The organism is Novosphingobium sp. PY1, assembly GCF_017312445.1.
In the GTDB taxonomy this organism is placed as follows: domain Bacteria; phylum Pseudomonadota; class Alphaproteobacteria; order Sphingomonadales; family Sphingomonadaceae; genus Novosphingobium.
On the sequence record NZ_BLTI01000003.1, the window covers coordinates 56,496 to 114,166 of the forward strand.

General features: G+C 65.2%; 46 protein-coding genes (2 of these 46 cut by a window edge). 27 read left to right on the forward strand and 19 right to left on the reverse strand.

Annotated features, from left to right (window positions below):
* Both rpoN and lptB read right to left on the reverse strand, forming a co-directional pair.
* Nucleotides 1–132 carry the 5' end (the start) of an RNA polymerase factor sigma-54 gene (rpoN, locus tag J3474_RS03265; RefSeq protein WP_207093079.1) on the reverse strand. The gene continues 1,395 nt to the left of window position 1, outside the view, so only the first 132 of its 1,527 coding nucleotides appear in the window; it begins with the start codon at nt 130–132; its stop codon lies beyond the left edge, outside the window.
* Between the two features lie 26 nt (nt 133–158).
* The gene (gene lptB, locus J3474_RS03270; RefSeq protein WP_013834348.1) at nt 159–953 is read right to left on the reverse strand and encodes an LPS export ABC transporter ATP-binding protein; all 795 of its coding nucleotides are present in this window, start codon (nt 951–953) and stop codon (nt 159–161) included.
* Nucleotides 954–1,183: 230 nt separating this feature from the next.
* On the opposite strand from lptB, the gene J3474_RS03275 reads away from it, so the two are divergent.
* Together J3474_RS03275 and J3474_RS03280 are read left to right on the forward strand one after the other, a co-directional pair.
* Complete coding sequence (locus tag J3474_RS03275) at nt 1,184–1,564, forward strand: hypothetical protein (protein WP_232512542.1); 381 nt, start codon at nt 1,184–1,186, stop codon at nt 1,562–1,564.
* 139 nt (nt 1,565–1,703) lie between these two features.
* A complete protein-coding gene (locus tag J3474_RS03280; RefSeq protein ID WP_207093080.1) occupies nt 1,704–3,050 on the forward strand; it encodes a TldD/PmbA family protein in 1,347 nt (448 codons plus the stop codon).
* Nucleotides 3,051–3,107: 57 nt separating this feature from the next.
* Here the strand turns inward: J3474_RS03280 and J3474_RS03285 are convergent, their stop codons facing one another.
* Genes J3474_RS03285 through J3474_RS03295 form a run of 3 tightly spaced genes read right to left on the reverse strand, consistent with a single transcriptional unit; the run spans nt 3,108 to nt 8,403 of the window.
* Complete coding sequence (locus J3474_RS03285; RefSeq protein WP_013834351.1) at nt 3,108–4,898, reverse strand: acyl-CoA dehydrogenase C-terminal domain-containing protein; 1,791 nt, start codon at nt 4,896–4,898, stop codon at nt 3,108–3,110.
* 47 nt (nt 4,899–4,945) lie between these two features.
* Nucleotides 4,946–7,270 carry a 3-hydroxyacyl-CoA dehydrogenase/enoyl-CoA hydratase family protein gene (locus J3474_RS03290; protein WP_207093081.1) on the reverse strand — a complete coding sequence of 775 codons (2,325 nt, stop codon included), beginning with the start codon at nt 7,268–7,270 and terminating at the stop codon, nt 4,946–4,948.
* Complete coding sequence (locus tag J3474_RS03295) at nt 7,267–8,403, reverse strand: thiolase family protein (RefSeq protein ID WP_207093082.1); 1,137 nt, start codon at nt 8,401–8,403, stop codon at nt 7,267–7,269. The genes J3474_RS03290 and J3474_RS03295 overlap by 4 nt, the downstream gene beginning before the upstream one ends.
* A 191-nt stretch (nt 8,404–8,594) precedes the next feature.
* Here J3474_RS03295 and J3474_RS03300 point away from each other — a divergent pair, with 191 nt between their 5' ends.
* The 6 genes from J3474_RS03300 to J3474_RS03325 are packed head-to-tail and all read left to right on the forward strand — an operon-like array spanning nt 8,595 to nt 14,410.
* Nucleotides 8,595–9,032 carry a DUF2147 domain-containing protein gene (locus J3474_RS03300; protein ID WP_013834354.1) on the forward strand — a complete coding sequence of 146 codons (438 nt, stop codon included), beginning with the start codon at nt 8,595–8,597 and terminating at the stop codon, nt 9,030–9,032.
* A gap of 53 nt (nt 9,033–9,085) precedes the next feature.
* Nucleotides 9,086–10,384: an OmpP1/FadL family transporter gene (locus J3474_RS03305; RefSeq protein WP_207093083.1), complete on the forward strand. Its 1,299-nt coding sequence runs from the start codon at nt 9,086–9,088 to the stop codon at nt 10,382–10,384.
* Nucleotides 10,384–12,090 carry a long-chain fatty acid--CoA ligase gene (locus J3474_RS03310; RefSeq protein WP_207093084.1) on the forward strand — a complete coding sequence of 569 codons (1,707 nt, stop codon included), beginning with the start codon at nt 10,384–10,386 and terminating at the stop codon, nt 12,088–12,090. Before J3474_RS03305 ends, J3474_RS03310 begins: the two co-directional genes overlap by 1 nt.
* Complete coding sequence (locus J3474_RS03315) at nt 12,087–12,539, forward strand: MerR family DNA-binding transcriptional regulator (protein ID WP_242528174.1); 453 nt, start codon at nt 12,087–12,089, stop codon at nt 12,537–12,539. The genes J3474_RS03310 and J3474_RS03315 overlap by 4 nt, the downstream gene beginning before the upstream one ends.
* Nucleotides 12,532–13,410, forward strand: coding sequence for an acyl-CoA thioesterase II (locus J3474_RS03320; protein ID WP_207093085.1), 879 nt, complete (start codon nt 12,532–12,534; stop codon nt 13,408–13,410). The genes J3474_RS03315 and J3474_RS03320 overlap by 8 nt, the downstream gene beginning before the upstream one ends.
* A 31-nt stretch (nt 13,411–13,441) precedes the next feature.
* Nucleotides 13,442–14,410 carry a formylglycine-generating enzyme family protein gene (locus tag J3474_RS03325; protein WP_376706510.1) on the forward strand — a complete coding sequence of 323 codons (969 nt, stop codon included), beginning with the start codon at nt 13,442–13,444 and terminating at the stop codon, nt 14,408–14,410.
* A 4-nt stretch (nt 14,411–14,414) separates the two neighbouring features.
* On the opposite strand, the gene J3474_RS03330 is transcribed toward J3474_RS03325, so the two are convergent.
* From J3474_RS03330 to J3474_RS03345, 4 genes are all read right to left on the reverse strand, one after another.
* On the reverse strand, nt 14,415–15,815 hold the full coding sequence (locus J3474_RS03330) for a PepSY domain-containing protein (protein ID WP_207093086.1): 1,401 nt from the start codon (nt 15,813–15,815) through the stop codon (nt 14,415–14,417).
* The gene (locus J3474_RS03335; RefSeq protein ID WP_242528175.1) at nt 15,812–18,109 is read right to left on the reverse strand and encodes a TonB-dependent receptor; all 2,298 of its coding nucleotides are present in this window, start codon (nt 18,107–18,109) and stop codon (nt 15,812–15,814) included. Before J3474_RS03335 ends, J3474_RS03330 begins: the two co-directional genes overlap by 4 nt.
* Nucleotides 18,110–18,223: 114 nt before the next feature.
* Entirely contained in the window at nt 18,224–18,625 is a 402-nt protein-coding gene (locus tag J3474_RS03340) for a hypothetical protein (protein ID WP_207093087.1), read from the reverse strand.
* Nucleotides 18,626–18,684: 59 nt separating this feature from the next.
* Nucleotides 18,685–19,137 (reverse strand): MerC domain-containing protein, encoded by a 453-nt coding sequence (locus J3474_RS03345; protein WP_207093088.1) that lies wholly within the window; start codon nt 19,135–19,137, stop codon nt 18,685–18,687.
* A gap of 82 nt (nt 19,138–19,219) precedes the next feature.
* Between J3474_RS03345 and J3474_RS03350 the strand changes: the two genes are divergently transcribed.
* Nucleotides 19,220–21,253, forward strand: coding sequence for a TonB-dependent receptor domain-containing protein (locus J3474_RS03350; RefSeq protein WP_242528176.1), 2,034 nt, complete (start codon nt 19,220–19,222; stop codon nt 21,251–21,253).
* Nucleotides 21,254–21,724: 471 nt separating this feature from the next.
* The gene (locus J3474_RS03355; protein WP_207093089.1) at nt 21,725–21,949 is read left to right on the forward strand and encodes a DUF4102 domain-containing protein; all 225 of its coding nucleotides are present in this window, start codon (nt 21,725–21,727) and stop codon (nt 21,947–21,949) included.
* Here the strand turns inward: J3474_RS03355 and J3474_RS03360 are convergent.
* Entirely contained in the window at nt 21,922–22,149 is a 228-nt protein-coding gene (locus J3474_RS03360; protein ID WP_207093090.1) for a hypothetical protein, read from the reverse strand. The genes J3474_RS03355 and J3474_RS03360 overlap by 28 nt on opposite strands.
* Nucleotides 22,150–22,165: 16 nt before the next feature.
* Between J3474_RS03360 and J3474_RS03365 the strand changes: the two genes are divergently transcribed.
* Nucleotides 22,166–22,357, forward strand: coding sequence for a hypothetical protein (locus J3474_RS03365; RefSeq protein WP_207093091.1), 192 nt, complete (start codon nt 22,166–22,168; stop codon nt 22,355–22,357).
* A 139-nt stretch (nt 22,358–22,496) separates the two neighbouring features.
* Here J3474_RS03365 and guaA read toward each other — a convergent pair whose 3' ends face one another.
* Nucleotides 22,497–24,056, reverse strand: coding sequence for a glutamine-hydrolyzing GMP synthase (gene guaA / locus J3474_RS03370; RefSeq protein WP_013834364.1), 1,560 nt, complete (start codon nt 24,054–24,056; stop codon nt 22,497–22,499).
* A gap of 651 nt (nt 24,057–24,707) precedes the next feature.
* On the opposite strand from guaA, the gene gyrB reads away from it, so the two are divergent.
* The 3 genes from gyrB (at nt 24,708) to J3474_RS03385 (ending at nt 29,703) form a co-directional block, all read left to right on the forward strand.
* Nucleotides 24,708–27,215: a DNA topoisomerase (ATP-hydrolyzing) subunit B gene (gyrB, locus tag J3474_RS03375; RefSeq protein WP_207093092.1), complete on the forward strand. Its 2,508-nt coding sequence runs from the start codon at nt 24,708–24,710 to the stop codon at nt 27,213–27,215.
* A 124-nt stretch (nt 27,216–27,339) separates the two neighbouring features.
* Nucleotides 27,340–29,223: a M1 family metallopeptidase gene (locus J3474_RS03380; RefSeq protein WP_207093093.1), complete on the forward strand. Its 1,884-nt coding sequence runs from the start codon at nt 27,340–27,342 to the stop codon at nt 29,221–29,223.
* A gap of 78 nt (nt 29,224–29,301) precedes the next feature.
* On the forward strand, nt 29,302–29,703 hold the full coding sequence (locus tag J3474_RS03385; RefSeq protein ID WP_007012934.1) for a metallopeptidase family protein: 402 nt from the start codon (nt 29,302–29,304) through the stop codon (nt 29,701–29,703).
* Between the two features lie 31 nt (nt 29,704–29,734).
* Here the strand turns inward: J3474_RS03385 and J3474_RS03390 are convergent, their stop codons facing one another.
* On the reverse strand, nt 29,735–32,491 hold the full coding sequence (locus tag J3474_RS03390) for a [protein-PII] uridylyltransferase (protein WP_207093094.1): 2,757 nt from the start codon (nt 32,489–32,491) through the stop codon (nt 29,735–29,737).
* 197 nt (nt 32,492–32,688) lie between these two features.
* On the opposite strand from J3474_RS03390, the gene lgt reads away from it, so the two are divergent.
* Nucleotides 32,689–33,588: a prolipoprotein diacylglyceryl transferase gene (gene lgt, locus J3474_RS03395; protein WP_207093095.1), complete on the forward strand. Its 900-nt coding sequence runs from the start codon at nt 32,689–32,691 to the stop codon at nt 33,586–33,588.
* Nucleotides 33,588–34,652: a class I SAM-dependent methyltransferase gene (locus J3474_RS03400; RefSeq protein WP_207093096.1), complete on the forward strand. Its 1,065-nt coding sequence runs from the start codon at nt 33,588–33,590 to the stop codon at nt 34,650–34,652. Before lgt ends, J3474_RS03400 begins: the two co-directional genes overlap by 1 nt.
* Before the next feature lie 21 nt (nt 34,653–34,673).
* On the opposite strand, the gene J3474_RS03405 is transcribed toward J3474_RS03400, so the two are convergent.
* Nucleotides 34,674–36,410 carry a bifunctional UDP-sugar hydrolase/5'-nucleotidase gene (locus tag J3474_RS03405; RefSeq protein ID WP_207093097.1) on the reverse strand — a complete coding sequence of 579 codons (1,737 nt, stop codon included), beginning with the start codon at nt 36,408–36,410 and terminating at the stop codon, nt 34,674–34,676.
* A gap of 161 nt (nt 36,411–36,571) precedes the next feature.
* Here J3474_RS03405 and J3474_RS03410 point away from each other — a divergent pair, with 161 nt between their 5' ends.
* Nucleotides 36,572–37,702 carry a patatin-like phospholipase family protein gene (locus J3474_RS03410; protein WP_207093098.1) on the forward strand — a complete coding sequence of 377 codons (1,131 nt, stop codon included), beginning with the start codon at nt 36,572–36,574 and terminating at the stop codon, nt 37,700–37,702.
* Between the two features lie 28 nt (nt 37,703–37,730).
* A complete protein-coding gene (locus J3474_RS03415; RefSeq protein WP_207093099.1) occupies nt 37,731–38,513 on the forward strand; it encodes a 3-hydroxybutyrate dehydrogenase in 783 nt (260 codons plus the stop codon).
* A 45-nt stretch (nt 38,514–38,558) separates the two neighbouring features.
* Here the strand turns inward: J3474_RS03415 and gltX are convergent, their stop codons facing one another.
* The 4 genes from gltX to J3474_RS03435 form a co-directional block, all read right to left on the reverse strand.
* Nucleotides 38,559–39,899, reverse strand: coding sequence for a glutamate--tRNA ligase (gltX, locus tag J3474_RS03420; RefSeq protein ID WP_207093100.1), 1,341 nt, complete (start codon nt 39,897–39,899; stop codon nt 38,559–38,561).
* 62 nt (nt 39,900–39,961) lie between these two features.
* Nucleotides 39,962–40,960 (reverse strand): zinc-dependent alcohol dehydrogenase family protein, encoded by a 999-nt coding sequence (locus J3474_RS03425; RefSeq protein ID WP_207093101.1) that lies wholly within the window; start codon nt 40,958–40,960, stop codon nt 39,962–39,964.
* Nucleotides 40,961–41,044: 84 nt separating this feature from the next.
* Nucleotides 41,045–42,748 (reverse strand): NAD+ synthase, encoded by a 1,704-nt coding sequence (locus J3474_RS03430; RefSeq protein WP_207093102.1) that lies wholly within the window; start codon nt 42,746–42,748, stop codon nt 41,045–41,047.
* A 179-nt stretch (nt 42,749–42,927) separates the two neighbouring features.
* Nucleotides 42,928–43,101: a hypothetical protein gene (locus J3474_RS03435; protein WP_007012924.1), complete on the reverse strand. Its 174-nt coding sequence runs from the start codon at nt 43,099–43,101 to the stop codon at nt 42,928–42,930.
* 168 nt (nt 43,102–43,269) lie between these two features.
* Between J3474_RS03435 and J3474_RS03440 the strand changes: the two genes are divergently transcribed.
* The 5 genes from J3474_RS03440 to metH are packed head-to-tail and all read left to right on the forward strand — an operon-like array spanning nt 43,270 to nt 49,407.
* Nucleotides 43,270–44,271 (forward strand): metalloregulator ArsR/SmtB family transcription factor, encoded by a 1,002-nt coding sequence (locus J3474_RS03440; RefSeq protein ID WP_207093103.1) that lies wholly within the window; start codon nt 43,270–43,272, stop codon nt 44,269–44,271.
* Nucleotides 44,268–45,170 (forward strand): methylenetetrahydrofolate reductase [NAD(P)H], encoded by a 903-nt coding sequence (gene metF / locus J3474_RS03445; RefSeq protein ID WP_207093104.1) that lies wholly within the window; start codon nt 44,268–44,270, stop codon nt 45,168–45,170. Before J3474_RS03440 ends, metF begins: the two co-directional genes overlap by 4 nt.
* Entirely contained in the window at nt 45,170–46,231 is a 1,062-nt protein-coding gene (locus tag J3474_RS03450; RefSeq protein WP_207093105.1) for a homocysteine S-methyltransferase family protein, read from the forward strand. The genes metF and J3474_RS03450 overlap by 1 nt, the downstream gene beginning before the upstream one ends.
* 19 nt (nt 46,232–46,250) lie before the next feature.
* Entirely contained in the window at nt 46,251–46,787 is a 537-nt protein-coding gene (locus tag J3474_RS03455) for a GNAT family N-acetyltransferase (protein WP_013834379.1), read from the forward strand.
* Between the two features lie 16 nt (nt 46,788–46,803).
* Complete coding sequence (metH, locus tag J3474_RS03460; RefSeq protein WP_207093106.1) at nt 46,804–49,407, forward strand: methionine synthase; 2,604 nt, start codon at nt 46,804–46,806, stop codon at nt 49,405–49,407.
* A 92-nt stretch (nt 49,408–49,499) separates the two neighbouring features.
* On the opposite strand, the gene J3474_RS03465 is transcribed toward metH, so the two are convergent.
* Nucleotides 49,500–49,679: a hypothetical protein gene (locus tag J3474_RS03465; protein WP_041559133.1), complete on the reverse strand. Its 180-nt coding sequence runs from the start codon at nt 49,677–49,679 to the stop codon at nt 49,500–49,502.
* Between the two features lie 247 nt (nt 49,680–49,926).
* Between J3474_RS03465 and recQ the strand changes: the two genes are divergently transcribed.
* Complete coding sequence (gene recQ / locus J3474_RS03470; RefSeq protein WP_207093107.1) at nt 49,927–51,717, forward strand: DNA helicase RecQ; 1,791 nt, start codon at nt 49,927–49,929, stop codon at nt 51,715–51,717.
* A gap of 214 nt (nt 51,718–51,931) precedes the next feature.
* On the opposite strand, the gene J3474_RS03475 is transcribed toward recQ, so the two are convergent.
* Nucleotides 51,932–53,410 (reverse strand): L,D-transpeptidase family protein, encoded by a 1,479-nt coding sequence (locus J3474_RS03475; RefSeq protein ID WP_207093108.1) that lies wholly within the window; start codon nt 53,408–53,410, stop codon nt 51,932–51,934.
* A gap of 172 nt (nt 53,411–53,582) precedes the next feature.
* Between J3474_RS03475 and J3474_RS03480 the strand changes: the two genes are divergently transcribed.
* From J3474_RS03480 to J3474_RS03490, 3 genes are all read left to right on the forward strand, one after another.
* Entirely contained in the window at nt 53,583–54,473 is an 891-nt protein-coding gene (locus J3474_RS03480) for a DMT family transporter (RefSeq protein WP_207093109.1), read from the forward strand.
* Nucleotides 54,474–54,622: 149 nt separating this feature from the next.
* Nucleotides 54,623–57,295 (forward strand): aconitate hydratase AcnA, encoded by a 2,673-nt coding sequence (acnA, locus tag J3474_RS03485; protein WP_007012914.1) that lies wholly within the window; start codon nt 54,623–54,625, stop codon nt 57,293–57,295.
* A gap of 236 nt (nt 57,296–57,531) precedes the next feature.
* Nucleotides 57,532–57,671, forward strand: the beginning of a protein-coding gene (locus J3474_RS03490) for a hypothetical protein (RefSeq protein WP_207093110.1). The gene runs 520 nt beyond the window's last position; the window shows 140 of its 660 coding nt (coding positions 1–140); it begins with the start codon at nt 57,532–57,534; its stop codon lies beyond the right edge, outside the window.

The window sequence follows — 57,671 nt, forward strand, 5'->3', positions numbered from 1 at the left end:
GTCGAGCGCCTCGCCAATGAAGGTTTCGACTTCGAGATTGGACAGCGCCAGCAGCTTGATCGCCTGCTGGAGCTGCGGCGTCATGACCAGCGACTGGCTTTGCCTCAGGTCCAGCCGGGGCCCCAGCGCCATGCGTCAGTATCCCTGGACGTCAGGCCTCACAGCGTGAAACCCTCGCCGAGATAGAGCCTGCGCACATTCTCGTCGGCCACCAGCGCTTCGGGGCTGCCCGCGAAGAGCACCTGCCCGCCGTAGATGATGCAGGCGCGATCGACGATGTCGAGCGTTTCGCGCACGTTGTGGTCGGTGATGAGAACGCCGATCCCGCGCGTCTTGAGGTCCCTTACGAGATCGCGGATGTCCGCGATGGAGAGCGGGTCGATGCCTGCGAAAGGCTCGTCCAGCAGCATGATCGACGGCTTCGCAGCCAGGGCCCGGGCAATTTCGCAGCGACGGCGCTCGCCGCCCGAGAGCGCCATGGCCGGGCTCGACCGCAGGCGGGTCAGGCCGAATTCGTCGAGCAGGCGCTCCAGTTCCTCGTCGCGCACGGCCCTGTCCGGCTCGTTGAGTTCCAGCACGGCGCTGATGTTCTGCTCCACCGTCATGCCCCGGAAGATCGAGGTTTCCTGCGGCAGGTAGCCCAGGCCGAGAATCGCGCGGCGGTACATCGGCAGGCGGGTGACGTCGACGCCGTCCATCAGGATACGGCCCGAATCCGGGCGCACCAGCCCCATGATCGAATAAAAGCAGGTGGTCTTGCCCGCGCCGTTGGGGCCGAGCAGGCCCAGCACTTCGCCTTTCGCTACCGAAAGCGAGATGTCGGTAAGGACCGCACGCTTGTCGTAGCTCTTGGCAATGGAGATGACTTCGAGCCCGCCGCGTTCGGCGACTGCGGCCGCAGCAGCCGCCGCACTGGAGCTCTGATCCTGCGAAAGTTCGGTCGTTTCCGTCATTGGTTACCGCGTTAACGCACGCGACCGGGCAACGGCAAGTCGGCATTTTGCCTTCGAGGCCCAGATTGGCAGGTTTCGTGCATGTGCCTGATAACCCGGCGCTGTTTACCGAGTGTCCTCGGGCCACCGCCCGTCCGCCTCGCCAGAGCTTGTCGGAAATTTCGTCAAACTTGATCTTCCCGCAATTTGATGATCTAGTCTTACGGGGATTGAAGGGGAAGTACTGCTGGATGGCTAAGACCACTCGACATCGGGCCATGATGCCTCCGGCCTCCGGACATCTGGTGGACTGGCGCAAGAAGATGAGCGACCACATCGCTTACGCCCTGCTGGCCTATACCGCCTTGCAGATTTTCGTGACCATCGGCGCCCTCAAGTCGCACGGAAGTTCGCTGCTCCCCTATCTTGCGCTGATAATCCTCGTCATCGCCATCATCCCGGCCTGCCGCCGCTTCGAGGCGCGCTGGAACCGCCTGAGCGACGAACAGGCGCACGATCCGGGCATGGCGCCTTATTACCGGCGTGACCGTCTCGTTCTCTGGGCCATGGCGATTGGGCTTCCTTTCGCGCTGACCGGACTTTTCAAGGGCCTCGCCCTGATCTTCGCCTGAGAGCGAGCCCAGCCCGGCTTACGTCCCCCGGCCAACCGAACCTTCGTGCATCTCGCATTTGCCCTTGGCCCGCGCGGCGACTAGGGCTGCCCTGAGCGCGAACCGGCTTTCGCGCGGTTCAAGGGAGTTGCGAAGTCCAATGCTCAATCCGGAACAGGCCAGGGAACGCGCGCAGGATCTGGTTGCGCGCGCGCGCCGCGCAGGCGCCGATGCCGCCGATGCCGTGTATGGCGCCAGTTCCTCGGAAGGGATCCAGATCCGCCTGGGCAAGCTCGAGGATGTCGAGCGTTCGGAAAGCGAGCACATCTCGCTGCGCGTGTTCAGCGGCACCCGTTCGGCCAGTATCGGTTCTTCCGACTTGTCGGACCTCGCGCTGGACGAGCTGGCCGCGCGCGCGATCGCCATGGCCCGCGCCGCACCGGAAGACGCCTATGCCGGCCTGGCGCCAGAGGAACTGCTCACCCATGGCCCCTTCCCCGAACTCGACCTGATCGATCCCTCCGAACCCAGCCCGCAGGCCCTGCGCGAACGTGCCGAGGAAGCCGAGGACGCGGCCCGGGCGGTGCAGGGCGTGACCAATTCCGACGGCGCATCGGCCAGTGCCGGATTCGGCATCTTCGCGTTGGCGACCAGCCACGGTTTCGCCGGGGCCTATGGCGCATCCAGCCATTCCACCAGCGCTTCGGTTGTCGCCGGTGAAGGCGCGGGCAAGCAGCGCGACAGCGCCTGGCGCCAGACGCATCACGTGGCCGACCTGCCCGGCGCGCGCGAGATCGGCGAACTGGCCGGAACCCGCGCGGTCGCCCGTCTCGAGCCCGGCAAGGTGAAGAGCGGCCCGATGCCGGTCCTGTTCGATCCGCGCGTCTCGGGCACGCTGGTCGGCCATCTCATCGGCGCCATGTCGGGCAGCGCAATCGCCCGCCGTTCCAGCTTCCTTCTCGACCGGCTCGGCGAACAGATCTTCGCGCCGGGAACCGTGATCGCCGAAGACCCGCACCGGCCGCGCGGCCTTCGCGCCCGGCCCTTCGACGGCGAAGGACTGGCGACCCGTGCGCGCAATCTCGTGGAAGACGGGAAGATCACCGGTTGGCTGCTCGACTGCGCGGCGGCCCGCCAGCTCGGCCTGGAGCCGACCGGCCACGCCTCGCGCGGCGGCGGCGGCGCACCGGGAATCTCGGTGGGCAATATCCACCTCGAAGCCGGTCCGCTCTCGCCCGCCGAACTGATGGCGGACATCGCCGACGGCATCTACGTGACCGAGCTGATCGGGCAGGGCGTGAACGGAGTGACCGGCGATTACAGCCGCGGCGCTTCGGGCTTTCGCATCGTCAACGGCGAACTGGCCGGGCCGGTGGCCGAATTCACCATCGCCGGGAACCTGCTCAAGATGTTTGCGCAGATGACCCCGGCCAGCGACCTTGAATGGTACCGCGCGATCAACGTGCCGACACTGCGCGTCGACGGCATGACCATCGCCGGAAACTGATGGATTAGCGGTCCGGCGCCGCGCTCTCGACTGCGGAGCGCGGCGCCGGACGCCCGATCAGAACGCTTCGGCCTCAAGCGCCATCATCGATGCCTTGCCCGACTTGATCGCCAGGAATGCCGCGGTCGCCTGGGGCAGGATACGGTCGAAGAAGAACTGCGCGGTCGCCAGCTTGGACTTGTAGAACGCCGCCTCGTCGGTGCCTTCGCCAAGCCTGCGCTGGGCGATCACGGCCGACTTGGCAAAGCAGTAGGCCATGGCGACAAGGCCGGTCAGGCGCAGGTAATCGGTCGCGGCAGCAGCGCCTTCCTCGGGGTCCTTCATCCCCTTCTGCGCGATAGTCGCCGTCGACAGCTGGAGCGCGCCAAAGGCCTTTTCCAGAGCCTCGATCATCTTGCCGAAGGTCTCGTCACCCTTGTTCGCTTCGATGAACTGCGAGACCGGGTGGAAGAACGCGCGCAAGTAGCGGCCCATGTGGGCAGGCAGCTTGCGGCCGACGAGGTCGAGCGCCTGAATGCCGTTGGTGCCTTCGTAGATCATGGCAATGCGCGCATCGCGCGCGTACTGCTCCACGCCGCTTTCGGCGATGTAGCCGTGGCCGCCATAGACCTGCACCGCAAGGTTCGCGCTCTCGAAACCGAGGTCGGTGAAAAGCGCCTTCACCACGGGCGTCATCAGGGCGACGAAATCCTCGGCGCGCTGCTTCACCTCCGGATCGGTGGCGTGCTTTTCGGCATCGAGCGCGCGGCTCACCCATGCCGAAATGGCACGGCAGCCTTCGTTGTTGGCGCGCATCGTCATCAGCATGCGGCGCACATCGGGGTGAACGATGATCGGGTCAGCCGGTCCATCCGGGTTCTTCACGCCGGACAGCGACCGGCCCTGAAGGCGGTCCTTCGCGTACCACACCGCAGACTGGTAGGCCGCCTCGCCCACGCCCAGCCCCTGCACGCCCACCGAGACGCGCTCGGTGTTCATCATCGTGAACATCGCCTCGAGCCCCTTGTTGGGCTTGCCGACCAGCCAGCCGGTCGATTCCTCGAAATTGAGCTGGCAGGTTGCCGAGGCCTTGAGGCCCATCTTGTGCTCGATGGCCGCGACCGAGACCCCGTTCGAGGGGCCCGGCGTGCCGTCGTCCTTGGGCAGGTACTTGGGCACCAGGAACAGGCTGATGCCCTTCACCCCCTTGGGTGCATCGGGAAGACGTGCAAGGACGAGGTGGATGATGTTCTCGGTCAGGTCATGTTCGCCGGCGGAAATGAAGATCTTGCCGCCGGTCAGCTTGTAGCTGCCGTCATCCTGCGGAACCGCCTTGGTGCGCAGCATGCCCAGATCGGTGCCGCAATGCGATTCGGTGAGGCACATCGTGCCCGACCAGGTGCCCGAAACCAGCTTCGGCAGGTAGAACTGCTTGAGTTCATCGCTGGCATAGACCTCGATCGCGGTCGTGCCGCCGTGGGTCAGGCCGGGATAGAGGCTGAACGACAGGTTGGCCGAGCAGATCATTTCCTCGGTCATCTTGTTGACCGATTCGGGCAGGCCCTGCCCGCCCCATTCGGGATCGGACGCCAGCGCGCACCAGCCGCCCTCGCGGAACAGCTCATAGGCTTCCTTGAAGCCCTGCGGCGTGCGCACCACGCCGTTCTCCAGCGTACAGCCCTCGACATCACCGCTGCGGTTGAGCGGAAGCAGGACCTCCTGCGCCACCTTGGCCGCTTCTTCCAGCACGGCATCGACGAGATCGGGCGTAAATTCTTCAAGCGCCTCGAGATTACCGAAGCCGTCATCCTCATGAAGCTCGTGCAGCACGAACTTCATGTCGCGCAAGGGTGCCTCGTAGACTTGCATTTCTCACTCTCCTCGCAGGCGCGACTGCGCGCGCCCTTGTCATCGCATCAGTTGCGCAGCGGCTTTCCGGTTTCAAGCATATGTTCGACCCGCGCAATCGAGCGCGGTTCGCGAACCAGCCGCATGAAGGTCTCGCGCTCAAGCTTGAGCAGTTCCTGCTCGCTCACCGTATCGACGAGGTCGGCCTCTCCTCCGGTCAGCACGGTGGCCAGGGCATCGGAAACGACCATGTCGTAATCGGTCGCCATTCCGCGCTTGTGGAAGCCTTGCGCCGCCATGTTGAGCGCGACGTGCCCGCCCTCGCCCGGCAACCTGAACTCGGGCGCTTCGGGGGGCGCGTAGCCTTCCACCAGCGAAAGCGCCTTCTGCTTGGCATCGTGAAGCAGGCGGTCGCGGTTCATGGTGATGCCGTCATCCGGGCGCAGGAACAGCATTTCCTTCGCCTGCGCCGCAGACTTGGAAACAGTCGCGGTCGAGACCGTCTCGAACACCTTGGCGACGGCGGGCATCGGCCCCTTGGGCATCATGGGCGCCTTGCGCGCGCGGTCGATCATCTCGCCATTGCCGCCCCAGCCGGGGATCAGGCCGACGCCGCATTCGACGAGGCCGGTGTAGAGTTCGGCATGGGCCTGGATCGCGTCGCAGTGCAGCAGGATCTCGCACCCGCCGCCCACGGCCAGACCGGCAGGTGCTCCCACCACCGGGAAGGGCGCGTACTTGAGGCCCTTGTAGGCCATCTGCCCGCCGGCCACGAGCTTCTCGACCTCACCATAGGCGGCGATATTGATCGCGAAGAGGGCAAGCCCGAGGTTGGCGCCAGCCGAGAAGCTGTCGGCGTCGTTATAGACGACGAGCGCCTTGAACCTGGCGGAAACGAGCGGGATCGCCTCGACGATCAGCTTCATCACGTCGCCGTCGAGCGCATTCATCTTGCCGGTGAATTCGAGGCAGGCCACTCCGTCGCCGACATCCCACAGGGCTGCCGAGCCGTTCTTGAGCAGCGGCCCGGAGGCCAGCTTGATGTCCGCGAGACGCAGCACGCCTTCGGGGCGCACGACATCGTGATACTCGCCGTCAAGGCCAAGGAACTGGCGCTTGCCGTCCTCGATGCGATAGAAAGTGCGCTCTCCTGCCAGCCTGAGGATCTCGGGAACGGGCTTGCCTTCAGCCTCGAGCCTTTCGGCAAGATACTGCGCGCCCAGCGTGTCGATCATTTCGAACGGCCCGGACTTCCAGTTGTAGCCCAGCTTCATGGCGTCATCGACGGCCACGACATCGGCGGCGGCAGACGGCACAAGGGCGGCGGCATAAGCCAGCGTCCCGCCCAGGATCGCCCAGGCATATTCGCCCACCGCGCCCCTGGTTTCGACCAGCGCCCGCAGGTCCCCCTTGGCTGCGCGACCCGAAGGGCCGCGGGCGCTGGTCTTCTCGCGGTATTCACCGGTCGCAAGGTCAAGAGCCTCCTTGCGGCGACCCATGTCCCTATTGAGGCGGTAGAAACCGCCCTTGCCCTTGCGGCCGGTGAATCCCTCGGAAATCAACTTCTCGATAAGCGGATGGCTGCGCGCGATCTCCTGATAGGGATCGTCCTTGGGCAGCGTGGAAGTCAGGCTCGCCTGCAAGTGCGGCATCAGGTCGATGCCCACGAGATCGACCAGACCGAAAATGCCGGTCTTGGGCACGCCCATCGGCTTGCCGGCGATCGCGTCGGCCTGCTCGACGGTGAGCCCCATGTCGAAAGCGGCATTGAGGCCGAGCTGGATCCAGTACGTGCCGATGCGATTGGCGATGAAGCCCGGCGTGTCCTTGGCATGGACCACCGTCTTGCCCATCGCGACATCGGCGAAGCGCTCCACCTTGTCCGCCACGGCCGCATCGGTCGCGGGACCGGTAACGATTTCCAGCAGGCGCATGTAGCGCGGCGGATTGAAGAAGTGGGTGATCAGGAAATCGCGCTTGAAGCCGTCCGAGCGCCCTTCGACGAGATGGGCGAGCGGGATGGTCGACGTGTTCGACGAGACCGCCGTACCCTCGCGCTTGACCGCTTCCAGCTTGGCATAGAGGCCCTGCTTGATGTCGAGCCGCTCGATCACCGCCTCGATCACCCAGTCGCATTCGGCGACCTTGTCGAGATGGTCCTCGATGTTGCCGGTCTCGACCAACTTGGCCGCAGCCTTCGACATGAAGGGCGCAGGCTCGGTCTTGAGCATGCGCGCCACCGCGCCTTCGGCGATGGCGTTGCGGTTCTCGCCGTCCTTGGGGACGATGTCGAGCAGGACGACCGGCATACCGGCATTGGCGACCTGGGCGGCGATTCCGGCACCCATGGTACCGGCGCCGATGACGCAGACTTTCCGGATGGTATCGTTCATTGCGCCGACTCCAGGATCGTGGCGATGCCCTGCCCGCCGCCGATGCACTGCGTGGCCAGCGCATACTTGCCGCCTTCGCGCTTCAGCAGCGCCGCGGCCTTGCCGACGATGCGCGCGCCGGTTGCGCCGAGCGGGTGCCCGATGGCGATGGCGCCGCCGTCGATGTTGGTCCTCGCGGCATCGAGGCCGAGGTCGGTCATGCAGGCGATCGCCTGCGAGGCGAAGGCCTCGTTAAGCTCGACCACGTCGAGGTCGCCCGCCGTGATGCCTGCGCGCTCCATCGCCTTCCTGCTGGAGAGGATCGGCCCGAGCCCCATCGTTTCGGGCGCGCAACCGGAGATCGCCACCGACTTGATACGGGCGAGAATCGGCAGATCGTGCTTGCGGGCATAGTCCTCGGTGCAGACCAGCACCGCGCTGGCGCCGTCAGTCAGCGGAGAGGATGTACCGGCGGTGACCGAACCCCTGGCATCGAAGGCAGGCTTGAGCCCGGCAAGGTCCTCGGCCGTGGTACCGGGACGGATCGTGCCGTCCTCGCTCACAGTGCCGCCCTTGGTCGTGATCGGCACGATCTCGTCGGCGAACTTGCCGGCCTCGCGCGCCGCGGCCGCCCGCTTCTGGCTTTCGACGGCCAGGGCTTCCTGCGCATCGCGGCCGATCTGGTACTTCGCGGCGACGTTCTCAGCCGTTTCGCCCATCGATATGTAGGCGGCGCTCTTTTCGGCAAGGGCGCGGTTGGGCATGGGGTTGAAGCCCATCATCGGCACCCGGCTCATCGATTCGACGCCTGCGCAGATGAAGACTTCACCCGCGCCCACGGCAATCTGGCCCATGGCGATGTGGATCGCGCTCATCGACGAACCGCAGAAGCGGTTCACCGTCATCCCGCCCACCGAGATCGGCAGGTCGGCCAGCAGGCCGATCAAGCGGGCCACGTTGAGGCCCTGTTCGCCTTCGGGGAAGGCGCAGCCGACAATCAGGTCCTCAATGTCGGACGGTTCGACCCCGGTCTTGTCGATCAACCCGCGAATCACCTGCGCGGCAAGGTCGTCAGGCCGGACCCGGGCAAGCGCGCCCTTGTTGGCCAGGTGAAACGGGGAACGGGCGAAACCCGCAATCACGACGCTTTGCATGCATTCTCTCCATGGCGGACGGGCCTCAAGAATCCGGACCGTTCGAAACATCTTCCCTTAAGGTGCGATTCTTTCCCTATACGTCAAGCAAATTTTCGGTTATCTCGAGTCCATACCCGGCCCCGGATCGAAGACGTCTGCCAGCAAGCGGCGCGAATCCGGGCTTCGGGAGAGAGATGGAAAGGTCGCACATGAGAATCACGAAACATGCGGCAGTGGCATTTGTTGCCGCCATTGCTGCAGTTCCGGTCACGGCATCCGCCGCATCGCCGGACTCGGTACTGGGAATGTGGCGCACACCGTCGAAGCACGGCGTCGTCGAGATCGCGCGCTGCGGAACCTCGATCTGCGGGACGCTCCTCGAATCCGACAACATCCGGCGCAATCCGGAGATGCGGGACGAGAACAACAAGGACGAGGCCAAGCGCAACCGCCGCCTCAAGGGCCTGCAGATCCTGGGCGGCTTCGATCGCGACGCGGCCAAGTGGACCGGCGGCACGATCTACAACCCGGAAGACGGCGGCACCTACAAGGCCACGATCACACCGGCCGGCGCAGACACCCTCAAGCTCAAGGGCTGCATCGTCTGGCCCTTGTGCAAGACCCAGACCTGGACGCGGATCAACTGATGCGTCCGGGCGTTACCAGACAATACAAGAAATTGAATTCGGGAGAGTTTCGAATGAAGTTGAAGTCCGGCCGCGTATTCCTTTCCAGCGCGGTATCCTTCTTTGCCATGGCCGTCGCAGGATCGGCCCACGCCCAGGCATTCTACCTTCAGGAACAGTCCGTACGCGGCCAGGGCCGTGCCTTTTCCGGTGAGGCCGCCGACACCGGCGTCGATTCGCTGTGGTGGAACCCGGCCTCGATCGCCGGCATGGAAGGCGGTGAAGCCGCGGTTCATGCCAGCGCCATCCTTCCGCGCGGCAAGGTTTCCGACAATGGCACCGTGATCGTCCGCCCGGCCTCGGCCCCCGCCTCCGTCGGCGGCGACCCGGTCGAGAAGAACCCGATCGACAACGGCGTGCTGCCTTCCGGCGCGATCGCCTACGGCTTCGGCAAGGTCGCGGTGGGCCTCGCCGTCAGCGCCCCCTACAACTTCACCACCAATTACGCAGAGGACAGCTGGGCCCGCTACACCGCGGACAAGACCAAGCTGCGCACCTTCGACATCCAGCCGACGCTGGCCGTTGCCGTGACGCCCGAGCTGTCCCTTGGCGCCGCGCTCAACATCGAGCACGCCGATGCCACCTTGGGCAATTACCTGCCGAACCTATCCGCCCTGCTGCCCGACGGGCACCAGACCCTGTCCGGCAAGGGCTGGGACATGGGCTGGTCGGTCGGCGCCCAGTATCACACCGGTCCGCTTTCGCTTGGCGTCTCCTACAAGTCGAGCATCAAGCACAAGCTCAAGGGCACGGTCCTGACCGAAGGCCTGCTTGGCCCGCTTGCCGGCCAGAACGGCGAGATCGCCACGCGCGCCACTTTCAGCACGCCGTGGCAGGCAATCGGCAGCATCCGCTACAAGGCGACCGACCGGCTGACGCTGAACGCGCAGGTCGTACGCTATGGCTGGAGCAAGTTCGACACCATCGATCTCGGCGCGCCGATCAACGCCTCGATCCCAGAGGACTACAAGAACAGCTGGAGCTACGCGGCGGGCATCGACTACCTGGTCAATCCCGAGTGGACCGTGCGCGCTGGCGTCCAGTACGGCGGAACCCCAACGCGCGACGGCGAACGTGACGCCCGCGTGCCGGACAGCAACCGCTGGAACTTCTCGGCCGGTACCAGCTACGCTGTCAGCAAGGCCATCACCGTCGATGCTGCCGCTTCGTACATCTCGTTCAAGGATGCCACGATCGACCGCACGACCGCCGCTTATGCAGGAACCGCGGCACAGACGCCGATCCTGGTGAACGGCACGCTCACAGACGCATCCGCGCTCGTCTTTTCCCTCGGCGCGCGGGTGAAGTTCTGATGAGCGCCGCGGAGACGATCGGCGGGACCCCCTTGGGGGACAAGGCTCGCCCGGCACAACCCTCCTCCTCCCAGCTGCCGGAAGAGATGCCGCCGATCGCTCCGCGGTTGCTTACCGACCTGCTCGACCACGCGGTCGCGCATCATGGTGAGTGGCCCGCCATAGATTTCATGGGCCGCAAGTGGACATACGCCGAAGTCGGCGAGCTGGCGCGCAAGGCCGCGCGCGGGCTCCAGGACCTTGGCGTCAAGCCGGGTACGCGGGTCGGGCTGTGCCTGCCCAACACGCCCTACTACGTGATCTGCTACTTCGCGATCCTGCGCATCGGCGCGGTCGTGGTGAACTTCAACCCGCTCTACACCGAGCGCGAGATGGAGCACCTCGTCGAGGATTCGGGCGCCAGCGTGCTGATCGCCTCGGACCTGGCCCTGTCGCTGCCCAAGATCGCGCCGCTGGTCGGCAAGGGCAGCCTGTCACGCGTGATCGTGTGCCCCTTCGCCGACGCCCTGCCCACTTTCAAGCGCCGCGCCTACCAGCTGCTCAAGCGCAAGGACATCGCGCATGAGCCGCACGACCTGCGCTTCGTGCGCTTTGCCGACCTGATCGCGCGCGATGCCGACCCCGATCCGGTCAAGCGCGATCCCGGCGACCTGGCCGTGCTGCAATATACCGGCGGCACCACCGGCGTGCCCAAGGGCGCAATGCTCAGCCACGCCAATCTCGCCGCCAACAGCGCCCAGATGATCGCCCACGTCGGCCACATGCCCGACGAACAGGAGCGCACGCTGGGCGTCCTGCCGCTGTTCCACGTTTTCGCACTGACGACGGTGCTGAACTACTCGGTCGATACCGCGGCAGAGATGATCCTCCTGCCGCGCTTCGAGATGAAGTCCTTCCTCGCCACCGCGCGGCGCACCAGGCCGACGCAGTTCTTCGGGGTGCCCACGCTCTACACCGCGCTAAACCACGTGAAGCTGCACGGCGAGTTCGACAGCGTGCGCGTGTGCATCTCGGGCGGCGCGCCGCTTCCGCTCGAAGTGCGCCAGCGTTTCGAGGAGCACACCGGGGTCAAGGTCGTCGAAGGCTACGGCCTCTCCGAAGCATCCCCGATCATCGCCTGCAATCCGCTTGAAGGCGTCATCAAGGAAAACTCCTGCGGCCCGGCCTTCCCGGGCACCGCACTGGAGATCCGCGATCCCGACAATCTCCACAAGGTGCTCGGCACCGGGGAGAAGGGCGAAGTCTGCGCGCGCGGCCCCCAGGTGATGAAGGGGTACTGGAACCGGCCCGAAGAATCGGAAAAGACGTTCATTTACGGCGCCCTGCGGACAGGAGACATTGGCTATCTCGACGCAGACGGCTATCTGTTCCTCGTCGACAGGATCAAGGACCTGATCCTGTGTGGGGGTTACAACGTCTATCCGCGCGTGATCGAGGATGCCATCTACGAGCATCCGATGGTTGCAGAAGCGATCGTCATCGGCATTCCCGATGCCTATCGCGGGCAGGCCCCCAAGGCTTTCGTCGCATTGCACAAGGGGGATATCTTGAGCGAGGAAGAATTGCTGGAATTTCTGAAGCCGCGGCTGAACAAGATCGAGATGCCCTCGGCCATCGAATTCCGTGACTCGCTGCCCAAGACCCTCGTCGGCAAGCTTTCCAAGAAGGAACTCGTGGCCGAAGAAGCCGCGAAGCGCGCACCATGAGCGAAAGCGGGGCAAGCGAAAAGGCGGACGTGCAGCTGCCCGACATGCTGGGCATCCACGAGGCGGCAGAGCATCTCGACGTCACCATGCGCACCTTGCGCTTCTACGAGGACAAGGGCCTGATCGCGCCCCAGCGCGTGGGCACCACGCGGATCTACGGCAAGCGCGAGATCGGGCGCATGCAGCTGATCCTGCGCGGCAAGCGGCTGGGCTTCAGCATCCGCGAGATCAAGGAATTCCTCGATCTCTACGACGTCGACCCCGAACATGTCGAACAGGTCCGCAACCTTCTCGGCAAGGTGAGCGACCGGATCGCGGAACTGCGCCGCCAGAAGCGGGCGATCGAACAGACCCTGACCGAACTGCGCCTGATCGAACAGCAGTCGAAAGACTGGCTCGATGGGGCGAAAGGTACGGCCCAGCCGAAATCGCAAGGTAACGATGACTGATCCGAGGACCTTCGCCGTTGAGGAGCTGCGCAAACTGCTGCTCGTCGAGGAAATCGACACGGACCTGTTCCGCGGCGCAGCGGCGCCGGACAGCCCCGGACGCGTATTCGGCGGTCAGGTGATCGCGCAGGCCCTGGCTGCGGCGGCGAAAGAACTGCGCGAAGACCATCACGCGCATTCGCTCCACGCGTACTTCATGCGTCCCGGCGATATGTTGCGGCCGATCATCTACCGTGTCCTGCGCGACTTCGATGGCGGCACTTTCGCCAATCGCCGTGTCGTCGCCATGCAGGGCGGCAAGCCGATCCTCAACCTCGCAGCCTCGTTCCAGCGCCCTGAGGACGGCTTCTCCCATGCCGCGCCGATGCCAGAGGTCTATGCCCCCGAGCAGTGCCCGGACATGCAGGACGTGCTGCGCAAGAAGGGGGCGCCCCTGCCCAAGCACCTGCAGGATCGCCTGGCTGCATTCGAAATCAGACCCGGCCCGCCCAGTTCCAATGTCGTCGACGGCGTCGGCGTGCCTTCGCAATACCTTTGGTTCCGCCTTGCCGGACCGATCGGCGGAGACCCCGCGGTGCATCGCATTGTCACGGCCTACGCAAGCGACTTCGCGCTGCTGACGACGGCGGTCCTGCCGCACGATATCAAGTTCTTCTCGCCGCAGTTGCAGGCCGCCAGCCTCGATCACGCAGTATGGTTCCACCGAACGCCGCCGGTCGATGACTGGCTGCTCTATTACATGGACAGCCCGTGGTCCGGGCACGCCCGGGGCTTCGCCCGCGGAACCATCTACGACCGCGCCGGTACCATGGTCGCCAGTGTCGCCCAAGAAGGCCTCTGCCGCCGCCGCGAACCTCCGGGCGAGACTTGATTACTGTGTGCATCTCTCTAGTCACGAGGCCATGCAGAAGACCAGCAGCCCGGTAGAAGACATTGTCGCAGGGATGATCCACGTTCCCGGCGGAACTTTCACGATGGGATCGGAAAACTTCTATCCCGAGGAAATGCCGCTTCGGCGGGTGAAGGTCGATCCGTTCTGGATCGACGAAACCCCCGTGACCAATCGCGAATTCGCCCGCTTCGTCGAAGCGACCGGCTACGTCACCGTGGCCGAGATCGCTCCCGACCCGAAGGACTATCCCGGCATGTTGCCGGGAATGGACAAGGCAGGATCGCTGGTCTTTCACAAGACCGCCACACCGGTCGACACCAGTAACCCGGCCAACTGGTGGTCGTTCGTCTTCGGAGCCGACTGGTGCCACCCGCTCGGCCCGGACAGCAATCTCGACGATCTCTGGGATCACCCGGTGGTCCATATCGCCTATGCCGATGCCGAGGCCTATGCGAAGTGGGCCGGCAAGGCACTGCCGACCGAGGCCGAATTCGAGTTCGCCGCGCGTGGCGGCCTTGAGGGCAAGGACTACGCCTGGGGCGACGAACTGGCCCCGGACGGCGCGATGATGGCGAATTACTGGCAGGGCCTGTTTCCCTTCGCCAACCAGTGCCTCGATGGATGGGAAAGAACTTCGCCGGTCAGGACCTTCCCGGCCAACGGCTACGGCCTCTACGACATGATCGGCAACACCTGGGAATGGACCGCGGACTGGTGGTCGGAACGCCCGCAGACCGTCGCCAAGAAGAAGCCGAGTGCCTGCTGCGTGATGGAAAATCCGCGCGGAGCGAAGCTCAAGGACAGCTACGATCCGGTCCAGCCGGGTGTCAGGATTGGCCGCAAGGTGCTCAAGGGCGGATCGCACTTGTGCGCCGCCAACTACTGCCAGCGCTACCGGCCTGCCGCGCGCCACCCCGAAATGATCGACAGCGCCACGACGCATATCGGATTTCGCTGCGTGGTGCGCGACAGGGCCTGACCTCTCAGCGTCCCGCCTGAGCACTCACCCCGGCTCGCCAGCCCATCCATCGCGCCAGCGAGGGCGCCATGCGCTTGAGAGCCCATTCGACAACGACCGCCAGCGCCAATGAGGCGCCGAACAGCGGCATCGCCAGCGCCAGCATAACGACAAGGCCGACCAGCGCCCAGCTGTGCCGGACCGGCGCCAGCCATGAAGGCGCACCCAGCATATCGGCAGGCCGACGGCGCCACCAAAGCACCACGCTGGAAACAGACAGGGTCACCAGCCCCAGCAGCACCGCCAGGTTCAGCAACTGGTTGGCCAGCCCCCAGAAGGCTCCTTCGTGGATCGCCACGCCGTAGCCGACGGTCCGGTCGATCCAGTGCCGGTCGGAAAAGCGCTCTATGCCGATCAGGGCGCCATTGCCTGCGATCTGGGCACTGTCGCGCCGTGGCCGGTCCGCTGCCTGGCTGCGCACCGTCCAGGCCGCACCGGGCGCGGTGGGCGGACTGACCTCGACAGGCGCAGCGAAGCCCAGCGTTACCGCTCGCCCGACGACGGCGTCCAGCACAGCCGGAGCCGCTGTGACGGCCCCGCCCATCGCCATGCCATGATGCCCCGCATGTTCGGACATCGTCGCGCGCATGGCAGCATCGGCGCCTGCGCGCTCACGCGCGTCGGCCACCGATCCCGCCGACCAGTCCTGGCTGCCTGCCGCCGTTCCGGTCACCGACCGGACCTGGCGCAAGTAATCTCCCCAGGCATTGGCCCAGGGCAGGCCCGAGGCGATCAGGAACACAGCGCCCAGCGAGATCCACAAGCCGGTCACGGCATGGAGGTCACGCCAGAACACGCTGCTGCCCTTGCGCAGCCGAGGCAAAAGCACCCCGGCGAGCCTCCCCCCGGTCTGCCGCGGCCACCACAGGAACAGTCCGGTCAGGAGCATGATCACGGTCCAGCAGGCCGCCGTCTCGACCAGCGCAGAGCCGCGGTTCCCTGCCAGCAGTTCGCCGTGAAGGCGGAAGACGATACGCATCAGCCGGTCCTGCTCCGCCACCTTGTAGAGCACCTCTCCGGTCTGCGGATGGACCCAGACCCGCGTTTCCCGAGCGCCCTTGCCGACAAGCACCTGCACCGCATCGCCTGCGGCCTCGGGCAACACGTACTTGTGCAAGACCGAACCCGGCACCGCCGCAACCGCCTTTGCGGCTAACGCCCCAGCGGTAAGCTGGGGCGCGTCGCCGTGCACGACATCGCGGTAGGGCGCATAGAGCGCGGCCTCGATCTGCGGCTTGAACAGGTAGATGCCGCCGGTCACCGAAAGCCAGACGACGAAGGGTACGCAGAACAGACCGGCATAGAAATGCCAGCGCCACACGGCGCGATACCAGCGCTCGCTGCGCCTTTGCTGTGGCCCGCTCATAGCGTCCAACCCGCCTCGATCAGGAAGCTGCGCTGCGGATAGGGGTGGTAAACCCAGGCGCGGTCATTGGTGATGTTGTCCACGCCCGCACTGACCCGGAGCCGTTCGATCACGTTCCAGTTAATTCTGGCATCCAGCGCGAAAAGCTCGGACGTATAGCCATAGGTATCGCCGCGCTGCTCCCCCAGCAGATCGGTGTTGGGCCTGCTGGCATAGCGCATGCCGACCGACACCATCACCGGCCCTGTCACCCGGTACCGCAGGTTCGCATTGATCCGCCAGCGCGGGATGCGCGGAAACTGCACGCCCTCCGCCGCCGGGGCGGCATCGTTGCGCACCGTAATCGAATCGATAAACGCCGCGTTGGCATCGATGTCGAGCCCCGGCACGATCACGTTGCGCGCTTCCGCGATCGCCTCGAAGCCGTATTGGCGCGTCACGTCGATGTTCTTGTAGCTGGAGGTGGTGACGCCGTTCTGGTTGAAGCCGGTGAAGGAGAAGATGGTGTCCTCCACCCGCTGCCAGAACGCCGAACCGGTCAATTTCACCGAACCGAAATCGTGCGCCAGAACCAGATTCGCATCGCTCGACCGCTCCGGCTTCAGGCCGGGATCGAAGCTGTCCTCGTTGAAGCTGCCATCGCCATTGAGGCTGCCCTGGAACAGCTCCCCGACAGTGGGAAAACGCGTGGCCCTGGCCAGGCTCAACTGCAGCGTCGTGAGGGAATCGATTGCCCATTCAAACGCGGCCTTGGGCTGGAAGCCGTCGGCGTGGCGGCTATCGTAGCGCCCCGTCACCTGCTGGCCCGCCAATGCGTCGCTGCCCAGCCGGGTCAATCCGCCATCGAAGGCGCGCCAGTCCTCGTAGCGGGCGCCCAGCGTCAGCGTCACCGCCTCGAGCGGAACGCGCAGTTCGGCCCAGCCCCCCAGCACGCGCGTCTTGCCGAAGGTCCGGCTCGAGAAATCCTTGCCCTCGTCACGGCGCCAACTGTCCAGCGCATAGTTGGTGGCATCGGTCCGGTAGAGATTGGCGCTGCTTCCGGCAGCCAGCTCGAACCCGGCAAGGCGGGCATTGAAGGAAAGATCGCCAGTCCACCAATAAGTCGGCCCCTGACGGGCGAGCGTGCCCGGGCCATTGGCCTCTCCAGCCGCATAGCTGCCGGAGGTAAAGCCGTCCGAACGCAGGATCTGATAGCTGGAGACATTCGCCTGCACCGTCACCCGGTCCGAAAGCGGCGCTGCAAGCTTGAGACCCGCCAGCAGTTCATCGCGTATGGAGCGCGACCACTTGGCTCCGCTGGCATCGTAGGTTTTCCCGCCAAGCGAAACGAGACCTTCGCAGACCACATTGCCTGCAGCATCGCGCAAGTAGCAGTCGGGCGCAGTCTGGCTATCGAGGTTGTGCCAGTAGGCCAGCAGGAATTCGCCGGTCACGCCCGAAGCGCCATCGTAACCGAGGCGCAGCTTCGCCTGGTCCTGGGTGATCGCCGCCGGGCTCTGCGCGGCAAAGATGGGCTTGGCAGGCGAACCCGGCGCATAAGCCTGCCCCTGCCGTGGATCGATGACGGCGCCGGCCACAGCGGTGGCAGGCATGGTGCTGTCCGATTCCGCAAGGCCGTAGAACATCTGCGGATGGCCGTCGTTGCGGAAATGGCGGCCGGACACGCGCAGCGACCATGGTCCGTCCTCCTGCCGAAAGCCGAAACCGGCCTCTGCGGAATAGCCCCGATATGTGTCGCGGGTGCCGAACTGGTCGTAGTGCTGGGCCAGTCCCTGCACCGTGGCGAAGGCTTCCGTCTTCTGCGGGGATCGGGTCGTGATATTGACGAGGCCGCCCATCGAATTGCCCGCATAGCGCGCCGAGTAAGGGCCATAGACGATGTCGAACTGCGCAACCTCGCCCGGACCGACAATCCCCCACTTGGGCGCAAAGCCGAAGGAATTGCCAAGGAAGTTGGAGACCGTGAAGCCATCGACCATCACCAGCGTTCGTGCGCTCTGGGTCGAATGGGTGCCACGGAAGCCCGGCACGCCGTTGGAATCCCCGGCAAAGCGTTTGCGCACGAAGAAATCGGGCGCGTATTTCATCAGGTCCTCGACGTTCTGGGCATTGATGCCGGCGAACTGCTCCTCACCAAGGCTGACCGATAGGCCGCGCGGTTCGATGGAGATTGCGGATTCGTGCTGGCCGACGACGAGAATGGTATTCGCGTCTGCCGCCGCTTCATCGGCGTGGGCGGCAAGGGGAAGCAGGGCAAGCGGCGCCGCGCCGAGCGCGAGCATGGTCTTTGTCATGAAAGGTATCACCTGGACGGCACGCGTGCAGGCGCACTTCGGGCGCCCATGCGTGCAGATGTCATGTCGGTACCGCAGCCGTTCGCAGGGAACCGGCGCGGCGCGAATCATGGATCAGGCGAAGGAAGGTGGCCCCTGGCTGGGCGGACGGATCTGCGCATCGATCGGGCGCAGGTCGAGCGGACGGCGCAGGATCGCGGCGACGAAGACGAAGAACAGCGCGGCCAGCGCCAGCATCGGCGGCGCCGATCCCAGTGCCGCGGCCCCCAGCGGGGCGAAAGCGCAAGGGTGGTCGACTGACTTCGGCGCGTCGTCCTGCGGGCCCTTGCCCGGAATGTGGATCTGCACGGTCGTTCCGGCAGGCGCGCTACCCGAACACAGCGCGACCACTAGGTCGCTTCCGACAGGTGCGGGCATGTAGCCCACCGGCACGAAAACCTTCAGGCAAAGCGCCGCCGCCAGAAGCAGCGCCGCGATCCCCGGCCGCTGCCGGAAGAAGTGCCTGAAATTGCCCACGAGCGTGCCCCTAGCGGCAGCCCCGCCAGGTGTCACGAGTGAAAACCGCCTGCCTCGGTTTACCTGTCATGTGTGAGCGCTGAGCGCGCTTCTTGCCTCTGCCGCCAGGAGATGCCGCAAGCGCGCAACCGCCAGTTCATCGTATGCCCCGCGATCAGCAGCAGGCTACCGGTCACAGTCAGGCTTGCTTCGCCGACATGCCCCATGCCCGGCATCAGCGCGAGGGCAAGGCTCACCACTCCCGCAAGCCCAAGCAGAACCGGCCGTCGAGCGCCATGACGGCGATAGCCCAGCCCGAAGGCCGCCAGCGCCGCCGGAGCGACCATCCCCATGGCGACGAAGTGAAACGCCGGCGACTGCACGAAGAGCCCAAGCGCGCCGGGGAGCAACAGCAGCAGGAGTGGCAGCGCCAGGCAATGCACCAGGCAAAGGAGCGAGGCAGAGACCGCAGCGCCTTCGACGATATCGGTCCTGCGCTTACCGGCCGCACGAGTTCGAAATTGTACAGACATGATATGTAACGAGATTCCCACTTGAGTGACGTTATATCATTACTTAATAGGCGCGCACTCTCATCAGAAAAAGGGGCCCAACTTGAAAATTCGTGCCTTGCTGCTTTGTGCAGCTTCCCTGCCCGCGATCTCGGCGCCGTCCGCCCATGCTGACGAGGCAAACGGCGGCTCGCGAATTGTCGTCACGGCCACGGCGTTCGAACAAAAGGCCGACGAAACCGCAACCCCGGTGATCGTCCTGAGAGGCGACGACCTCGTCCATCGCCGCCAGGCCACGCTCGGCGACACGCTGGCCGGGCAGCCGGGCATCAATTTCGACAATTTCGGCGGCGGCGCCAGCCGTCCGGTTATCCGCGGCCAGACCGCACCGCGCGTCCAGTCGCTTTCGGACGGTGCGAACATTCAGGACGCATCGGCCGTCTCGCCCGACCATGCTGTCACCGCCGAACCGCTTCTGCTGGAAGGCATCGAAGTCCTGCGAGGCCCCTCCGCCCTGCTCTATGGCGGGGGCGCGATCGGCGGCGCGATCAACCTGATCGACGGCAAGGTCCCCACAGCACTCCCCGAGGGCGGTTTCTCCGGCGTCGCCGAAGGGCGCCTCGGCACGGCCGATGACGAACGCTCACTGGTTGGCGGGCTAACCGCCGGGATCGGCCCCTTCGCAATCCATGTCGAGGGCGTGCGTCGCACCTCGGACGACTACCGCATTCCCAAGAAGTTCGGCGACCGCCACGTCGACGGTTCGTACAACGACACATCGACATTCAGTGTCGGCGGCTCATGGGTCGGGCCGGATGGCTATCTCGGCGTGGCCTATACCCGCCAGCGCAGCGAATATGGCCTGCCCGGCCACAGCCACGAATACGAATCGTGCCATCCGCACGGCACCAGCCTGCACTGCGGCAGCCACGATGATCACGATCACGATCACGACCATGATCACGAACATGACCACGACGAAGTCCCGTACGTGAAGTTGAGGAGCGAGCGCTTCGACATCCGCAGCGAATACCGCAACCCGCTGCCGGGCTTAGAGAAAGTGCGCCTGCGCATGGCATTCACCGACTACGAGCATGACGAGCTCGAGCACGACGAAATCTCCACGACCTTCCGCAACAAGGCGCACGACATCCGATTCGAACTGACGCACAAGCCGCTGGCCGGCCTACGCGGCATCTTTGGTGTCCAGCATTCAAGCAGCAGGTTCAGCGCCGTCGGCGAGGAAGCCTTCCTGCCGCAGAGCGATACTGAAAACACCGCATTGTTCCTTATGGAAACACTGGCAGCCGGACAGGTGCGCTTCGAAGTGGCCGCGCGGCAGGAATGGCAGAGCATCGAGACCACTCTCAATCGTCGTGTCACCCACCAGCCCTTCTCCATCTCCGGCGCGGCGATCTGGAACGTCGGCAGCGACTATTCGCTCTCACTCTCGCTTGCCCGCTCGCAGCGAGCGCCCAACGCGCAGGAACTCTTCGCGCGCGGCGTTCACCTGGCAACCAATACTTATGAGATGGGCAGCGCCGCGCTGGGCACGGAAACGGCGAAGTCGATCGACGTGACCCTGCGCAAGACCGCCGGGGCAACGACCTTCACGATCGGCGCCTACCATCAGGACTTCAGTGACTACATTTTCGCAGAGACGCTGGATCGCTTCGAGGACTTCCGCCTGATTCGCTACACGGCCGCCGACGCCCGCTTCACCGGGATCGACGGCGAAGTGCGCCAGCAGATCACACCGGAATTCGCGCTGTCGATCTTCGGGGACTATGTGCGCGCAAAGCTGAAGGACGGCCTGGGCAACTTGCCGCGCATTCCTGCCGGTCGGCTGGGGGGCCGGACCGATGGTCGCTGGGGCCCGCTCTCTGCGGATCTCGAATACTATCGCGTGTTCGAACAAGGCAAAGTGGCCTCGTTCGAGACGCGCACGCCCGGCTACGACATGGTCAATGCGACTTTGGCCTACAAGCTTGCACTCGGCCCGCAGGCCAATGCCGAACTGTTCGTGCGCGGTAACAACCTGACCAATGCCCTGGCGTTCAACCACGCCTCGTTCATCAAACAGGCAGCGCCGCTGCGCGGCCGCAACTTCACCTTCGGCGTGCGCAGCACGTTCTGACCTGAAGGCGCCCGCGCGGGCGCCGGGCGCGGCAGGTCTCTTCAGTCCCACGACCTTTCGCGCCCACCATATTGGCCTGCGCAGCCCGCAAGAGCGAAAGGGAATCGGTCAGTCGCCATCTTGGTGCATGACCGATTCCTCATCTATATCTCCGGCCATGCCACAACGACGCCACGCGGCCTGTCCTGCACGAAGCGCTGCGCGACCGACCGCAAGCCTGCCCAATGGACCGTTATCTATACGATTTTCAAGGAGAGGAACTGGAGCGGGCGAAGGGATTCGAGCCCTCGCCCCAACGTTGGAAAATCTAGGCTTGGCCTCCCATGGGGTTCGCTCAGATACGCCGGAGCATGACAAGCATCTGTTTTCTCGTGGTTCCGATTGTGCCACACTTGGCTTGAATTCGATCCAAACGACCTGTCAGTAGTCCCGTGTTCGTCCCAGCGTCGATACTGGTCCACACGACACGGAATGAAGCAAGCGGGTCAACGTTCGACAGTGAAATTGACGCGCAATCTTTGCGAGCGGGCGGAGAAACGCGAAGATCAATATGAGCTCTGGCATGCCGAAATTGCCAGCTTCGGCCTGCGCATTATGCCCTGTGGCGTCAAATCGTTCATCGTGCGCTACCGCGCCGATGCTGGTAGGCGGACCGCCAAGCGCCGCACCTACACCTTGGGCGCCTCGGGGCACTGACGATCGAGAAGGCCCGAAAGAGCGCCAAAACTGTTCTCGGCGCGGCCGCCAACGGCCAGGGTCCTGGTGAGAAACGGATCGCCAAACGCGGCGAGATGCTGATCTCTCAATTGCTCGATCTGTACGGAAAGCGCGGCTGCGTGATCCGGCGCGGTAAAAGGATCGGGCACCGGCGATGCCGGGGTGAGGCAGATAATCAATCTTGCAATGGACTCAATGCGCCTGCAACAACTTGGCTACCGCATTGGGCGCAACTTCGACTCCTTCGAAGCCCTGTACCAGGTACGCACGATGTTTTCGCAGGGTTATCAGACGTCCCTCCTGATTGCCCACCCCATCGATATGGCCGGAATGTGGGCCAAGACCGAGCGCGTAAACTGGCACGCGCCCCCTCCCATCTCAAACTAACGGACCTTTACGCAGGCAGACTTCGGCCGTCGAAAGGTTCCGCTCAGAGGGCCCGATCCCAACGAATAAGGGCCCGCATTGCTGTGGGCCCCTGTTCAATACCGTGTTCGCAGGGACCTCTCCGGTCCCTGCCGCCGGTTCATTCCCACTCGATCGTGCCGGGCGGCTTGGAAGTGTAGTCGTAAACCACGCGGTTGATGCCCTTCACCTCGTTGATGATGCGCGTGGCGACACGGCTGAGGAAGGCGGCATCGAAGGGATAGATGTCGGCGGTCATCCCGTCGGTCGACGTGACCGCGCGCAGGGCGCAAACGCTGTCGTAGGTGCGGCCGTCGCCCATGACGCCAACGGTCTTGACCGGCAGCAGCACCGCGAAAGCCTGCCAGATCGCATCGTAGAGGCCGGCATTGCGGATCTCCTCGAGGTAGATCGCATCGGCCTTGCGCAGGATATCGGCCTTGTCGCGGCTGACTTCGCCGGGAATGCGGATGGCGAGGCCCGGTCCGGGGAACGGGTGGCGGCCCACGAAGATGTCGGGCAGGCCCAGTTCGCGGCCCAGCTCGCGCACTTCGTCCTTGAACAGTTCGCGCAGCGGTTCGACCAGTTTCATGTCCATGCGCTCGGGCAGGCCGCCGACGTTGTGGTGGCTCTTGATCGTGACCGAGGGACCGCCGGTGAACGAAACCGATTCGATCACGTCGGGATAGAGGGTGCCCTGGGCCAGGAACTCGGCGCCGCCGATCTTCTTCGCCTCGTCCTCGAAGACGTCGATGAAGGTCTTGCCGATGAACTTGCGCTTCTTTTCGGGGTCGGTGACGCCCTCCAGCCCCTTGAGGAACAGGGTCGAGGCGTCGACGTGGACGAGCGGGATATTGTAGTGGCCGCGGAACAGCGACACGACCTGCTCGGCCTCGCCCATGCGCATCAGGCCATGATCGACGAAAACGCAAGTGAGCTGGTCGCCGATCGCCTCATGGATGAGGACGGCGGCCACGGCGGAATCGACGCCGCCCGAAAGGCCGCAGATCACGCGCTTGTCGCCGACCTGCTCGCGGATTTCCTCGATCTTGGTCTTGCGGAATTCGGCCATCGTCCAGTCGCCGGCCATGCCGCAGACGTGGCGCACGAAATTCTTGAGCAGCTTGCCACCATCGGGCGTATGCACCACTTCGGGGTGGAACTGCATCGCGTAGATGCGCTTCTCGTCGTTGGCGATCACCGCGAAAGGTGCACCGGAGCTGGACGCGACGGGGCGGAAGCCCGGGGCAAGGCTGGTCACCTTGTCGCCGTGGCTCATCCAGACCTGGTGCTTTTCGCCCACGTTCCAGAGACCGTCGAACAGGGCGCACTCATCCCCGATCTCGATGAAGGCGCGGCCGAACTCGCCCGAGTCGCCGGCAAGCACCTCGCCGCCCATCTGGTGCATGAGCGACTGCTGGCCATAGCATATGCCGAGCATCGGACGGCCGCTCTCCAGAATGCAATCGGGAATGCGCGGACCGTTGTCATCGAGCACCGAGGCCGGCGAACCCGACAGGATGATGCCCACCGGATCGAGGCGCTTGAAAGCTTCTTCGGCCATCGAGAACGGCGCGATTTCGGAATAGACCCCCGCTTCGCGCACACGGCGCGCGATCAGCTGGGTAACCTGGCTGCCGAAATCGACGATGAGTACGGAATCTGACGAGGGGATGTTCATGGCTGGCCCCTAATGCGAGCCGCAGCGAGTGTCCAGATGGCAGTCGCGCGCGAAAAGCTCCGCATTCGCCCAAATCCGCAACTTGAGTTGCAAAACTTGCAATCTCTATTCCGGAAATAGAGATTGAGATTCAAGGGGCGAGAGACTAAATGCTGCACATGCGAAGGGAACGGGGCGAACCCGTCTCTTATCGAATGCAGGAGTAGAAACAGATGACCATCGTAGAACGGACTGTCGGCCTCGCCGCAGCATTTGGAATCAGTGCCCTGGCGTTCGCTGTGACCCTCGTCTGAGGCCAAAGTGATCCCAACCGGAAGGGCGGTCCCGAGGGGCCGCCCTTTTGCATTGCACCTGCACAATATGGTGCCCGGACGGCCTGTGGCCGGACCCGATGACACTCCCTGACGGGACCCATTTTCAGGCAATTGCAGAGCGCGCAAGAACGCGCATGCAGGATTCGCCAACCCGGCCACCGCATGCCCCTGCCTGGCCGAACACCCACGCCGATACTGGCCAAACCGATTCGCTGCAGAGCGCAGCCGGCCGCCCGGTCGCAACAGTGCGGCGCATGGCCGCCAACTCTTGTGGAAAAGCGCCCCTCCCATGCCGCTTTTGCTTGGGTTTGCCGGGGCCAATGCCTATAGACTCGCCATGGCTAGCGAACCCGAAAACGGCAAGAACACCAACTCCTACGGCGCAGACTCGATCAAGGTCCTCAAGGGCCTCGACGCGGTGCGCAAGCGCCCTGGCATGTACATCGGCGACACCGACGACGGCTCGGGTCTCCACCACATGGTTTTCGAGGTTTCCGACAACGCGATCGACGAGGCCCTGGCCGGCCACTGCGACCTCGTCCTCATCGAACTGAACCCCGATGGCTCGGTCTCGGTCGAGGACAACGGCCGCGGCATTCCCACCGACATTCATGCCGAGGAAGGCGTTTCGGCGGCCGAGGTCATCATGACCCAGCTCCACGCCGGCGGCAAGTTCGAGAACACCTCGGACGACAATGCCTACAAGGTTTCCGGCGGTCTGCACGGCGTCGGCGTCTCGGTGGTCAATGCCCTGTCCGAATGGCTGGAGCTTACCGTCTGGCGCGACGGCAAGGAGCACTGGATGAAGTTCGCCCATGGCGACGCCGTGTCCCCGCTGGAAGTGCGCGGGCCCGCCCCCGAAGGCAAGAAGGGCACGCGCGTGACCTTCCTCGCTTCCACCGACACGTTCAAGAACGTGACCGAATTCGACTTCGAGAAGCTGGAGCACCGCTACCGCGAACTCGCGTTCCTCAATTCGGGCGTACGCATCAAGCTGCGCGACCGCCGCCATGAGGAAATCGTCGAGCACGACCTGTTCTACGAAGGCGGCATCGGTGCATTCGTGCAGTTCCTCGACCGCAACAAGCAGGCGTTGATGCCCGATCCGATCGCCATTTCGGCGGACAAGGACGGCATCGGCATGGAAGTCGCGCTCGAATGGAACGATTCCTATTACGAGAACGTATTGTGCTTCACCAACAACATCCCGCAGCGTGACGGCGGCACCCATCTCGCCGCTTTCCGCGCCGCGCTGACCCGCACGCTCAACGGCTATGCCGAACGCTCGGGGCTCCTCAAGAAGGAAAAGGTCTCGCTTTCGGGCGACGACATGCGCGAAGGCCTGACCGCGATCGTTTCGGTGAAGCTGCCCGATCCCAAGTTCTCCTCGCAGACGAAGGACAAGCTGGTCAGCTCCGAAGTGCGTCAGCCGCTCGAGGCGCTGATGAGCGAGAAGATGAGCGAGTGGCTGGAGGAAAACCCCGCCACTGCCAAGACCATCGTCCAGAAGGTGATCGACGCCGCCGCCGCCCGCGAAGCGGCGCGCCGTGCCCGCGAACTGACCCGCCGCAAGGGCGCGATGGACATCGCCAGCCTGCCCGGCAAGCTGGCCGACTGCCAGGAACGCGATCCGTCCAAATGCGAACTGTTCCTGGTCGAGGGTGATTCCGCAGGCGGTTCGGCCAAGCAGGGCCGCGACCGCAAGACCCAGGCGATCCTCCCGCTCAAGGGCAAGATCCTCAACGTCGAGCGCGCGCGCTTCGACCGCATCATTTCCTCCAAGGAAGTGGGCACGCTGATCCAGGCGATGGGCACCGGCATCCGCGACGACTTCAACCTCGAAAAGCTGCGCTACCACAAGATCGTCATCATGACCGACGCCGACGTCGACGGCGCGCATATCCGCACCCTGCTGCTGACGTTCTTCCATCGCCAGATGCCCGAGATCATCCGCGCCGGGCACCTCTTCATCGCCCAGCCGCCGCTCTACAAGGTCGCCAAGGGCCGCAGCGAAGTCTACCTCAAGGACAATGCCGCGCTCGACCGCTACCTCGTCGAAGGTGGACTCAACGGCCGCGTGCTGGAAACGGCGGGCGGGGCACGCAGCGGGCCGGACCTCGAATCGCTGGTCGAACATGCCATCCGCATGCGCAACCTGATGGCCTTCGTGCCGCGCCGCTATGACACCAACATCATCGAGGCCCTGGCCCTTGCCGGCGTGCTCGCGCCCGAGCTGACGAGCGACGCACGCGAGGCAGCCATGACGCGCGCGGCGGCCTGGCTCGATCGCGGCGACACCGAAGCTCGCTGGACCGTGAGCATGAGCCCCGAGGGCAATCTCGAGGTGGAGCGCCTGTGGCGCGGCGTCACCGATCACCACAAGATCGAGGCTGCCTTCCTCACCAGCGCCGAGGCCCGCAAGCTGGCCCGTCTCGCCGCCGAGAACGTCGACGTCTATGCCAATGCCGCCCGCCTCGTGCGCGCTACGGCCGTGGCCGAGACGGCCGAGCCCGAGGAGGCGAACGACGACGATGGCGAAACGAGCGCAGCGCGTCCGGTGGTCGGCGAAGATGCCATCACCCGGCCGAGCGAACTGCTCGAGAAGGTGCTCAGCACAGGCCGCAAGGGTCTCTCGATCCAGCGCTACAAGGGTCTTGGCGAAATGAATGCCGAGCAGCTGTGGGAGACCACGCTCGATCCGGAGAACCGCGCCTTGCTGCAAGTCAAGGTCGAGGACGCGGACGTGACCGACGAGATCTTCACCCGCCTGATGGGCGACATCGTCGAACCGCGCCGCGAATTCATCCAGGAAAACGCGCTCAACGTCGCCAACCTCGACGTCTGAGGCCCATGTGAGGGTGCGCAATGCGCGCCCTTCGACACATCGGAATCGATTGGGAACAGTCCGCCGCAAGGCGGTCTGCCTTTCCGGTGTTGCGCCGGGACGCATGCGACCATAAGTTGCGCCGATGCGTATTCTTCTTGCCGCGGTCCTCCTGGCCAGCACTGCACCGTTCAGCCCCGTCCTTGCGTCCGAGACGGCTAGCCCCGCTCCCATCCTGACGACGCCCGAGGCCAGGGACGTCTGGACCCATGCACAGCCGGAAGTGGCGCGCGTCACCCATGTCGCGCTCGACCTCGACGTCGACTTCGCCACCAGGACACTGGGCGGCACGGCGGTGCTTGACGTCCTGGCCGCGCCGGGCGCGACGCAAATCGTGCTGGATGTCGACGACCTCGATATCGCGTCCGTAACCGATGCCTCGGGCAAGGCGTTGAATTGGAAGGTAGGCGCCGACGATCCGGACCTCGGCTCCGCCATGACCGTCGATCTCGCCGGAGCCAGACAGATCCGCATTGCCTACCGCACCAGGCAGGGTGCCAGCGCGCTGCAATGGCTTCCGCCGGAAATGACCGCGGGCAAGAAAAAGCCCTACCTGTTCAGCCAGGGTCAGCCGATCAACAACCGCAGCTGGATCCCGACGCAGGACAGCCCGGGCATCCGCCAGACCTGGGAAGCCTCGCTGACCGTCCCGGGCGATCTGGTCGCGGTGATGAGCGCGGAGAAGCTTTCGGGCGACAAGGGCGAGCGACTGCCTGACGGGCGCCGCCGCTTCCGCTTCCGCATGGACAAGCCGGTTCCGCCCTACCTCATCGCCTTCGCGGTGGGCGACATCCGGTTCAAGTCGCTCGGCCCGCGTTCGGGCGTCTGGGCCGAAGCGCCGATGCTCGACAAGGCGGCGAAGGAATTCGGCGACGTCGAGAAGATGATCGACGCGGCCTCCGCGCTTTACGGTCCCTATCGCTGGGGTCGATACGACATGCTGGTGCTGCCGCCTGCCTTCCCCTTCGGCGGGATGGAAAACCCGATGCTCACGTTCCTGACGCCGACCATCATCACCGGCGACCGGTCGAACACCGACGTCGTGGCACATGAGCTGGCGCATTCGTGGTCCGGCAATCTCGTCACCAATGCGACATGGTCGGACTCGTGGCTCAACGAGGGCTTCACGACCTATTTCGAGAACCGTATCATGGAATCGCTCTACGGGAAGGAGCGCGCCGCGATGTACGCCGATCTCGATTGGGACGGCTTGCTGCGCGACATCAAGGCGGCCGGGGGCGAGACCGCGGCGACCACCCGCCTGCACGGCGATCCGGGCGCGACGGCGGGCCAGCTCGACTACTTCAAGGGCTCGAATTTCCTGCGCATGATCGAATATACCGTGGGCCGTGAGCGTTGGGACGCCTACCTCACCTCCTATTTCGATCGTCACGCATTCCAGCCGCAGACGACCGCCGGGTTCCTGGCCGACTTGCGCGAACATCTGCTCAAGGACGATTGCGCACTCGAACTCAAGCTGCAGCTCGACCGCTGGGCCTATGCGGCGGGGCTGCCCGACAATGCGGTTCACGTCAAAAGCGCGACGCTGGCGAAGATCGACGAAAAGCTGGCGGCCTACACGGCTGGCGGACCGGCAAGCGCAGTGCAGCCGCAGGGCTGGAGCACGCAGGAATGGCTGCGTTTCCTCAACGGCATTCCACGCGAACAGTCCCCCGCGCGCCTTAAGGAGCTGGACGAGACGCTTGGCCTGTCCGCCTCCACCAACGCCTATGTGCAGTCCGCATGGCTCGAACTCGCCATTGCCAACCGCTATGAGCCGGCGCTGCCGACACTGCGCCGCTACGTCGCGTCGATCGGGCGCGGGCTGCTGATCGCGCCGCTCTATCGCGGGTTGATGAAGCAAGGCGAATGGGGCGCGAAGATCGCGCGTGACGACTTTGCTGAAGCGAAGCCGACCTATCACCCTGCCACCGCCGATGCGATCGCGCGGATCATACAGGGTAATTGAACGCAGCTTCGTGACGAGGCGCAGTATATGGGCTAATACAGCCATCATGACTGCACTCCCATTCGGCGGGGCGGGGCGATGAACGGGTCGATCGGCGCTGCGCCTTCGGCCGCGGACTTCGATGCCCTGGCCCGCTCTGCCTTCGCGCGCATTCCCGAACCGTTTTCCCGGCACCTGGACGGTATCACCGTCCAGGTCGAGGAATTCGCCGACGAGGAAACCCTCGAGGCGCTCGGCATGGACGACGCCTGGGAACTCACGGGCCTGTACCAGGGGCGCCCGATGGACGAGGAAACGGTGTGGAGTGCAGGCGAACTGCCCTCGCGCATCACCCTCTACCGACAGCCGCTACTGGCCGAATGGTGCGAAACCGGAGTCAGCCTCGAGGCGCTGGTGACCCACGTGGTGATCCACGAGGTCGGCCACCACTTCGGCCTGTCCGACGCGCAGATGCACGCGCTCGAGGGACAGGCGCACTAGTGGCTCGACGCCGCGCGGGCTGCAAGGCCCGCTAGGCGGCGACTTCCTCTACCGTTCGCTCGCTGGCTGCGTCGAGCAGGCGGCGTTCCAGCGCCTTGAGCCGGCTGGTCGCGGTCAGCTTCTCGCCCAGCAGATCGGTCACGTAGAACGTGTCGGCCGCGCGCTCGCCATATGTGGCGACATGGGCCGAATAGACCATCAGCTTCGATTCGAAGAGGGCGTGGGCCAGCCGGTTGAGCAGGGCCGGACGATCCCTCGCATTGACCTCGACGACGGTGAAGCGGTTCGAGGCCTTGTTGTCGAAGATCACCCGCGGGCGCACCTCGAAGGCATCGGCGCGCGGCCGGGCATCGGGCTTGGCGACCAGTTGCGGCAGGATCTTGATCCGGTTGGCCAGCGCATTCTCGATCGAGGTGCGCAGCCTTTCGAGCTGGCTCTCCTCCATGAACGGCCGGCCCAGCGGGTCCTGTACGAGAAAATTGTCGACCGCGCGCCCGGTGCGCGTGGTGTGGATTCGTGCGTCGATGATGTTGCCGCCGGCGAGGTGAATGCCGCCCGCGATGCGATAGAACAGCCCCGGATGGTCCGAGGCGATGACGGTGACGAGCGTCGCGCCATGCGCCTGGTAGTATTCGGTATGGATCGAGAGCGCATGCCCCAGCGCCTCGGCCGCCTCGAGCTGGGCTAGGTTCTTGGCGATGACGTCCTCGCTCTCGGCGATCCAGTAGGAATCGACGAACTTGGCGCCGACTTTCTCGATAAGCGCGGCATTGGCCGGTTCCAGCGCCTCGACCGCGGCCTTCTTTGCGGCAATGCGCTTCTCGCGGCCGAATTCGGCGTGGCCGAGACGCAGGCGCTCCTCGGTGGCGGCATAGAGTTCGCCGATAAGCTGGCGTTTCCAGCTGTTCCAGGTTCCGGGGCCGACGGCGCGGATATCGACGATGGTCAGCATCGTCAGCTGGCGCAGGCGGTCGAGCGACTGCACGACCTGCACGAAATCGGTGATCGTCTTGGCGTCCGAGAGGTCGCGCTTGAAGGCAGTGGCGGAAAGCAGCAGGTGCTGGCGCACCAGCCAGCTCACCAGCTCGGTCTCGTCCTCGTCGAGTCCGAAGCGCGGGCACAGCTTGAGCGCGATCTCTGCGCCCAGCACCGAATGGTCCCCGCCCCGACCCTTGGCGATGTCATGCAGCAAGACCGAGGCATAGAGCGCGCGGCGTGAACGGACCTTGTGGACGATGTCGTGCGCCAGCGGGTGATCGTTCTTCAGCTCGCCCTTCTCGATCCGCGAGAGCAGGCCGATCGCCCGGATCGTGTGCTCGTCCACCGTGTAGTGGTGGTACATGTCGAACTGCATCTGCGCATTGACGCGTCCGAACTCGGTCACGAAGCGGCCGAACACACCCGCCTCGTTGAAGGCGCGCAAGGAGATTTCGGGATTGTTGCGACTGGTGAGCAGTTCCATGAACAGCTCGTTGGCTCGCTTGTCGCGGCGCACGTCTCCCTTGATCAATACGGCATCGCGGGAGATCAGGCGCATCGTCTCGGGATGGATTTCCAGGCCTTCCTTGTCGGCCAGCACGAAGATCTCGAGCATGCGCACCGGATCGCTTTCGAACCAGTCGTCGCTCGGCGCCTTGATGCGCCCGCCGAAGACCTTGTAGCCCTTGAGCGTGCGGGGCTTGGCGCGAAACCCGGCCAGCAGGCCGCGCGGCTGCTTGCGCGCGAACTGCTCGTCGAGCTGGGCGAGGAACACCCCGGTCAGGTTACCGACGACTTTCGCCTGCAGGAAGAAGAAGTGCATGAAGCGCTCGACCGCGCTCTTGCCGGGCCGGTCGGCATAGTTCATGCGCGCCGCAACCTCGCGCTGCATGTCGAAGGTCAGGCGATCCTCGGCCCGCTTGGTGATCGTGTGCAGATGGCAGCGCACCGCCCAGAAGAAGTTCTCGGCGCGGCGGAACGCCTTGTATTCCTTGGACGTAAGCAAGCCGACCTGCACCAGTTCGGACGGGTCGCGCACCTTGTGGATGTACTTGCCGATCCAGTAAAGCGTGTGCAGGTCGCGCAGCGAGCCCTTGCCTTCCTTGACGTTGGGCTCGACCACGTAACGGCTATCGCCCATGCGCTTGTGCCGTTCTTCGCGCTCGGCCAGCTTCTCGACCACGAACTGGCGTTCGGTGCCGGAAACCACATCGCTCCAGAAGCGCTGGCGCGCTTCCTCGTAGAGTTCCTGGTCGCCCCAGACGTAGCGCCCTTCCAGCATGGCTGTGCGGATCGTCAGGTCCGAGCGGCTCATCTTCACCATCTCGTCGAGCGAGCGACTCGAGTGCCCGATCTTGAGGCCCAGGTCCCAGAGGAAATAGAGCATCGCCTCGATCACCTGTTCGCACCACGGCGTCTGCTTGATCGGGGTAAGGAAGGCGATGTCGACGTCCGAATGCGGCGCCATTTCGCCGCGGCCATAGCCACCCACGGCCATGATCGTCAGGCGCTCCCCGCGCGATCGGTTGCTGACCGGATAGACATTTTCGACCACGTGATCGTGAATCACCCGCATGAGCTGGTCGACCAGGAAGGCCTGCGCCTCGGCCACGTCGTGCCCGGCGGAAGGCTTGCTGGTCAGACGTTCGGCAATTTCTGCGCGCCCCGCATCCAGCGCGCCGCGCAGCACATCGACAATGGCGCGGCGCGCCTTGGTGTGGCCGGACTCGTCAACCAGCTTGTCGATGGACAGGACCAGGGCGCGGCGGTCGATGACGGAACGCGGGGAGGGAATGCGGATGACGCTCATATCCCATGACTTCTAGACGGCGCGGGCCTCAAGGGAAACCCGCTCTCGGTGAAGATCGCGAACGCGCCGCCCGAACGCCATTTTCGCGATGAACCGGCAAAACCCGGCTATCTTCGCCCCTCCCACTATGCCAGAAGGCCGCCAAGCAGCCGCCGGTCCCGGCGGACACGGTAACGCAAAAACACGAGGTCGAACGCTTGTCCCTGCTGACCCTTGCCGCTGCTGCCGCACAGGCACACGAACCGATTCACTGGGTCGACCTGGGCCTGAAGAACTATCTCTTCCGGATCGGCAGCTTCGAGCTGCGCTGGTACTCGCTCGCCTATCTGGCCGGCATCGTGCTGGGCTACTGGCACCTCTCACGCATGATCAGGTCACCGGGCGCGCCCCTGGCACAACGCCATGCCGACGACCTGTTCTTCTACTGCACGCTCGGCATCATCCTGGGCGGCAGGCTCGGCTATGCCACGTTCTACACCGGCGGCAACACCGGCATTCCCAGCCTCTGGACCCACCCGACAGAGCTGCTTTCGCTGTGGCACGGCGGAATGAGCTTTCATGGCGGCCTTATCGGCGTGCTGCTGGCAATGCTCTGGGTTTCTTGGCGCGGCGGACTGAACTTCGTGCGCGTGGCGGACTACCTTTCGGTCTGTGTGCCCTTCGGCATGATGTTCGGACGCCTCGCCAATTTCGTGAACGGCGAACTCTGGGGCCGCGTGGTCACCAATCCGAACCTGCCCTGGGCGATGGTCTTTCCCGATGCGCCGGACCAGCTCCCGCGCCACCCCAGCCAGCTTTACGAAGCCGGACTGGAGGGCCTGCTGATGATCGTCATCATGCTCACCCTATACTGGAAGACGCGCGCACGCTTCCGTCCCGGCCTGCTGGTGGGCGTATTTACCGTCGGCATCGGCTGCGCCCGTTTCTTCGTCGAGTTCTTCCGCGAACCTGATGCCCAGCTTGAGGACTTCGCCCGTGAAACCGGGCTTTCGATGGGTCAGTGGCTGACGATCCCGCTGATCCTGCTGGGCCTGTTCATGATCGCCCGCGCCATCGCCAAGCCGGCGCTTGCCAGCGGCAGGCCCGCCACCGCCTGATGACCGGCATCGAGGACAGCCGCGACCCGCTGGATGCGATCTTCCGGCGGCTGATCGCCAATTACGGCCCGATCACGCTCATGCACTACATGGGCGAATCGAATGCGCGTTACTACTCGGGCAAGGATCCGCTGGGCAGCGCGGGCGACTTCATCACTGCGCCCGAAATCAGCCAGATGTTCGGCGAGCTCATCGGCCTGTGGCTGGCCGACATGTGGATACGCGCCGGACGCTGCGACAAGGTCCACTACGTCGAACTCGGACCCGGCCGCGGCACGCTGGCGCGCGATGCGCTCAGGGCCATGAAGAAGTACGGCCTCGAACCCAAGGTCCACTTCGTCGAGAGTTCGGCAGCGCTCAAGGACATCCAGCTTGCCGCAGTGCCGCAGGCGCAGTGGCATCACGACATGTCCACCCTGCCTGCGCGCGGCCCGCTGCTGATCGTGGGCAACGAATTCCTCGATGCACTGCCGATCCGCCAGCTGGTCAAGACCGCGCAGGGCTGGCGCGAGCGCATGGTCGGCCTCGACGCCGACGAACGTTTCATCCCGGTCGCGGGGGACAAGCCGATGGACGCCGCGATTCCAGAGGCGCGGCGCGAGGCCGAGGACGGCACCCTGATCGAGACCTGCCCGGGCGCGGCCTCGGTCACTTACGAGATTTCGGGCAGGCTGCTGGCGCAAGGCGGCGCGGCCCTGCTGATCGACTACGGATACGACGAGCCGCGCACCGGCTCGACCTTGCAGGCACTCCGTGAACACAAGATGGTCGATCCCTTCGCGATGCCGGGCGAGGCCGACCTCACGGCGCATGTGGACTTTGCAGCCATGGCCAATGCCGTGCAGGCGCGCGGCGTGCGGCACCTAGGTACTGTCACGCAGGGCCACTGGCTGCGCGCGCTGGGGATCGAGGCGCGGGCGCAGAGCCTGGCCAGGGTCGCCCCGCAGCATGCAGAGGCGATACAGTCGGCGATGCACCGCCTGGTTGCCGAGGACCAGATGGGCTCGCTGTTCAAGGTCATGGGCATCGGTGCGCCGGAATGGCCGCTCGGCGCAGGGTTCTGACCGCGCCGAGACTGATGTCGGTCAGTTCCTGCGTTCGATGGCCCGCTGCTCCTGCGGCACCTGCCGCACCGGAACCGCTCCGATCCACTGCTGGAAGGCATCGGTATCGACCATGCCCTTGCGGACATCCCTGCCACTGGTGAAAGTGACGAAGCCGTCGCCGCCCTCGGCCAGGAAGTTATTCACGGTCACGCGGTAGTCGGCCTGCGCATCGACGGGCTTGCCGCCGATCGTCAAGGTCAGCAGGCGCTCACCCGCAGGACGCCCCAAGTCGTAGGTAAAGCGCACGTTTGCGGAAGGAGCAAGTACCTGCTGGACTTTCGCCCGGCTCAGCCCGTCCTCGATCGCATCGCGCACTTGCGCGCCGGTCAGCGTCATCGTCACCAGGGTATTGTTGAAGGGCTGGACCGCATAGATCTGCCCGAAGGTCACTTCTCCGCCCGCTCCCGGATCGATCGGCGCGCGGATGCCGAAGGGGTTGGTGAAGGCGATCTGCGCCCCGGCCTCACGGCTGGCGGCAAGCTGTGCATCGGCGATCAGGTTGCCCAGCGAACCGCCGGTCATGCCCTCGTTCGCCGCCTTCGAGGCCGGCCCTGACAAGCGCCCCACGGGCCGCGAGACTTGCGCCTGTGCATCCTCGACATAGCGCGCGACATAGGCGCTGACGTCGGCGCGCGGCCGGAACGCGGGATAGAGCGCCGTATTGGCAACGGCCCCGCGCCCGCTGGAATAGGCCTGCGACTGGACGATGACGTTGTGCGCCTTCTTGGCGAGAACGCGATGCCTTGCAGGGTCGATGGTAAGCGTGATGTCGGTCACCGCCTTGCCGTAGACATTCGCGCTCGTCAGCAGGATCGGCCGCGACGGATCGATTTCTCCGTAATTGCACACATAGGCCCAGTGGGTGTGGCCCGAGACGACGACGTCGACGCGCGGATCGATCCTGGCAAGGATCGGCAGGATGCCGCCGTTCAGCCCCTCGCAGCCATTGGGATCGGATTCGCCGGTCGTCTTGCCGCCCTGATGGATCAGCACGACGATGGCATCGGCCCCCGCTGCCTTGAGGCGAGGCACCTCTCGGTTGATCGCCTCGGCCTCGTCCCCGAAGATCAGTCCCCGGATCTGCTCTGGCGCGACCAGCGTGGGCACTTCGCGCAGCGAGAGGCCGATGAAACCGACTGTCACCTTGCTGGCGCCCGAACCGAAGGTCTTCATCCCCGTGGCAGGAAACAGCGTCGAACCGTCGGGCTTGTATGTGCTGGCCGCGAGATACCGGTAGCCTGCGCCCTTGAATTGCTCGAGCTGGCAAGGCTGGAGCCGCGTGTATTTCTCGCAGCCGCCATCCTGCAGGCGCTGCAGTTCCTTCCAGCCGCGGTCGAATTCGTGGTTGCCGACCGCGTTGAACTCGAGCCCGATGCGGTTCATCACGCCGACCGCAGGCTCATCGAGATGCAGCGAGGAGGCAAGCTGCGAAGCACTGGTCAGGTCGCCGGCGGCCACCACCACGTTGTTGGGATGCTCAGCCTTGAGCGAATCGACGGCCGAGGCGAGCCACGCCGCCCCGCCTGCCGGCACCGCGACCGTGCCGCCCTTCCCGTCCGGCGCCCCGACAGAAGCCTTCGGCGGCTCAAGCGCCCCGTGGAAATCGTTGATGGCGATGATCCCCACATCAACGGGCGCGGCCGTCTGGTCTATCGCCTGGGGGGTAGTGCAGGCCGCCAGCAGACCAAGCAGGGCAAGGGAAAGTAAGCGTTTCATGGAAGCGGCTTATCTCGCCTGAACATGACGGCGGCAAGACGAAGACGCGCGAACAGGGGCCACGATCGCGGCATCGCCGATTCTTTGCAGGCGGGGGTTGCAAGGCGCCCGATGCGCCCCCACCTGCTGCAGTGCAACATTCCCATGAGCAGGACCCTGCCATGAATGCCCATAGCCACGCGCCTGATGGCGACACGCAAACCGTACTCGTCCTGCAGGGAGGCGGCGCACTCGGCGCCTACCAGGCCGGCGTGTTCGAAGCTCTGGCCGAACACGGCGCGGCGCCGGACTGGATCGCGGGAATCTCGATCGGCGCGATCAATGCCGCGATCATCGCCGGAAATGCGCCCGAAGACCGCTTGCCGCAACTGCGTCGTTTCTGGGACCTGGTCTCCTCGGAATTGCAATTCCATCTGGACGAGCGCATCGGCTTCGCCCGCCGTGCCTTCAACGAAGCATCGGCCTTCCTTGCCGCGACCGTCGGCATTCCCGGCTTCTACAATCCGCGCCTGTTCCCGCCGCTCAACCCGGAATGGCCGGCGGAACTCGATTCGCTCAGCTACTACGACACCGCGCCCTTGCGTGCGACCTTGCTCGAACTAGTCGATTTCGAGCGGATCAACCGCTGCGAGACCCATTTCAGCGTCGGTGCAGTGAACGTGCTCAATGGCAACTTCGCCTATTTCGACAATCGCGAACGCACGATCGGCCCGGAACACATCATGGCCAGCGGCGCGCTTCCCCCCGGTTTCCCGCCGGTCCAGATCGACGGCGAATGGTACTGGGACGGCGGCCTCGTTTCCAATACCCCGCTGCAATACGTGCTCGACAACCGCAGCCAGTGCGAGATGACGGTGTTCCAGGTGGACCTGTTCAGCTCTCGCGGGGAAGAGCCGCGCACGATGGCCGATGTCGCCCAGCGCGAGAAGGACATCCGCTACTCCAGCCGCACCCGCCTCAACACCGACATGTCCCGCCGCCTCCATGCCTTGCGCGCAGCGGCGCATCGCCTCGCCGACCGGCTGCCCGAGGAATTCAGGGACGATCCCGATCTTGCCGCGCTGCTTTCCTGCCGTCCGGCCGGGCCGGTTGCGGTGATGCACCTGATCAATCGCGGAAAACCATACGAATCCAATTCGAAGGACTACGAGTTCTCGCGCATGACGGTTAACGAGCACTGGGACGCGGGCAAGGCGGACGCGATCCACTCGCTCGATCATCCGGACTGGACGGGCCGCCGCCTGCGGCCCGATGAGATCATTACGTTCGACCTCGCCAGCGATTGCCGCTGAGCATCCGAAAGAGAGCAGGAGCAGGTACATGAAGCTGAAGGACAAGGTCTGCATCGTCACCGGCGCGGCGAGCGGGATCGGCAATGCCATCGCGCACCGCTACGCCGCCGAGGGAGGCAAGGTGACGATCGCCGATCTGAACATCGATGCGGCAGAGAAGGCAGCTTCGGACATCCGCGAGAAGTTCTCCGTCGAGGCGATGGCCGTGGCCATGGACGTAACCAGCGAGGAACAGGTCAACGATGGCGTCGCCAAGGTCGTCGATGCCTGGGGCACGGTTGACGTCCTCGTGTCCAACGCGGGAATCCAGATCGTCAACCCGATCGAGGAATTCGCCTTCGCCGACTGGAAGAAGATGCTCGCCATTCACCTAGACGGCGCATTCCTGACTTCCAAGGCGGTGATCCCGCACATGTATCGGCAAAAGTCCGGCTCGATCATCTTCATGGGCTCGGTCCATTCCAAGGAAGCGAGCCCGCTCAAGTCCGCCTACGTCACCGCCAAGCATGGCCTGCTCGGCCTTTCGCGGGTGATCGCCAAGGAAGGCGGCAAGAAGGGCGTGCGCACCAACGTGATCTGCCCGGGCTTCGTGAAGACCCCGCTGGTCGACAAGCAGATCCCCGAACAGGCCAAGGAACTGGGCATTTCCGAAGAGGAAGTCGTCAGCAAGGTCATGCTCGGCCAGACCGTCGACACAGAGTTCACCACGGTCGAGGACATCGCCGAAGTGGCGCTGTTCTTCGCTGCCTTCGAAACCAATGCGCTCACCGGCCAGTCGCTGATCGCCAGCCACGGCTGGTGCATGGAATGAGGGCCTGACGCCGCCGCCTTACAGACCGATTTCCTCGCGGGGCGCTCAGCCCTGCGAGGCGGTCAGTAGACGTTCAAGCGCCGCATCCCGCCCGATCAGGGGCAGCAGGGCGGCCATGTCCGGCCCATGCTCGCGCCCGGTCAGCGCCTGGCGCAGCGGCAGGAACAGCGCCTTGCCCTTGCGCCCGGTTGCAGCCTTGAGCGCGCCGGTCAGCGCCTTCCAGGCATCGGCCTGCCAGTCCATCGCCGTCAGCGTCTGCGCCGCCAGCGCAAGGTAGGCCTTCGCCTCGTCGTCGAATGCAGGCGCCTCGACCGGGCCGGTCACGACCTGCCACCAGTCCGCCGCCTCATGAACGTGCGAGAGGTTGGGCCGCACCGTTTCCCAGGCCGCGGCGTCCATGCCCTCCGGCAAGCGACCCGCGGCGGCCTCGTAAGGCATGACATGGACGATGGCGGCGTTGATGCGTTCCAGTTCCGCCTCGTCGAAGCGCGCAGGCGCTCGGCCGAAACGGGACAGGTCGAAACTTTCCGCGAGCGCCGGCCCGTCCAGCGCGGGATCGACCGGGTCCGAGGTCCCGAGACGCCCCAGCAGGGCAACGACGGCCTGCGGCTCGATACCCGCCTCGCGGAAATGCGCGACGCCCAGCGAGCCAAGCCGCTTGGACAGCTTGCCCTCGGTACCGACCAGCAGCGCCTCGTGCGCGAAACGCGGCGGCGCGGCGCCCAGTGCTTCGAACATCTGGACTTGGGCGGCGGTGTTCGACACGTGATCCTCACCGCGCAGGATGTCGGTCACGCCCATGTCCACGTCGTCGATGGCCGAAGGCAACATATAGAGCCATGAACCGTCGGCGCGGCGGATCACCGGGTCCGACATCTGCGCCGGATCGAAGTGCTGGGGACCGCGAATGCCGTCCTCCCACGCGATCGCGCTTTCGCGGTCGAGCAGGAAACGCCAGTGCGGCATTTCGCCCGCCGCGATCTTCGCCGCCTTCTCCTCTTCACCGAGATTCAGCGCCGCCCGGTCATAGATCGGCGGCAGCCCCCGGCCGAGGAGGACCTTGCGCTTGAGTTCCAGTTCCTGCGGACTTTCCCAGCAGGGATAGACCCGCCCTGCGGCTTTGAGCCGCTCGAACTCGCGCTCATAAAGCGCGAAGCGGGCAGACTGGCGCTCCTCGCCCTCCGGGTGGATCCCGAGCCAGGCGAGGTCGGCGCGAATCGCCTCGACGTACTCCTCGCGGCTGCGTGCGGCATCGGTATCGTCGATGCGCAGCACGAAGCGTCCTCCCGCCTGCTCGGCCAGCAGCCAGTTATGCAGCGCCGTACGGATATTGCCGACATGCAGGTGCCCGGTGGGCGAAGGAGCGAAGCGCGTGGTGACCGTCATGGCCGCTGCGATTACGGCGCGCGGTGCGCGGCGTCAAAGGGACAGTTCGCTCTTGCCTTGGATCACCCGCCACTCGGCAGGAGAACGGCCGCCCCCTGGACTGTGCCCGCACGCAGCGCCGCCAGCGCCCCTGCCGCCTGGTCGAGCGGGAAGGTCTGTGTGGCGATGCGCAGGTCGGCGCGCTGCGCGGCTTCGAAGAAGCTCGTGCCATCCTCCCGGGTCAGGTTGGCGACCGAGAGGATGTGCCGTTCGCCCCACAGGTCAGCGTAAGGGAACGAAGGGATGTCGCTCATGTGGATGCCCGCGCACACGACCCGCCCGCCCTTGCGCACGGCCTTGAGCGCAAGCGGCACCAGTTCGCCCACCGGCGCGAAGATCAGGGCGGCGTCGAGTTCTTCCGGGGGCGCTTCGCTCGATCCACCGGCCCACACGCAGCCGAGCGAGCGGGCGAAGGCCTGGCCTTGGAGGTCGCCATCGCGCGTGAAGGCGTGAACACGCCGTCCCTGCCACACCGCGATCTGGGCAAGGATATGCGCCGCCGCACCGAAACCGTAGAGCCCGATCACCGGGGCCTGCCCGGCAAGGCGCAGGGCCCGCCAGCCGATCAAGCCCGCACACAGGAGCGGGGCGGCCTCCACGTCGGAAAAGCGCTCGGGCAGCGCGAAGCAGAAATGGGCATCGGCTGTCACGTGGGTGGCATAGCCGCCGTCGCGCGTGGCGCCCGTGAATTGCGGCCGGTCGCACAGGTTCTCCTGCCCATCCCGGCAATAGCGGCAATCCCCGCAGCTATGACCGAGCCAGGGGATGCCAACCCTCTCACCGACGGCAAAGCCCGACACGCCCTCTCCCAGCGCGATCACGTGCCCGACGATCTCGTGCCCCGGAATGACCGGATAGTGCGCCGCGACTTCGCCATCGAGAACATGCAGGTCGGTGCGGCAGACACCACAGGCGGCGATCTTCACCAGCACTTCGCCCGGCCCGGGCTGCGGCACCGGCCTCTCCACGCGCCGCGGCACCTGATGCGGACCGTCGATCTGCATCGCCGTCATCAAGTCCATCGCCGTTCCCTTCCTGCCTCGCCCGGTGGCCGGAACGGGAAGTTTACGCCCAGGGGCCGGGAAACAGAAGCGCCGAGACGATTCTCAGGTCGACGAGCTGCCCGCTGTGCCCAGCGGCACGTCGCTGACTTCACCGCCGCTGCGGAAGGCGTGGGTGATCGGATAGCGACGGTCGCGGCCGAAATTGCGCGCGGTCAGCTTCACGCCCGGAGGTGCCTGGCGTCGCTTGTATTCGGCAAGGTGCAGCAGCCGTTCGACATGCTCGACCGTCGCGCGATCGAAACCTTCGGCAACCACCTGCTCCACGCTCTTGTCGTGCTCGACCAGGCCGAGGAGGATCGGGTCGAGCATGTCGTAAGGCGGCAGGCTGTCCGAATCGCGCTGGTTCGCCCGCAGCTCGGCCGTCGGCGGCTTGGTGAACATGCGTTCGGGAATCAGCGGGCCTTCTGGCCCAAGGCCAATCCGTGGAACGTGCCGGTTGCGCCAGCGCGAGATCGCGAAGACAGTCATCTTGTAGGCGTCCTTGAGCGGATTGTAGCCGCCCGCCATGTCGCCGTAGATCGTGGCGTAGCCGACGCTCATCTCGCTCTTGTTGCCGGTGGTCATCAGCATCGGCCCGAACTTGTTGGACAGGGCCATGAGCGCGGTGCCGCGCACCCGCGACTGCAGGTTTTCTTCCGCCAGTCCGCGATTCGTGCCGTCGAAAACCTCGCCGAGCATGGCATCGAAACCGTCCACCGCGGAGCCGATCGGCATGACCGAATAGCGAATGCCCAGCGCCCTTGCGCAAGCTGCGGCATCGTCGAGGCTTTCCTGGCTGGTGAAGCGCGACGGCATCATCACCCCCCAGACCCGCTCCGCCCCGAGCGCGTCGACGGCAATGGCGGCGCATGTCGCCGAATCGATTCCACCCGACAGACCCAGCACAACGCCCGGAAAGCCGTTGCGGTTCACATAGTCTCGCAGCGCCAGGACCATGGCGCAGTAGATATCCTCGGGATGCTCGGCGAGCGTTTCCAGTTGTCCGCGATCGCAGCGCCAGCCCTGCGCCGTTTTGGTCCAGTTGGTCTGGACGACCTGCTCTTCCCAGTCGCGCAGCTGGACGGCGAGGCCGCCGTCGCCATTGATGACGAAGCTCGCCCCGTCGAAGACCAGCTCGTCCTGCCCGCCGACGCGATTGAGATAGGCGAGCGGCAGGCCGGTATCGACCGCGCGGCGCTTGGCCACGCCTTCGATACGCAGCGCGTCCTTGTTGATCTCGTAAGGGCTGCCGTTGACGCAAATGAAGATCTCGGCGCCGAAATCGGCAAGATGGCGGCAGACTTCGGGCTGCCAGATATCCTCGCAGATCGGGACGCCGATCATCGTGCCGCGCAGGATCATCGGTTCAGGAAGCGGTCCGGGCTGGAACAACCGCATCTCGTCGAAAGTGCCGTAGTTGGGCAGCTCATGCTTGAGGCGGACGGCAGCGACCTTGCCCTGGTCGAGCAGGGCAACCGCGTTGTGCAGCGCACCATCGAGGACGATAGCCGTACCGACCAGCATCGCGGGCCCGTCCGAGGCGCTCGCCCTGGCAAGCGTCTGCAGCTCGGCAGCGGCCCGTTCGATCAGCGAAGGCTTGAGAATGAGATCCTCGGGCGGATAGCCGACGAGGTGCAGTTCGGGAAATACGATCAGGTCGGACCCTGCGGCCTGCTTGCGCACCGCCAATACGCCCTCTGCATTGCCCGGGATGTCCCCCACCGACTGGTTGAGCTGCGCGAGGGTGATCTTCAGCGTATCGGGCATAGGCGAAGTGATGCCCGCGCCTCAGGTGTCATGCAAGTAGAACGCAAATAAAAAACCCTCCCGGATGGGAGGGCTTTTCCCCGTCCGAAGACGGGATCTTCCGTTGGTCCCGCAGGATGCAGGCGGAAGGCAACTGGGGGTCGGCGTGCCGGATGGCTGGCGCCGAACCCCCGGCCGGATTACATCGCTTCGGTAGCTTCCTCGGTGGGAGCGTCCGTCGCGTCGCCGGTCATCATTTCACCGGGAACGGTTTCAACCGACTCGGTACCTTCGTCGGTCGGAGCTTCCGAACCGCAAGCTGCGAGAGCCAGAGCGGTAGCCGACGCGAACACGGCGTAAGCAATCTTCTTCATGCGAATCCCCTTGCATTGTTTGGCGCAGGCGCCAACGCTTGCAGGCAAGCCTGCAGCGCCATTCTTTAGACGAGGTTATGGTGCAACGCAAATAGGAAGTAGAGGGGGCAAAACCCGCTGAAATCCTAGGGGTTGCGCACATATAAAGATATCTTTATATGCTTTTCCATGCGGATCGACCCTCTCCTGCGGGCTCTTTCGGAGCCGACGCGCCTGCGCATCATGCGTCTTCTGGCGCACATGGAGCTTGCCGTCGGCGAGCTTGCCCAGGTGCTTGGGCAGAGCCAGCCGAGGGTCTCTCGCCATATCCGAATCCTGTGCGATGCCGGCCTTGCCGAACGCCGCAAGGAAGGCAGCTGGGTCTTCCTGCGCAGCGCCGTGAGCGAGAACGGGGCCCCGCCGCTGGGGGCCGCCGCGGCCCGCCTACTTGCCATCGCTGAGCGCGACGACATGACCTTCTCCGCGCGCTGCGCCGAGGATCGCCGCCACCTTGCCGCGATTCGCGCCGCGCGAGAGGCAAGCGCCGAAGCCTACTTTGCCCGCCATGCACAGGAGTGGGATACGCTGCGCCAGCTCCATGGCGCCGACGAGCCGGTAGAGGCCGCGCTGCTCGGCAAGCTCGACGGCGAGAAGGCAGGCAAGCTGCTCGACATCGGCACCGGCACCGGACGCATGGCCGAGCTTCTCGCCGACCGCGCCAGCCACGTCACCGCGCTCGACAAAAGCCCGGAGATGTTGCGAATTGCGCGCGCCCGCTTGCAATCTTTGCCATCGGACAAGCTCGATCTGGTGCAGGGCGACTTTACCGCGCTGCCTTTCGCCGAAGCGGCATTCGATACCGTGCTGTTCCACCAGGTCCTGCACTTTGCTCAGGAACCCGCGACCGTACTGGCCGAAGCCGCACGCGTCACCCGCCCGGGCGGGCGCATCGCCGTCGTCGATCTCGCCGCGCATGAACGCGAGGAACTGCGCGAGCGTCACGCCCACGCCCGACTCGGCTTTTCGGACGAGCAGATGCTCGGACTTCTCACCGACGCGGGCTTCGCGCCCGAATCGCCCGCGGCTCTGCCGGGGGACCCTCTCACCGTGAAAATCTGGACGGGACGCCGCAGCTCAGGCACGGCGCCCGCGAACCAGGATAATGCTAAAGGAAAGGCCGCGCGCCCATGACCGCCGCAATCCGACCGGCTGACGCTCCCCTGTTCGGGGTGCAGCCGGGCGATATCTCCGTCTCCTTCGAATTCTTCCCGCCCAAGACGGAGAAGATGGAGATGCAGCTCTGGGAAGCGATCACCCAGCTTGCCCCGCTCCACCCGAGCTTCGTCTCGGTCACTTACGGCGCGGGCGGCTCGACCCGCGAACGGACCCATGCCACGGTCTCGCGGATCATCCGCGAGACCGACCTCGTGCCCGCCGCCCATCTTACCTGCGTTGCGGCGAGCAAGGCCCAGATCGACGAGATCGTCGACCGCTACTGGGAAGCGGGCGTGCGCCATATCGTCGCCCTGCGCGGCGACCCGCCGCCGGCCGACGGCAGCATCTTCGTGCCCCACCCGGAAGGCTACGCCAATGCCGCCGATCTGGTCGCCGGGATCAAGGCGCGCCACGACTTCGACATCTCGGTCGCCGCCTATCCCGAAATCCACCCCGAAGCGACGAGCGCCGAGACGGACCTCGACAACCTCAAGCGCAAGCTGGATGCAGGCGCCTCGCGCGCGATCACCCAGTTCTTCTTCTCGACGGACGCCTATTTCCGCTTTCTCGACAAGGCGCTGTCCGCCGGGATCACTGCGCCGATCCTGCCCGGCATCATGCCGGTAACCAGCTTCGCCGCGATCCGCCGCATGTCGGGCAATACCGAGATCCCCGCCTGGCTCGAGGCCATGTTCGAAGGTCTCGACGATCGCCCCGGCCCGCGCGCCCTCGTCGCCGCGGTCGCCGCCGCCGACTTGTGCAAGCGCCTTTATGACGGTGGCGTACGCGACTTCCACTTCTATACTCTCAACCGCGCCGAGCAGGCTTACGCGATCTGCCAGCTTCTCGGCCTGCGCCCCAAGGAGATCGGCTGATGTCGCCTCGCGAAACTTTCCTGGCCGAGGCTGCCAAGCGCATCCTCATTACCGATGGCGCCTTCGGCACGGAAATCCAGAACTGGAAGCTCGCCGAAGCGGACTACGCCGGTAACCTGGGCCTCAGCCACGAGCAGAAGGGCAACAACGACATCCTTGCGCTGTCCAAGCCCGAGGTGCCCGAGGCGATCCACCGCGCCTACTTCGAGGCAGGCGCGGACATTGCCGAGACCAACACCTTCTCGGCCAACCGCATCAGCCAGGCCGACTACGGCGCCGAGCACCTCGTGCGCGAGATCAACGTCGAATCGGCCCGTCTCGCCCGCAAGGTCGCCGACGAGTTCCAGACCAGGGACGCCGCAAGCGGTATTTCGCGCCCTCGCTTCGTGGCCGGCGCCATCGGCCCGACCAACAAGACCCTGTCGCTCAGCCCCGACGTCAACGACCCGGGGTACCGCGAAATCGACTGGGACACGCTGGTCGACGTCTACAAGGAACAGGCCGCGGCGCTCGTCGAGGGCGGAGCGGACTTCATCCTCATCGAGACGGTGTTCGACACGCTCAACGCCAAGGCCGGCATCATGGCGGTCAAGCAGCTCGAGGCCGAGCTGGGCCGCGAAGTGCCGATCATGCTGTCGATGACGCTGACCGACCTTTCGGGCCGCAACCTTTCCGGCCACACGGTCGAGGCGTTCTGGCACGCGGTACGCCATGCCCGGCCGATCACGATCGGGCTCAACTGCTCGTTCGGCGCCACCCAGCTGCGCCCGCACGTCAAGACGCTGTCGGAAATCGCCGATACGCTGATCATGATCTATCCCAACGCGGGCCTGCCCAACGAACTGGGCGCCTACGACGAAATGCCCGACACGACCGCGGGCTTTGTCGGCGAGTGGGCCGTCGCGGGCCAGGTCAACGTGCTGGGCGGCTGCTGCGGCTCCACCCCGGCCCATATCGCGGCAATCGCGCGGCAGGTGAAGGGCGTTGCCCCGCGCAAGGTTCCCTCACTGGAACCGGTAACGCGGTTGGCCGGCCTCGAACCCTTCATCATGGCAGCTTGAAGAGGCAGGAACCCTGGCCATGGACGACATACCCATCTGGCGCATCCGGCAGGCGGCCCCCGACGATGCGGAGGCCCTCTCGCTCATCGGTTCGGCGACGTTTCTCGAGAGTTTTGCGGGTATCGTCGACGGTAGCGGCATCGTTTCCCACTGCGTCCACCAGCACAGCGCCGAGACCTACCGCGCCTACCTGGCCAAGGGCGCCAAGGCCTGGCTGGCGGAAGTCGAACCGGGCCACGCCCCCGTTGGCTACGCCATGGTCTGCGCACCGGAACTGGAACTGGCGCAGGAGGGCGACCTCGAACTCAAGCGCATCTACATGCTCTCGCGCTACCAGGGCACGGTGCTTGCCAGCGCCCTGATGCAGGCGGTCGTCGCCGCGACCCCGGGCCATACGCGCCTCCTGCTCGGCGTGAAGGAAGACAACCACCGCGCCCTTTCGTTCTATGCCAAGCACGGCTTCGAGACGATCGGGACCCGCCGCTTCGATGTCGGCGGCAAGACTTATGACGACTTCGTACTGGCGCGCGTGCTGACGCCCGTTCCGGCACAGTGATTCAACGAGAAAAGCAATGACCGCGACACCTTCATCTGCCCGTTTCGTCAATGTCGGCGAGCGCACCAACGTCACCGGATCGGCCAAGTTCAAGAAGCTGATCATGGCCGGCGACTATCCCGCCGCCGTCGAAGTGGCCCGCCAGCAGGTCGAGAACGGCGCGCAGGTGATCGACGTCAACATGGACGAAGGCCTGCTCGACGCCGTCGAGGCGATGACCACCTACCTCAAGCTGATCGCCGCCGAGCCCGACATCGCGCGCGTTCCGGTGATGATCGACAGCTCGAAATGGGAGGTGATCGAGGCCGGCCTCAAGTGCGTGTCCGGCAAGCCGATCGTCAACTCGATCAGCATGAAGGAAGGCGAGGCACCGTTCCTCGAACAGGCGCGCAAGTGCATGACCTACGGCGCCGCCGTAGTCGTCATGGCCTTCGACGAAACCGGCCAGGCCGACACCAGGCAGCGCAAGGTCGAGATCTGCAAGCGCGCCTACAAGCTGCTCACCGGCATCGGCTTCCCGCCCGAGGACATCATCTTCGACCCCAACGTCTTCGCCGTCGCCACCGGCATCGAGGATCACGACCGCTACGCGCTCGACTTCATCGAGGCGGTGAAGGAAATCCGCGAGGCCTGCCCGCACGTCCATTTCTCGGGCGGCCTGTCGAACCTGTCGTTCAGCTTCCGCGGCAACGAGACGGTGCGCCGGGCAATGCACTCGGTGTTCCTCTACTATGCGATCCCGGCCGGGCTCGACATGGCAATCGTCAATGCCGGACAGCTCGACGTCTACGACCAGATCGACCCGGTGCTGCGCGACGCCTGCGAAGACGTGATCCTGATGCGCCGCGAGGATGCGACCGAGCGCCTCATCGAACTCGCCGAGAGCTTCAAGGGCCAGGACAAGGCCGCCGAAAAGGCCGCCGAGGAATGGCGCGGGTGGGAAGTGACCAAGCGGCTGGAGCACGCGCTGGTGAAGGGCATCGATGCCTATGTCGTCGAGGATACCGAGGAAGCGCGCCAGGCCGCGGCAGACCGTGGCGGTCGGCCGATCGAGGTGATCGAGGGCCCGCTGATGGACGGCATGAACGTCGTCGGCGACCTGTTCGGCTCGGGCAAGATGTTCCTGCCGCAGGTCGTCAAGTCCGCGCGCGTCATGAAAAAGGCCGTCGCCCATCTCATCCCCTTCATCGAGGCGGAGAAGGAAGAAGGCGCCAAGGCCAAGGGCCGCATCATCATGGCCACCGTCAAGGGCGACGTCCATGACATCGGCAAGAACATCGTCGGCGTCGTCCTGCAGTGCAACGGCTACGAAGTGATCGACCTGGGCGTCATGGTTCCCTGGTCGAAGATCCTCGAGAGCGCGAACGAGAACGATGCCGACATCATCGGCCTCTCCGGCCTCATCACCCCCTCGCTCGACGAGATGGTGACCGTGGCCGAGGAAATGCAGCGCGCGCAGATGAACATCCCGCTGCTGATCGGCGGGGCGACGACCAGCAAGGTCCACACCGCGCTGCGCATCGATCCGGCCTACGAAGGCCCGGTGATCCATGTGCTCGACGCCAGCCGCGCGGTCGGCGTCGCCTCGCAGCTGCTGTCGGACACGCAGGCCGAAGGCTTCAAGTCCTCGGTCGCCATCGACTACCAGAAAGTGCGCGAGGCACGCGAGGGCAAGGGCCAGTCGGACCTGCTGGCGCTGGCCGATGCCCGCGAGAACGCGTTCAAGCCCGACTTCGCCGACAAGGCCCCCGCCCCGGTACAGCCCGGGTTGCACGTTTTCGAGGCATGGGACCTCGCCGATCTCGTCGAGACGTTCGACTGGACGCCTTTCTTCCGCGCCTGGGAACTGGCCGGTACCTACCCGGCGATCCTCGAGGACGAAGTGGTGGGCGAAAGCGCCCGCAACCTGTTCGCCGACGCCAAGGCGATGCTGGAAAAGATCGTCAGCGAGAAGTGGCTGACGGCCAAGGGCGTCTGCGCCTTCTGGCCCGCTCACCGCGAAGGTGACGACGTTCTGCTGGAAGACGGCACCCGCCTTCCCTTCCTGCGCCAGCAGTTCAAGAAATCGCGCAGCCGCGCCAACTTCTGCCTTTCGGACTTCATCGATACGCAGGACGACTGGCTCGGCGGCTTCGCGGTCGGCATCCACGGCATCGAACCGCACCTCGCACGCTTCCAGGCCGCACACGACGACTATTCGGACATCCTGCTCAAGGCGCTGGCCGACCGCTTCGCCGAAGCCTTCGCCGAACGCCTGCACAGCCACGTGCGCACCACCCTGTGGGGCTATGCGCCGGAAGAGCAGTTCACCAACGAAGCGCTGATCCGCGAGGAATATCGCGGTATCCGTCCGGCCCCCGGTTACCCGGCCTGCCCGGACCACTCGCTCAAGCCGATCCTGTTCGACCTGCTCAAGGCGCAGGACAATGCCGGAATCGTGCTGACCGAAAGCCAGGCGATGCTGCCGACCGCCGCGGTTTCGGGCTTCTACTTTGCCCATCCGGAAAGCCAGTATTTCGGCGTCGCGCGCATCGGCCGGGACCAACTTGAGGACTACGCCGGACGGCGCGGGGTGGAGCTGGCGACGGCCGAACGCTGGCTGCGTCCCAACCTCGACTGAGCGACAACGCGCTCGCAAGCCGACAGGGCCCGCACGTTAACGGGTTCCGGGCCGCCCCCGCGCCCGGAACCCGCCCCCCACGACAGACCTGCCTACCGGCCGGCCTGCACCGGCCGGCGGCCGGGAACGGGAAAATGACCGGTCGCGGCGATCCAGCGCGGCATCCCTGCCGAGGCCGGGGCCAGGGCGGCCTGGGTGGTCTGCGCGGCCTGGGTGGCCAGGCGGACGGCTCCGCCGATCATTCCGAAAATCTTTCCTGCAGTCGGTTCCATGTGCCTGATCCCTCGCATGTGCAGCCCGCTTGCCGGGGCTGTCTTTCGATGAACCCAATATGGCGCCAGGCGGCGGGCGGGTCTGTGCGCGTCTGCACAGCGCTGCTGTGATTTATCCCACATGCCCCGGATCGAACCGGTTTGCGCATGTCCGGGCGCGAAATCTTCGCAGGCCGGACACCGCAACGGCGGAAAATTAACCCCCGGGCGGTTCCCAGGCCATGGCCGCGTCTGCCATAAGCCCCCCGTGCCTGTTGCCGACCTGCTTCCCGACGCACTCGATGCCCTTCACGCCACTTTCGGCTTCACCGCCTTTCGCGGCGTGCAGGAACATGTCGTCTCGCGCGTGCTGGCGGGCCAGTCGACGCTGGCGGTCATGCCCACCGGCGCGGGCAAGTCGCTGACCTACCAGCTTCCGGCGGTCATGCTGGAAGGCACTTGCGTGGTCGTCAGCCCGCTGATCGCCCTGATGCACGACCAGTTGCGTTCCGCCACGGCCAACGGCATCCGCGCCGCGACCCTCACCAGTGCCGATACCGACCGCGAAGTGACCATCGACCGGTTCCGCGAGGGCGAGCTGGACTTGCTCTACGTCGCCCCGGAACGCGCCAGCCAGCCGCATTTCCGCGAGCTGCTATCCAAGGCGCGCGTCTCGCTCTTCGCCATCGACGAAGCGCACTGCGTTTCCGAATGGGGGCACGATTTCCGGCCCGACTACCGGCTGCTGCGCCCGCTGCTCGACGCATTTCCGCAAGTACCGCGCCTTGCCCTTACCGCGACCGCGGACCACCATACCCGCGCCGACATCCTCGCCCAGCTCGGCATTGCCGATGACGGCCTGATCGTCGCCGGGTTCGACCGGCCCAACATCCGCTATGCGATCCGCCCGCGCGAGAATGCCGCGCGCCAGCTCAAGACGCTGCTGGAAGAGAACCCCGGCCCCGGCATTATCTACGCCCCGACCCGCGCCCGCGTCGAGCAGCTGGCCGAGACCCTGGCCGCCACCGGTCGCCGGGTCCTGCCCTACCACGCCGGTCTTTCGCCAGAGATCCGCGCACGCAACCAGGCGGCCTTCGTTGCCAGCGAGGACATGGTGATGGTCGCCACGGTCGCTTTCGGCATGGGCATCGACAAGCCCGACGTGCGCTTCGTCGCCCATGCCGGCATCCCCAAGTCGATCGAGGGCTACTACCAGGAAACCGGACGCGCCGGGCGTGACGGCGACCCTTCCGTCGCGGTGATGTTCTGGGGGGCGGACGACTTCGCCCGCGCGCGCATCCGCTTGTCGGAAGTGGAAGAGCGCCGCCAGCAGTCCGAGCGCCAGCGGCTCGATTCGCTGGCAGGGCTGGTCGAAACCGCCCAATGCCGCCGCGCCGTCCTGCTCCGCCACTTCGGCGAGGACCCCGCGCCCACTTGCGGCAACTGCGACAATTGCCTTGAACCCCCGGGCGTCGCCGACATGACCGAACTGGCGCGCAAGCTGCTTTCGGCCGTTTATCGCACCGGGCAGTCCTATGGCCTGGGTCACCTCGAAAAGGTGCTGGCCGGCATCGCCGACGACCGCGTGCTCCAGCGCGGGCATGACCAGCTTTCGGTCTTCGGGATCATGACCGAGGACGAAAAGCCCCTGCTCAAGCCGCTGGCCCGCGCGCTGCAGGCCCGAGGCAGCCTGATCCCGACCGAACACGGTGGCCTCGCACTGGGCGGCGATGCGCGCGAAATCCTCAAGGGCGAGGCCAGCGTGCCGATTGTCCTGCCCCCCAAGCGCGAGCGCAAGCGGCGTGGCGGCGCAAGCAGCCGCGACACCGGCGCCAATCCCGTCGGCAATCCGCTGTTTGAAGCGCTTCGCGCGCTGCGCCGCGATCTCGCCGCAGAAGCGGGCGTGCCGCCCTACGTCATCTTCCACGATTCCACCTTGCGCGAGATGGCGACGGTCCAGCCCGCGTCGCTCGCCGCAATGGGCGAAATCGGCGGCATCGGTTCGCGCAAGCTCGACGCTTACGGCGATGCCTTCCTGGCGGTAATCCGACAGTTCTGAGACGCTTCGACGGCGAACTTCCGGTTCAGGTTACGCTGCCGAGAATGCTCGGCGCGCTCCGACAGATGGATCCTGAAACGCGTTCAGGATGACAATCGAGACGATTGACGTGGCTTTGCCCCAGCCAGTTCCATCATCCCCGCGCAGGCGCGACCCCGGATCGGGTCCGGGGTAACGACGCCACCAGGCATTGCAGTAGGCTGCGCTGCGCCGCTCAGAGCGGGTTGTCGAGTTCGATGATCTCTTCGTCGCTGGTGCGCTGCGTGGTCTTGAGCTGGCGCGGCTGGGTGAAGCTGTCGAGCACCGGCTTGTCGCGACCGTAGATGTCGTTGAACTGCTTGAGTTCCCCGTCGATCGAGCGAGCGATGGTGAAGTAGGTCAGGTACACCGGGAAGGTGCGGGTCATCTCGACCTTGGTATATTCGCCCGAGCGCGAGATGTCGGCCGCTTCGGCTGCCGGCATCTTGGCACCGAGGATCGCCATGGTCATGCCCAGCTCCACCGCGCGTTCGGTGCGGATGCAACCGTGGCTGAAGGCCCGGACGTCCTCATCGAAGTACTGCTTGGCAGGCGTGTCGTGCAGGTAGATCGCGTGCGGGTTGGGCATGTCGATCTTCATCAGGCCCAGCGAGTTTGTCGATCCCGGCTGCTGGACGACGTAGATCGTCCCGTCAGCGCCCTTGGTCGCCTTGTAGCCGGCAGCCTTGGCCCAGCGCGGGTTGTTCAGGACTTTCTGGCCGAGGCCCTCGCCCTGCACGATCGATTGCGGGACCGTCCAGGTCGGGTTGAAGACGACCGCCGTCACTGTCTCGGCCAGCTGCGGGGTCGCAGTGCGCCCCGGCTTGCCGACGACCGTGCGGTAGGTGCGGATGATCTTGTTCCTGACCGTCAGGCGCAGCTGGAACTCGGGCACGTTGGTCAGCAGGTAGACATCGCCGAGGTCGCGGGCGAGCCAGCGCCAGCGGTCCATGTTGGCGCGGATCAACGCGCGCTTGGCCTTGTTCGCCATCGGCGTTGTGGCCAGTTCGGCCTTGAGGGCGGCATAGTCGGGCACCGTGGGCGCCAGCTTGTCGACCACGCCCGGGACGTCATGGTCGGACAGGGCCTGCGCCATGATCTGCGCGGTCGGCATGTCGTCCTGGTCGGGATCGACCGCGAACCACTGCACCCGCGCTTCCATCGGTGTACGCCCGTCGCGCAGGTCCTCGATCAGCCAGGCGAAGACCTTGCTCGCCAAGGCATCGAGCGCATCGCTTTCGCCGCCGGCAATGGCGGCCTTGAGTGCTGCTGGCTGGTAGTCGGCCGGAAGCAGGCCTTCCTTGCCGATATATTCGATCGTCGAGAGCAGCGCCTTGGCATCGGCCAGCGACCACGACATCACCGGTTCGGCCAGGAAGATCGGCTGCACGACCGGTTCGGACACCGTGCCGTTCGCGCCCGGCAACGGCTGCTGGCTGGCGGGATTGACCGGGGACTGCATCGGGATCGTCGCTGGAGCGGGCGATGTGGCCGGAGCAGTCGTCGCCGTCGCGGGCTTGGTCGCGGCAGGCGCAGGCTTGGCCGCAGCCGGCTTGGGCAGGATGTCCTCGGGCATCTCGGTCTTGATGCGCTGCGCAAGCACGGGCTGCGCCGTCAGGCTTACCGCCATCGCCGTCGAAAGCGCCGTAAAGCCGAACCGCTTGAAACTCGTCATATTCTTCGAAACCTGCCCGATATTCTCTAGAACCAAGGAACTGCCGCAAGGAGCCGTTCACGAAGCGCTTACGGCCCCGATTTGCTCCCTCATAGCCTACTCTTCAAGGATTTGTCCTGAGCCTGCGATGAATTGCTTGCGCACAAATGAACCGGGCCCGACAGGAGGGGCCATGCAAGCGGATTCGAGCAAGCCGGTGTCCACACTACTGCCTGTCCTGTCCGTCTGCACGGGAATTGCGGCGTTCAGCGCCATGGATGCGGCGATGAAAGGGGCCTCGATCGCCACCGGGGTCTTCACCGCACTGCTTTTTCGCAATATTTTCGGCACCCTGCTCGCACTACCGATCTGGTTTTTCGCGGGAAGGCCGCTGCCGAACCGCAAGGTCCTGCGCATCCATGCCCAGCGCGCCGCCATCGTTGCGGCCATGGCCGGGCTGTTCTTCTATGGCCTTGTGCGAATCCCGATGGCGGAAGCGATCGCCCTGTCATTCATCTCGCCGATCGTCGCGCTCTATTTCGCCTCGCTTCTGCTCGGCGAGAAAATCCGCCCGCAGGCCATAGTTGCCGCCGCGATGGGCGTCATCGGCGTACTGATCATCGCTGCCGGCCGACTGGGCGACGGCAGCTATTCGCCTGAAGCCGTCGAGGGTGTCGCCGCGATCCTCTGCTCGGCCCTGTTCTACGCCCTCAACCTGGTGTTCCAGCGCAAGCAGGCGCTGCTGGCCGGCCCGGTCGAGATCGCGCTGTTCCAGAATCTTATCGTCGCGATGATATTCCTGGCTTTTTCGCCCTGGCTGGCAGTGACGCCCGACGCCGCCAGCCTGCGCCTGACCCTGGCCGGAGCGGCCCTCGCGACGATGGCGATCCTGTTCCTGTCCTGGGGCTATGCCCGCGCGGAAGCCCAGGTTCTGGTTCCGATCGAGTACACCGGCTTCCTCTGGGCAGCCCTGTTCGGCTGGCTGCAATTCAGCGAGGAGGTGGGAATTGCGACTGTGGGCGGCGCACTGCTGATCGTCGTGGGATGTCTAATCGGCGCAAAAAACGCGAAAACCGGCCCTTAGTAGCAGGGCGCCCCCCCTTGACCTGAGACCCGTGAGCGCGCATCCGCAGGGCAACGAATCCGCTTGTCGCACTGCAGCACGGCCCGCGATTCCCTCTGGGCCGCCCGATCAGGGAGGCAAGCTCCATAACCAAGGGGAAATTGCCTACCATGACCCAAGTCGGACAGGATACGCTCGGCACCCGCAGCACCATGACCGTCGGCGGCAAGCAGGTCGCCTACTATTCGCTGAAGAAAGCGTCCGAGAAGATCGGCGACGTTTCGCGTCTGCCCTTCTCGATGAAGGTCCTTCTCGAGAACCTGCTGCGATTCGAGGACGGCGGCTTCACCGTATCGACCGACGACATCCAGGCCATTGCCGACTGGCAGAAGAACCCGGTGACCGGCGAGGAAATCCAGTACCGCCCGGCCCGCGTTCTCCTGCAGGACTTCACCGGCGTTCCCTGCGTCGTCGACCTTGCCGCGATGCGCGACGCGATCGCCTCGCTGGGCGGCGATACCTCCAAGATCAACCCGCAGGTTCCCGTAAACCTCGTCATCGACCACTCGGTCATGGTCGACGAGTTCGGCCACCCCAAGGCGTTCGAGCAGAACGTCGAGATCGAATACCACCGCAACATGGAGCGCTACGACTTCCTCAAGTGGGGTTCCAAGTCGCTCTCCAACTTCTACGCGGTTCCCCCGGGCACCGGGATCTGCCACCAGGTGAATCTGGAGAACATCGCCAGATCGGTGTGGACCAGCGAGGACCAGAACGGTGAAACGGTCGCCTACTTCGACACTTGCGTGGGCACCGACAGCCACACCACCATGGTCAATGGCCTTGGCGTGCTGGGCTGGGGCGTCGGCGGCATCGAGGCCGAAGCCGCGATGCTCGGCCAGCCGGTTTCGATGCTCATCCCCGAAGTCGTGGGCTTCAAGTTCACCGGCACACTGATGGAAGGGGTCACCGCCACCGACCTCGTGCTGACCTGCACCAACATGCTGCGCAAGCACGGCGTGGTCGGCAAGTTCGTCGAATACTACGGCGAGGGCCTTGCCTCGCTGAGCCTCGCCGACCGTGCCACGCTCGCCAACATGGCCCCGGAATACGGCGCGACCTGCGGCCTCTTCGGCATCGACGACAAGACCATCGACTACCTGCGCCTCACCGGCCGCGAGGAAGAGCAGATCGCCCTCGTCGAAGCCTATGCCAGGGAGCAGGGCTTCTGGATGGAGCCGGGTGCGCCCGAGCCGATCTTCTCCTCGACTCTCGAACTCGACCTGTCGACCGTCGTGCCCTCGCTTGCCGGCCCGAAGCGTCCGCAGGACAAGGTCATCCTCACCGAGGTCGACGACGTGTTCAACAAGGACATGGCCGAAACCTACAAGAAGGAGCGCCAGAGCGTTCCGGTCGAAGGCAAGGACTTCTCGATCACCGACGGCGACGTCATGATCGCGGCCATCACCAGCTGCACCAACACCTCGAACCCGAGCGTACTGATTGCTGCCGGTCTCGTCGCCAAGAAAGCCGATGAGCTGGGCCTGAAGCCGAAGCCCTGGGTCAAGACCTCGCTGGCCCCGGGCTCGCAGGTCGTCACCGACTATCTCAACAAGGCCGGCCTCCAGTCGCACCTCGACAACATCGGCTTCAATCTCGTCGGCTACGGCTGCACCACCTGCATCGGCAATTCCGGCCCGCTGGCGGAACCGATCAGCAAGGCGATCAACGAAAACGGTCTCGTCGCTTCGGCGGTCATTTCGGGCAACCGCAACTTCGAAGGCCGCGTCAGCCCCGACGTGCGCGCCAACTTCCTCGCCTCGCCGCCGCTGGTCGTCGCCTACGCGCTGAAGGGCACGGTGGTCGAAGACTTCACCACCACCCCGATCGGTCAGGGCAAGGACGGCCAGGACGTGTTCCTCAAGGACATCTGGCCGACCAACCTCGAAGTCGCCGAAACCATGGCCGCATGCGTCGACCGCTCGATGTTCCAGGCCCGCTACGCCGACGTCTACAAGGGCGACGAGCACTGGCAGGCGATCAACGTCGTCGGTTCGGAAACCTACAACTGGCGCGCCGGATCGACCTATGTCGCCAACCCGCCGTACTTCGAGGGCATGGAAATGACCCCGGCGCCGGTCAACGACATCATCGAGGCCAAGCCGCTGCTGATCCTCGGCGATTCGGTCACCACCGACCACATCTCGCCGGCCGGCTCGATCAAGGCAGACAGCCCCGCGGGCCAGTGGCTCATGGAGCACCAGGTCGCCAAGGCCGACTTCAACTCCTACGGCTCGCGCCGTGGCCACCACGAAGTGATGATGCGCGGCACCTTCGCCAACATCCGCATCCGCAACGAAATGGTTCCGGGTACCGAGGGCGGCATTTCGCGCTTCGGCGAGGAAGTGATGCCGGTCTACGACGTCGCGATGAAGTACAAGGAGCAGGGCACGCCGCTGGTGGTCGTCGCCGGCAAGGAATACGGCACCGGCTCCTCGCGCGACTGGGCGGCCAAGGGCACCAACCTGCTGGGCGTTCGCGCCGTCATCGTCGAGAGCTACGAGCGCATCCACCGCTCGAACCTGGTCGGCATGGGCGTGTTGCCGCTGCAGTTCAAGGACGGCGATACCCGCCAGAGCCTTGGCCTGACCGGTGACGATGCCTTCACCATCCGGGGCGTCGCCACCCTCAAGCCGCGCCAGGACGTCGAAGTCGAAGTGACCCGTCCGGACGGCTCGACCTTCACCTTCACTGCGCTGTGCCGCATCGATACCGCCAACGAACTCGAATACTTCAACAACGGCGGCATCCTGCAGTACGTGCTGCGCAAGCTGGCGGCCTGATCGCCCTGTCCTGACGGCTGAGACAATGTCCCGCATCGCGCGGGGCGGGGTTTTTCTTTGAGCGCAATCCGCATCGAGGCTCGCTGGCGACGTCATCGCGCCAAGGTGATGCTTCCGCTTCCCAACCCGCAAATGTCACGCAGCGTGCGGCGCTCAAGCAAAAAGGGCGGCACCGAAGTGCCGCCCTTCCCCCCTTGGAACGGGTTTGCGCCGGCTATCGGCCGTCCGTCTTGCCCTTGGCGAGGCGACGCCGGCCAACGACTGTCGCGGCAGCCGCTCCGAACAGAATGAGCATCGGCGGCGCGGGCACATCGTGCGGAGGAGGAGGCGGCGGAGGAGGCGGAGGCGGTCCGCCCGAAGTGGTCGAACCGCCCGA

Bases quoted from the DNA above. Each gene is read 5' to 3' on its own strand.
- lptB (WP_013834348.1), bottom strand. From the start codon at position 953: ATGACGGAAACGACCGAACTTTCGCAGGATCAGAGCTCCAGTGCGGCG.
- J3474_RS03275 (WP_232512542.1), top strand. From the start codon at position 1,184: ATGGCTAAGACCACTCGACATCGGGCCATGATGCCTCCGGCCTCCGGA.
- J3474_RS03280 (WP_207093080.1), top strand. From the start codon at position 1,704: ATGCTCAATCCGGAACAGGCCAGGGAACGCGCGCAGGATCTGGTTGCG.
- J3474_RS03285 (WP_013834351.1), bottom strand. From the start codon at position 4,898: ATGCAAGTCTACGAGGCACCCTTGCGCGACATGAAGTTCGTGCTGCAC.
- J3474_RS03290 (WP_207093081.1), bottom strand. From the start codon at position 7,270: ATGAACGATACCATCCGGAAAGTCTGCGTCATCGGCGCCGGTACCATG.
- J3474_RS03295 (WP_207093082.1), bottom strand. From the start codon at position 8,403: ATGCAAAGCGTCGTGATTGCGGGTTTCGCCCGTTCCCCGTTTCACCTG.
- J3474_RS03300 (WP_013834354.1), top strand. From the start codon at position 8,595: ATGAGAATCACGAAACATGCGGCAGTGGCATTTGTTGCCGCCATTGCT.
- J3474_RS03305 (WP_207093083.1), top strand. From the start codon at position 9,086: ATGAAGTTGAAGTCCGGCCGCGTATTCCTTTCCAGCGCGGTATCCTTC.
- J3474_RS03310 (WP_207093084.1), top strand. From the start codon at position 10,384: ATGAGCGCCGCGGAGACGATCGGCGGGACCCCCTTGGGGGACAAGGCT.
- J3474_RS03315 (WP_242528174.1), top strand. From the start codon at position 12,087: ATGAGCGAAAGCGGGGCAAGCGAAAAGGCGGACGTGCAGCTGCCCGAC.
- J3474_RS03320 (WP_207093085.1), top strand. From the start codon at position 12,532: ATGACTGATCCGAGGACCTTCGCCGTTGAGGAGCTGCGCAAACTGCTG.
- J3474_RS03325 (WP_376706510.1), top strand. From the start codon at position 13,442: ATGCAGAAGACCAGCAGCCCGGTAGAAGACATTGTCGCAGGGATGATC.
- J3474_RS03330 (WP_207093086.1), bottom strand. From the start codon at position 15,815: ATGAGCGGGCCACAGCAAAGGCGCAGCGAGCGCTGGTATCGCGCCGTG.
- J3474_RS03335 (WP_242528175.1), bottom strand. From the start codon at position 18,109: ATGACAAAGACCATGCTCGCGCTCGGCGCGGCGCCGCTTGCCCTGCTT.
- J3474_RS03345 (WP_207093088.1), bottom strand. From the start codon at position 19,137: ATGTCTGTACAATTTCGAACTCGTGCGGCCGGTAAGCGCAGGACCGAT.
- J3474_RS03355 (WP_207093089.1), top strand. From the start codon at position 21,725: ATGAAGCAAGCGGGTCAACGTTCGACAGTGAAATTGACGCGCAATCTT.
- J3474_RS03365 (WP_207093091.1), top strand. From the start codon at position 22,166: ATGCGCCTGCAACAACTTGGCTACCGCATTGGGCGCAACTTCGACTCC.
- guaA (WP_013834364.1), bottom strand. From the start codon at position 24,056: ATGAACATCCCCTCGTCAGATTCCGTACTCATCGTCGATTTCGGCAGC.
- gyrB (WP_207093092.1), top strand. From the start codon at position 24,708: ATGGCTAGCGAACCCGAAAACGGCAAGAACACCAACTCCTACGGCGCA.
- J3474_RS03380 (WP_207093093.1), top strand. From the start codon at position 27,340: ATGCGTATTCTTCTTGCCGCGGTCCTCCTGGCCAGCACTGCACCGTTC.
- J3474_RS03385 (WP_007012934.1), top strand. From the start codon at position 29,302: ATGAACGGGTCGATCGGCGCTGCGCCTTCGGCCGCGGACTTCGATGCC.
- J3474_RS03390 (WP_207093094.1), bottom strand. From the start codon at position 32,491: ATGAGCGTCATCCGCATTCCCTCCCCGCGTTCCGTCATCGACCGCCGC.
- J3474_RS03400 (WP_207093096.1), top strand. From the start codon at position 33,588: ATGACCGGCATCGAGGACAGCCGCGACCCGCTGGATGCGATCTTCCGG.
- J3474_RS03405 (WP_207093097.1), bottom strand. From the start codon at position 36,410: ATGAAACGCTTACTTTCCCTTGCCCTGCTTGGTCTGCTGGCGGCCTGC.
- J3474_RS03410 (WP_207093098.1), top strand. From the start codon at position 36,572: ATGAATGCCCATAGCCACGCGCCTGATGGCGACACGCAAACCGTACTC.
- J3474_RS03415 (WP_207093099.1), top strand. From the start codon at position 37,731: ATGAAGCTGAAGGACAAGGTCTGCATCGTCACCGGCGCGGCGAGCGGG.
- gltX (WP_207093100.1), bottom strand. From the start codon at position 39,899: ATGACGGTCACCACGCGCTTCGCTCCTTCGCCCACCGGGCACCTGCAT.
- J3474_RS03425 (WP_207093101.1), bottom strand. From the start codon at position 40,960: ATGGACTTGATGACGGCGATGCAGATCGACGGTCCGCATCAGGTGCCG.
- J3474_RS03430 (WP_207093102.1), bottom strand. From the start codon at position 42,748: ATGCCCGATACGCTGAAGATCACCCTCGCGCAGCTCAACCAGTCGGTG.
- J3474_RS03435 (WP_007012924.1), bottom strand. From the start codon at position 43,101: ATGAAGAAGATTGCTTACGCCGTGTTCGCGTCGGCTACCGCTCTGGCT.
- J3474_RS03440 (WP_207093103.1), top strand. From the start codon at position 43,270: ATGCGGATCGACCCTCTCCTGCGGGCTCTTTCGGAGCCGACGCGCCTG.
- metF (WP_207093104.1), top strand. From the start codon at position 44,268: ATGACCGCCGCAATCCGACCGGCTGACGCTCCCCTGTTCGGGGTGCAG.
- J3474_RS03450 (WP_207093105.1), top strand. From the start codon at position 45,170: ATGTCGCCTCGCGAAACTTTCCTGGCCGAGGCTGCCAAGCGCATCCTC.
- J3474_RS03455 (WP_013834379.1), top strand. From the start codon at position 46,251: ATGGACGACATACCCATCTGGCGCATCCGGCAGGCGGCCCCCGACGAT.
- metH (WP_207093106.1), top strand. From the start codon at position 46,804: ATGACCGCGACACCTTCATCTGCCCGTTTCGTCAATGTCGGCGAGCGC.
- J3474_RS03465 (WP_041559133.1), bottom strand. From the start codon at position 49,679: ATGGAACCGACTGCAGGAAAGATTTTCGGAATGATCGGCGGAGCCGTC.
- J3474_RS03475 (WP_207093108.1), bottom strand. From the start codon at position 53,410: ATGACGAGTTTCAAGCGGTTCGGCTTTACGGCGCTTTCGACGGCGATG.
- J3474_RS03480 (WP_207093109.1), top strand. From the start codon at position 53,583: ATGCAAGCGGATTCGAGCAAGCCGGTGTCCACACTACTGCCTGTCCTG.
- acnA (WP_007012914.1), top strand. From the start codon at position 54,623: ATGACCCAAGTCGGACAGGATACGCTCGGCACCCGCAGCACCATGACC.